Raw genomic sequence first — 57671 nt, forward strand, 5'->3', positions numbered from 1 at the left:
GCGGCACTAGCGCGGTGGTCCCACCTGACCCCATGCCGAACTCAGAAGTGAAACGCCGTAGCGCCGATGGTAGTGTGGGGTCTCCCCATGCGAGAGTAGGGAACTGCCAGGCATCAAATTAGTGAGAAACCTCAGTCGAAAGACTGAGGTTTTTTGCTATGGGGATTTTAGTCACTTTCACTTTGTATCTTTGACGATCGATTCCTGGTGCCTACGCTATAACGTTTTAATTATGTATTGCCTGATAGGCCCCATAGCCCACTGCTGCACCTGCCGCATCCCATGCGAAATCCTTCCAGCTCCATCCACTACCTGCTTGACGACTGTCATATAACTCCTTCCCTGCCCCTAATCCGATCGAAAAAAACAGCCCAAAAGAACGACTTCTGGCGTCATTCCATCCTTGATGCTCGCCGTATGCGGCACCAGCAGCCGCTAATATAACGGAGCCAGCAAAATGCTCTAACTTATCTTTTCCTGTCCAACTATCATTGGCGACATGAGTACAACCGCTGCACATGAGGGCAGGAATAAACAAGCCTAATATATAAAGGCCGGGCAAAGAAATATTCATGGAATATATTCCTGTAACTGAATAACTTGCGCCTAATCACGCTTCATTTTTGTCAGTGCTAAAATGTCTTTTTAACTCGTAAAAAAAGCCTGATCATATCGATCAGGCTTTCAGTATAATAGTGGATCACAAAATCCGGCTGATTAATCGATCTATTCGTATCCGCCTCAGGCGTCGAATAAGCTTACGGACTTTAATCGGATAATTAGGAATGCTTTCCAACTCCATATAATGCGAAACAATGTGGGTGTGCTCACGTATTTCTTCAAGCTCTTTGTGACGCTGTACCATCATCTCATTATGGGGATCGTGAATAAGGATCGCGTTCTCCAAATCCAGACGCCAGGCGCGGGGATTGAGGTTGTTACCGGTAATTAATTGCCAACGATCATCGACCCAGACCCCTTTGAGATGGTAACTATTTTCACCATCTTTCCATAAGCGAACAATTAACTGTCCGCTGTCGACAAAGCGTTGTAGCCGGCTCAGAAAACGACGCAAATTGATTTCATACAGATAAGGCAGGGCACCGATAATTTTAAATGGTTGATCCTGAGGTATATAGAAGTCGTTTGCAGTCTTATCACCCACAATAATTTCAACTTGTTTACCACGACGTAGCAACGCGATAATATTTCTTGCGAGCAGTGCCGGCATATTGAAATAAGGTGTACATAGGGTCAGTTTCTGCTCGGTACTGGCCATCAGATGGTGAATGGTGCGGTTTAGTGAATTTTGTTTACCTAATCCGACCAAAGGAATAACGGCCAGCTCATCGTTACCTGCGCTGTCTTTAAAATGATAACTGCTGTCACGTAGAGATTGGCGGAACTGGCGGGTTTCATTTCTGATTTCGATGTTTTTCGGACGATCATCTCGATCAAGACGTTGAACTGCGCTGGCACCGATGATCGACTTTCTGATGAAGTCGATCATCGTGTTAGCCAACGGGGTGTTAATCAGCAAATGATAGCGGTCGTAACGATATTTATCATGACGATGTAAATAAACGTCATTGATGCTGGCACCGCTATAAATAACACGGTCATCGATAACAGAGCCTTTGAGGTGCAAGACACCTAATGCTTCGCGGGTATTAACAGGTACACCATAAACGGGTACCGAGACGCCAGGATGCAGCTGCGCCATGCTGCAATACCAGTCAGCGTTGGTATTAGAGGCAACAGCACCGATGCGGCCGCGCTGAGCACGATGCCAGTCAACCAGAATACAGATTTCAAGCTCAGGCCGCTGCTGTTTGGCTGCATATAGCGCCGAAAGAACATCGCGCCCACCGTCGTCATTCTCCAGATAGAGTGCAACAAGATAAATGCGATGAGTTGCGCTGGCGATAGCGTCGAGCAGGGTAGTACGGAAATCCGTAGGGCAGTAGAGTGTTTGAACAGCATCAACCGTTTGGGGGAGTTTAGGCAGTTGAGCAAGGTGTTGTTGATGTTTATTACGTTTAAATTTTGACAACATCACAGTGCGCTTCTTCTCTCTTCAGGTAATAGCGATAGCGGCAAGGACTAAGTAAACCGCATAATCGGTCGATAATACCATTAGTACTCCCTATTGTGCGTATGTTTTGCCTATTTGTGACCTTGATAGGCGACGTTCTGGTCAGGTTTGAGGCTTAAAGAGAGATTAACAATCCCATCCTTCAGTTGCACATCGACCTCAAATCCGAGCTTTCTTGCCAGTGTCACCATACCCTGATTATTCGGCATCGTGATACCTGTTAGCCGTTGTAGACCGTGCTCTGAGGTATATTTGATCATCTTATCTAGCAGACGTCTACCAAGCCCAAGCCCTTTTAAATCCGAGCGAACAAGTACAGAGAATTCGGCATCAATATTATCCGGATCCGAGACGGCTCGCGTCACGCCAATAATTTCCAATTTGTCATTAACTGAACGAATAGCAACGAAGGCCATTTCACGATCGTAGTCGATTTGGCTCATGTTCGCTAAATCCTCATGCGTGAACTCGTTGATCTCGCTGAAGTAGCGATAATAGAGATCTTCTTTAGTCACTTTGAGAATGAAGGCGTGCAGCAAAGGCTCATCTTCCGGCAGAATAGGACGGAACTGGCAAACAGAACCGTCTTTAAGCGTGACCTGCTCTTCCAACTCCTGAGGATAGGGGCGTATAGCCAGCCGGGAGGGGGCGTCAATGCTGACGGCAGCTAGCTGAAGCGATACGTCAAGCAGGTTCAGTTCATCGCCCGATGCCAGAAGCGGATGAATATCCAGCCTGATAATCTGAGGGCAATCGACAATCAGGTTAGACACCTTGACCAGCAACTGGCTCAGGGTGGGTATATCCAGCGGACGTGAAGCATTATGATCGCGTATTTTTCCACTCTTCACTGCCTGTAAAACCTGATAGCGTGCCAGTGCCAGATTCAGTGGCGGTAAAGCGATCGCCACCTGCGTTTCTGGACGCCACTCGCTACCGCCTTCACCCAGCATGATGATCGGTCCAAATACAGCATCTTGTTCAACAACAATCCTCAACTCCTGTGAACCGGGGCGATTAGCCATAGTTTGCACTAACAAACCATGAATACGCGCCTGAGGAAATGAGTGTTTTGCGCGATCGAATATCGCGTTGGCGGCCTGCTCAACCTCATTTGATGTACGCAGGTAGAGCATCACGCCCTGGACCTGCGAATTGTGCGGAATATCCGGCGAACGCAGTTTGAGCGCCACCGGGTAGCCTACTTGCCCGGCAATATTTACAGCTTCAGCACTGTCGCTGGCAATGCATGTCGGCAGAACGTCCATCCCATAAGCCTGGAAGATTGTGCGTACTTCGTGGGTATCGAGCTGCATCACTCCTTCGGCAAGAGCCTGGCTAATTAACCGATGTGCCTCATCGGTATTTTGTTGTAAACCGACGGGTAATGAAGGGGTTTCTTTTAGCTGCTTCTGATTGCGGCGATATTCGACCATGTGCATAAATGCCGTCACGGTGCCTTCAGGAGTTCGGTAGGTCGGTATACCAGCTTCGGTAAAAAGTTTGCGCGCTTCCTGAGATGAATATTCGCCGCACCAGTTAGTCAGTACGGTCACGCGCTTGCCTCGCGGATGCTTCTGCAACGCGGCGATCACCTGCTCAGCCGTGACGGTACCATGCGCAGCAGCGCTTGGCGCGTGGATAATCAGCAAGGCATCGTAGTCGGTATTGTCTAGCAGCGAAGTAAGTACTGACTGATAGCGTAGCGGTGTCGCATCATCGTGCAAGTCGAGCGGGTTCGATATCACAATGCTCTCCGGTAATACGGCGCGTAATGCCACAGCAGTTTCATGACTAATAGCAGCCAGCTTACCGTTGCGTGACAGCAGTTGATCAAGTGCCATTGCCGCAGGTGCAGCTCCGTTGCTAATAATAAGCAAGCGCTCACCTCGCAGAGGATGCATATGGCTCAGCGTTTCTACGGCGGAAAATAGTTCATGCGTATCCTGTACGCGCAACAGACCAGCACGCTGGATGGCAGCGTCATAAGCAGCATCCAGACTCAGCGGGCTGTTGAGTAGTTTTTGCGCCTGCGCACTGCGGCCACTTTTAATCACCAGAATGGGTTTGTTACGTGAGGCGCTGCGAGAGGCTGACAGAAAGCGGCGTGCATCACTGATATGTTCGAGATACAGCAGGATCGCGCTGGTTTTACTGTCGCGCGCCAGAAAATCCAGCAAATCATCGACATCAATATCCAGACTGTTGCCCAGGGAAATAAAGTAGGAGAAACCAACGGCCCGCTGCTGTGCCCAGTCCAGAATTGTATTAGCAACAGCCGCTGACTGCGAAATAAACGCCAGTTTACCGGGCAGAATAGGGACCGGTGAAAAGCTGGCATTCAACCGCTGCCAGGGCGCCAGAATCCCCAAACTGTTTGGTCCCAACAGGCGCATGTGAAAACGCTGGGCACAGGTTTTAAGCTCAGAAAACTGGAGCGGATGAGAAGAGAGCACAATGGCCGTTTTACAGCCGCGTTCCCCGAGCTGTTCCAGCAGCGCCAGATTACGGTCAGCACGGGTGCAGAGGATAGCCAAATCGGGGGTGATTGGCAGGTGCGCGACATCCGGGTAGGCCAGTACGCCACAGACAGCCCGATAAGCAGGAGTGACTGGCAGAACCGGTCCATTGAACCCTCCCTCCAGCAAATTACGCATCATCAGATAACCAGCGCGACCGGGTTTATCGCTCGCACCGAGTACCGCAATGGATTTAGGTCGTAATAGTGCTTCTAGTCCACGCTGGCTCATTTATCCTCCGGATATCAATTTGCATTGATTCTAGAGTGTTTCATTCTCTTTTGCTGTGAACTGATGCATCGGATAGTGGGGTTTTCCTGCCAGATACTGAGTGCGGAAATGCGTAAAGTGCCGCGACAGCCCCGCAGAGGCTTCAAGATCACCGGCTTTCTCCAGCAATACGACGGCGACTTCTGCGGTGCAATGAAATTCAGGGCGAGAGGCTTCACGCAGGATATAGCGGGATCTGGCGCTGACATCCAGAGAAAAAACTGGCAAATTATCCAAATAGGGACTCTTGCGGAACATTTTGCGCGCTTCATTCCAGGTGCCATCCAGCATAACAAACAGAGGTGGTTTACTGCCCGATGGGACTTCGGTAAACACCTGCCGTGGCGGTTGAACGAAAGAGGCCGGAAAAACCACGTAAGGCTGACGGGATGGATCTGAAATTGCTTCGAACAGTGCTGGATTGGTTTGAGTGCGTGACCACATAAACGCCTGGGTATCCGGGAGAACGTCAGCAATTAATCGACCCGTATTGCTGGGCTTCATCGGTTCCGTGTCATACATCACCAGACAAAAGCAACTGGCAGCTTGATGAATTTCACGAGCGGCACAGATACAGTTACGTTTAGGTAACAGGCAGGACTGGCAGCGAATAGCACGTGAGCCACGGGCAAGGAACGGACGGGTGGATTTAGCAAGGCGCTGCTCACGCAGGCGTAGAACGGCATTGTCTGACATAAGCATTCCGCAGTTGCAAACCGGCTATTCTAAAGGGCGTTGAAGCGCAGGGATAGTAGCGTGTTAGCATAAAACGGCGGCCGGGCTAAAATAATAGGCCCGCTGATAGGCGGACCATTGGGCGTAGGTTTAATCCTGATTTATGCGTTACAATGATTCATTAAGCCAGTCGTTGAACGGTGCTTTTGGCATTGCGCCGCTCAGCATGTCGACCATTTTGCCTTCATTAAATACCATAATGGTCGGAATGCTGCGGATACGAAAACGTGCGCTCAGTTCAGGCTCAGTTTCCGTATTGACTTTAATGAAGCGGATCTTACCGGCTCGTTCCTGCGCGACATCTTCAAAGATCGGCGCGAAGTTAACGCAGGGTCCGCACCACGGAGCCCAGAAGTCGATAACTACCGGCAAATCATCTTGTAGGTATTTATCCAGCGTACTTGTCGTGGCGTGAACTACTTCGCCTTCAAATAAGGGATGACCGCAACGGCCGCATTTTGCGCCGTCGTTGATACGATCTTCAGGCAGGCTATTGGTGGCCTGGCATGATGTACAAATCGTATTCATAAAATTAGCCTCTGCATTGCTCAATGGTGAGAATCGGATCAACCCGACACCAAAGCGTGTTGGACGACGGGGCTGACATGTTGCTTATATGTTGCCAGTATGAAGCCAAGCCACCTGTCGGACAACGCGGTTTACTCAATGAATGCGATAGTTTTTAGCTTTTGGTCCAAAGCAAGTGGCTTACCACACAGACATCAGGTAATCTTCGCGCCCAGCGCGTAGGTGGAGAGAGAAATGAACGATTCATTCAGTGGCAGAAACGGCAAAGTCAAAGTGATGTACGTCCGCAGTGACGACGACGGCGATAACCGCAATAACGATAAACGTCCTTCTAACAATAAAGGACGTCCTGGCGAGAAGCCGCGTACCGGATCCCGTCCTGACGATGCCCGCCGCAATGAGCGTCGCAGCCCCGACACGCGTAGTGATTCCCGCGGTCCTGACACTCGTCGTGGCGATGCACGCCCGCAGCGTACAGGTCGTGATGCACCGCGCCCGGCGCGTTCTGACCGTGACGATGACGGTCCGTATTCCTCACCGTGGAAAACTGTTTCCCGTGCACCGGACGACGAGTCTGTACCGGATCACGGCGGCATCAGCGGTAAAAGCTTTATCGATCCCGAGCAACTGCGCCGTCAGCGTCAGGAAGAGACCCGTGTTTACGGTGAGAACGCCTGTCAGGCACTGTTTGCCAGCCGTCCGGACTCTATCGTGCGTGCCTGGTTTGTGCAGTCTGTGACGCCGCGTTTTCGCGAAGCGCTGCGCTGGATGGCAGCAAACCGCAAGGCTTATCACGTGGTCGAAGATGACGAACTGGCCAAAGCCTCAGGCACAGACCATCACGGCGGTGTTTGCTTCCTGATTAAAAAGCGCCAGGGTCTGGATGCTGACACGTATCTGCAAACTGCACCGGCGAAAGACTGTGTGTTGGCGCTGGAAAATGTCGGTAACCCGCACAATCTCGGCGGCATTATGCGCAGCTGTGCACACTTTGGTGTTAACGGTTTAGTGGTTCAGGATCCGGCCCTGCTGGAATCTGGTGCTGCAGTGCGTACCGCTGAAGGCGGCGCGGAACATATCAAAGCCATCAGCGCTGATAACTTCCTTGACGTGCTGGCTAGTTTCCGTAAAGCCGGTTACACCATCGTCACCACTTCAAGCCATAAAGGAACGGTACTCGGTAAGGCGGAACTGCCTGCCAAAATGGTGCTGGTGCTGGGTGAAGAGAGTGATGGCTTGTCTGATAGTGCATGGCAGCAGGGTGATATCAACGTCTCTATCGGTGGTACCGGTAAAGTAGAAAGTCTGAATGTTTCTGTCGCGACCGGTATTTTGCTGGCTGACTGGTGGCGTCAGAACCACGCGTAATCCTCAGAACATTTTCTCGCGATAATCACCATAAAAAAACGGACGCCTCCAGGGCGTCCGTTTTGCTTTCAGCGGTCAGTCAAGTGTCCGGCGAAACGCAATTTAGTGCGCACCTCCACCCTCTTTACTGCCTCCCGCACCACCGAACGGCGGTCGGGCGAACCAGATTAAAACCAGCAATATCAGGAATGCTCCACCGGATAACCAGAAAATCTCATTGGCAGAAATGATTAGCCCCTGATTGGTTATCTCCCGCGCTATCCAACCTGACGCCTGCTGATGGCTCATTCCCATCCCTTCAAGTTGAGCATAGGTTTGCTGCGCCACCGGGTTAAACGGCGTGATATTTTCCGATAACTGCGCATGATGCAGTGATTCACGGTCTGCCCACATGGTGGTGGTTATTGAGGTACCGATCGAGCCTGCCAATGTTCGGATGAAGTTCGACAGGCTTGATGCCGCTGCCATGCGTTCTGGCGGTAGTCCGGACAGAATGATGGTGGTCAGTGGCATAAAGAAGCAGCCCACGGCGAAGCCCTGGAAAAACTGTGGCCACGCCGACGCACCAAAATCCATCCCAGGTTCAAATGTATAAGCTCGCCAGTAGAAGCACACTGCGTACATGATAAAGCTGAAAGTGATCAGTTTGCGCATGTCGAGACGGTGAGCGAACCGGCCAATGATCGGCGACATGACCACCGGCAGGATCCCTACCGGGGCTGATGCCAGGCCGGCCCAGGTTGCTGTATAACCATAGACCTCCTGCAGCAGCTGCGGCAGCAGAACTATCGCGCCGAAGTACAGCATATAGGCCAGACTGATACACAACACGCCAATGGTGAAGTTTCTCGACTTGAACAGTGACAGATCAACAATGGGGTGATCGTCAGTCAGCTCCCAGACGACCAGGAAGCAAAGCGCCACCACCGCCACGGCGGCAAGCACGATAATTTCCGTGGAGTTAAACCAGTCCAGCTCTTTACCGCGGTCAAGCATTACTTGCAAACAGCCGATCCCGAGCACCAGCAATACCAATCCGACGCTGTCGATAGGGCGTATCTGCGTAGGCGTTTCACGTCCTTTTAGCGTTCTCAATGTCAGCACGACAACAACAATGGCGATCGGCACGTTGATGAAGAAGATCCAACCCCAGTGGAAGTTATCACTGATATAACCGCCGAGGATCGGGCCACAGATAGGCGCCACGATCACCGTCATCGACCAGAGCGCTAAGGCGGTACTTCGCTTGGCCGGAGGATAGTTATTCAGTAACAGACTTTGCGACAACGGGATCAGTGGACCTGCCACCACGCCTTGTAACACACGGAAGAAAATCAACATTTCCAGGCTATTAGACATTCCGCATAGCCAGGAAGCGATGGCAAACAGTACCGTAGACCACAGGAACAGTTTGACCTCACCGATGCGCTTCGCCAGCCAGCCGGTGATCGGGATCGAGATAGCGTTGGCAACCCCGAAAGACGTGATAACCCAGGTACCCTGTGAGTTCGAGGCACCCAGATTCCCGGCAATGGTTGGGATCGCCACGTTCGCGATAGTGGAATCCAGCACCTGCATAAACGTGGCCATGGACAATGCTACTGTCATCCAGGCCAGTGGTGCGCCTACCAGCGGTTTATTTGCCACAGAGGCCTCCGGCGGTTTTAGCCTGCATTGGCGTTAATGACATCAGTAATGATGGCGTCAACTGGCGCCAGATCTAGCATCAGTGCGGTGGTCTGATACAGGGGCTCTGTACGTACTTTATCGGCCAGCACCAGACCGTTGAGATCTTGGGTATCCACCGTCACCAGCGCGGACAAACCGATACGCAGGGGATGCTTCGCTACCTGCTTGTCATCCAGTTCAATACGCACCGGCAGACGCTGAACCACTTTGATCCAGTTGCCGGTAGCATTCTGTGCCGGTAACAGCGAGAACGCGCCGCCGGTGCCCATATCCATCCCCACCACTTTGCCTGTATATGTCACATCATCGCCGTATATATCACTGACGACGGTGGCTGACTGGCCAATACGCATATTGGCGACTTGCGTCTCTTTGAAGTTGGCATCAACCCAAACGTGATTGGCTGGAACCACCGCCATCAGCGCAGTTCCCGATGTGATCTGCTGACCAATCTGTACCGAACGACGTGAAACATATCCGTCAATAGGACTGACCACGCGGGTACGTTGCAACGCCAACCAGGCGTCGCGCACCTGCGCTGCTGCCTGCAAGACCTGCGGTTGTTTATCGACCGGCGTGCTCAGTACCATCGCTTGGTTGGCGTTGTATTGTTGCACCGCTACGTCGAACTGAGCTTTAGCGATGTCAACGGCATCATGCGAATGTTGCAGCTCTTCACGGCCGATAGCAGCGGCATTACCCAATATCACGCGGCGCTTCAGGTCAGTTTGCGCCTGCTGTAACTGAGTTTGGCGCAGGGCCACATTGGCTTGATATTGACGGCCATTAATGATCAGTTGGTGAGTCTGGCGCACGCTGGTGGCCAGAGCGGTTTTGGCCCGATCGAATGCTTGTTCGGCATCGGTTGGGTCCAGTACCACTAATGTGTCGCCTTTTTTGACGAAGTCGGTGCTGTCGAAATTCACACTGGTTACACTGCCTGAAACCTGCGCCATGATTTGCACTTGGTTGCCGGCGACATACGAGTCATCGGTACTCTGGAAATGACGTAGCACCAGCAGCCAATAAATCAGGTAGGCGATGGCGATAATGACAAAAATGCCTGTTAAGAACAGTAATGCAATTTTGCGTGATTTCTTTTTGTTATTAGGCTGTTTTACAACAACCGAATCCTGCGGTGGTGTCGCCTGAATGTCCGCATTTTCGCTCATGATTTTCTCCACACTGAGTCTTGTTTTTATTTTTGATCCTTTACATAACCGGTCTGCGGAAATGTGTGGATTTGCATAATTATTGGTTTTGACTGTCCAGCAGGGTTGACTGCGGTGCGATGTTTTCACTTGAGGCGCAGCCCGCCGAATATAAAACGGCGAACCGTGGCGTAAACCCCCAGCTGGCTTGGAGTGACATGTATGGGTTACCTGAGCAGAAATTAGAGTAGTTGTTGCGTAGTGACATCCATCTGATCGAGGCGAACTAATAGCTTACGAGTCAGGATTTCCAACTGTTTCTGTTCATCAGTGTCGAGAGTTGACCAGAGAAGATGCAGGCACTTATGTTGAGGCGGCAGAACCTTCTGAATAAAGGCTTCCCCGTTTGGCGTCAGATGCAAATGCAGGCATCGGCGATCGTTATCGCTTTCGCGGCGTTCTATCCAGCCGCGCTTCTCCAGTTCATCTGCAATTCGCGTGGCATTAGTGCGTGAAGAACCCAGCGCAGTGCTCAGCTCTGATGGCTGAATACTGTGGCTTTCCTGCGAATCAAGCGTCAATAAGGCCATAAACAGGGTTTCATTAATCCCCTGTGCTTTTAGCATCTTATTACGATTTTCCAGCAATTTACTTTGCATATGCATACAGAGTCGGGTGAGAAGAATTTCCTGATAAGGGAAATCTTTCTGTTTTTTTGCCCGGAAATTTAACATGTTTTCAATTGGTGCGAAGGAGCTGTTCATGACGAGAAACCTCATTAGTTACGAATGACATAGTAACGATAGTAATTAATGATATCAATATTAGGAACCCTTAAGGCTTTAACATTAAGTGTGATCCATAACAAAGGTGAATTATTCAAATACTAATATATGAGTATTTTGTACCAGATCATGACAAAAGCGCTTTTCCAGTGGCCTGAATCCAGCACAGCTCATCAGACCATTTTATGTTTATGGCCAGACCACCAGGTCAGCAAATTGAGCCCGCTCATGACGACGCCAGCTGCTGATACGCAGTACCAGCCACCCCACTGAAATGCGGACGCAGACACCAGCGAGCCTATGGCACCGCCGATAAAATAGGTGGTCATGTAACCGGCAGTGAGGCGGTTACGCGCTTCCGGCATCGACTTATAGATGACACTCTGATTGGTGATGTGGACTCCCTGAACCGCCAGATCCAGTAAAATAATGCCGACGATTAATGCAATCACCGAGTGTTGACCATAGGCAATGGCAGCCCATGACAACAGCAATAAAATCAGTCCGATGGTCGTGGTCAGATGGGCCTTGCCCTTATCCGCCAGTTGCCCGGCGCGGGTGGCGGCCAGCGCGCCTGCGGCACCGACCAGACCAAACAGGCCAATCACGCCTTCAGAGTAGTGATACGCAGGGCCCGCCAGCAAAAATGCCATGGATGTCCACAGGATACTGAAGTTAGCGAAAGAGAATAGGCCGAGTAATGCGCGGGTACGCAGCACTGGCGTGTGCAAAAACAGGCTAAAAATAGATTTAAGTAATTGCGGATAATTCAGTCCGGTATGCTGTTTATGCACTGGCAGACGACGCCACAGGATCAGCGCCATCGCCAACATCAGCGCACTGGCCACCCAGTAAACGGTACGCCAGCCACCCAGAGTTGCCAGCAAGCCGGCCACGGTGCGTGCCAGCAAAATCCCCAGCAGCAGGCCAGACATAATCAGCCCGACTACTTTGCCGCGCCGTTCAGGCTCCGCCAGCGTAGCGGCCAGTGGTACCAGAATCTGAGCCACCACCGAAAACAAGCCGGTAAGTGCGGTCCCGATCAGCATGATCGACAGCGTGGGTGCCATCGCGGTGATCAGCAGACCGGCGGCGGACAGAATGGTCATCACCACGATAAGACTGCGGCGTTCAAACATATCGCCAAGCGGCACCAGGAACATCAGACCAAAAGCGTAGCCGAGCTGAGCAATCGTGACGATAAAACCGGCTTGATTGACGGAAAGATCAAAAGCCCTGGCAATAGTTTCCAGCAAAGGCTGAGGATAGTAGTTACTGGCGACGGCCAGACCGGTGGCGACGGCCATCAGAATGATCAGCCCCGGCGTGAGTGGAGAGTGTTGGGTCGAATTTTGCATGATTTTTTTTCGTTTTAAATAAAGCGGCAGGTTGTTGTTAAACATCGGCATCGCATGAGTGGGATGCCGCGAAGTATCGCTCAGCCATAAATAGTAAACCAATGTATAATTTTCATCTCAACTATCTCATTTCGCGATGAATCGATGAATCTTAAACAGATCCGCTTTGCCCTTGCCGTGGCGCAGGAACAGAATTTTACCCGGGCAGCACAGCGTTGCCACACTGTGCAGTCGGCGCTCAGCCATCAGATAGCCAAACTGGAGGAGGAGCTTGGCAGCGCGCTGTTTGAGCGCACCTCAAGACAAGTGAAGCTGACGGCAGCAGGGCGGGCATTTCTGGCACCGGCTGAACAGTTGCTGGCGGCGCATAACCATCTGCTTGATACCATGGAAGCGCTGAAAGGCGAAGTGACTGGCACGCTGACGGTAGGCATTATTTCAACGCTAAACGTGATTGATGTGATCGGCCAGTTGGCGAAATTCACCCAACACTATCCGCTGGTCAACATTCGGATGTATGTTGGCATGAGTGAAAAATTACTGGAAGATGTCCAGCATTTGCGCACGGACGTGGCCTTTGTCGGTATCTGGCCGGGAGACAAAGCCATGCTACGCCTGCCACACCGTCAGTTGGCTGATGAGCCGCTGGTGGCGCTGGTTAGCCCGACACATGCTTATGCTATGCGTGCGACTATTACACTCAGCGAACTCGCTCAGGTGCCGCTGGTGGACTTCTACGCAGGTGCCGGTGCCCGGCGTCAGACTGACAATGCGTTCGGCGAAGCCGGTATCACCCGCCACGTCAGCTTTGAAATTGACCATATTGAGTGGTTAGAGAGTATCGTGCGCCGCTCTCTTGCCGCCGGGATTGTTCCCTTGTCCCGCGCCCAGCACGCTACCGACCTGGTGGCTATTCCCATAGAAAACGCCCCACGCCGTCAGGTGTTCTGTGTCTGGCAACCGACACTGTCCGCCGCAGCCGAGCGTTTTCTGGTTTTTGCACAGGAAGAGGGGTAATAAAAAAGGCGCTGAATTTACATTCAGCGCCTTTCAATCAGCCAACAATGTCAACCGTTAAGGCTTTGGCTTGGTTACTTTGCCGCCGCAGCTGCTTCTTTCACCCAACCATCGAAGGTTGCCTGATGGGCTTTGATCCAGCCGTCAGTCTGATTAGCAATATCCGCTTCAGAGCTTTGACCAGCATGCATCGCGGAGTTCTGCGCGTTGATGTCTTTCAACGGTAACTTCATGATAGAAAAAAGTTTTGCAGCAGCCGGGTTGGCTTCAGCAAACTTCTTATTCGCGACGATATGCATGGTGCTGACTTTGAAACCGTAGTTTTTACCATTTGGTAAGGTGGTATCGGCATTTTTATCGCCTGGAACGACAGAGAAAGGTACCTGCATCCATAGCACGTCTTTGCCTGGCACCAGCACATCACTTACCCAGTAGGGTGTCCAGGTATAATAGAAGATAGGTTTACCTTCTTTATAACGGGTGATGGTGTCAGCGATCATCGCCGAGTAATTCCCCTGATTGTGGGTTACTGTTTTTTCCAGGCCGTAGGCTTTCAACTGCTCATTCAGGGCTGCTTCACAACCCCAGCCCGGCGTACAACCGGTCAGATCGGCTTTACCGTCACCGTTGGTATCAAACAGCTTGGCGATTTTTGGATCCTTCAGCTGTTCAATGTTGGTGATGTGGTATTTCTCGGCAGTTTTTTTATCGATAAGATAACCCTGCGCTGCGCCGTTAACATAGGTTCCTTCGCGGTAAAATACTTTGTCGCCCCCGGCAGCTTTGTACATTTCGTCATGCAGAGGGGACCAGTTCACCGCCGTGAAGGTTGCATCACCTGCTGCAATGGTGGTGTAGCCGACGTTGTAATCGACTTCACGGATGGGCTGAACGTCGTAGCCCAGTTTTTCCAGCGCTTTGCTGACGAGCTGCGTCTGAAAGGTCTCTTCGCTGATGGTGCTCTGAATCGGTGTTACGGTAACGCCTTTGCCCGGCAGGTCAGCGGCGAAGGAGGAAGCTGAAGCCAGTGTGGTCAGGGCGGCAACCGCCCAGAGATGAGTCTTTCGCATAAAATAATGTCCTGTTTATCGTCGTTATTATGTTTTAAGAGCGCCGCGTGAGGCCAACGCCAGTCCGATTATGATTTTTTAGCGGCAGCTGCGGCTTCTTTGACCCAGCCGTCGAAGGTGTCCTGATGCGCTTTGATCCAACCATCAACGTGCTGCTGAATATCTGCTGAAGAGGATTCCCCTGCGTGCATTCGCAGGTTCTGTGCGTTCACGTCAGCCAGAGGCAGGACCATGATGGAGAACAGCTTCGCCGCCGCCGGATTTTGCTCAGCCCAGGCTTTGTTCGCTACGATATGTTCGTTATTGACCGGGAAACCGTAGTTCTTACCGTTTGGCAGGGTGGTATCCAGATCTTTCTGTGAACCCGGCGTCGCCGAGAACGGCACGGTCAACCAAACCACATCTTTGCCAGGCTTCAACTCGTTACTCACCCAGTACGGTGTCCAGGTGAAGTACAACACGGGTTTACCGGTTTTAAAGCGGGTCAGCGTATCGGCGATAATGGCCGAGTAATTCCCTTCATTCTGCGTGACGGTATCGCTCAGACCGTAAGCTTTGATTTGTGTATTCACGACCGCCCCGCAGACCCAGCCCGGATTACAGCCAGCCATATCGGCTTTGCCGTCACCGTTGGTATCAAACAGTTTGGCGAGCTTTGGATCTTTCAGCTGTGATAAATCGTGAATATTGTACTTGTCGGCGGTTTTCTTATCGATCAAATAACCCTGCGCCGCACCTTTAATATAAGTGCCCTGGCGATAGAATTTCTGATCGCCACCGGCAGCGGTATACATATCTTTTTGCAACGGTTCCCAGTTCACCGCCATGAAAGTGGAGTCGCCGCTGGCGATCGCGGTATACGCGACGTTGTAATCCACTTCTCCAGTTTGCTGGACGTCATAGCCCAGCTTTTCCAGCGCTCGGTTAACCAATTCTGTCTGGAAGGTTTCTTCTGCGATGGTGCTTTGTAATGGTTTAACGACCACGCCTTTGCCTGGTAAATCCGCGGCGAAAACAGCCGGTGTTGTAATAGAAATGGCCAGAGCGATGGCTTTCATTGACGTTGTGCGCATGGTGAACCCTTATTCTTTTTAAGTTTATAGCTATATAGCTTTTTATGAATACGTAAGAGTGGACTGCTGCTTAGTTGAGGTATCCCGGCGGCTGACCCGCCGGGAAGGTACTGCTTTCGATCAGGCTTTTTTTACAAAAGGTTTGGCCAGCAGACCAACCGGCCCGCGGGTGAACCAGCGATGGCCACCTTTACTGCGGCTGTCCTGACCCATTGATTGGGTTAAACGGTCAAGGATAATGGCGAGGATAACGATGCCCGCCCCCCCCACTGATGCCAGTCCCATATCGAGACGGCCGATGCCGCGCAGTACCATCTGACCCAGACCGCCTACAGCAATCATCGAGGCGATAACCACCATCGACAACGCCAGCATCAGCGTCTGGTTAATACCGGCCATGATGGTTGGCATTGCAAGCGGCAGCTGCACTTTGAATAGCAGTTGGCTTGGGCTGGCACCGAAGGACTGTGAGGCTTCGATCAGATCTTCCGGTACCTGATTAATACCCAGGATGGTCAGACGTACGATAGGCGGCAACGCGAATATAATAGTGACGACGACGCCTGGCACATTACCGATACCGAACAGCATGACGATCGGCACCAGATAGACGAACGCCGGGGTGGTCTGCATGGCATCAAGCAACGGGCGGATAATCTTCGCCGCGCGTTTACTGCGCGCCAGCCATATTCCGAGCGGAAGCCCTATCAGCACACAGAAGAACAGCGACGTCAGCACCAGCGCCAGAGTTACCATGGCCTGTGACCAGGCACCGATAGCGCCGATGAGTACCAGAGATACCAGCGTTGCAGCACCCATACCGAGACCCGCCATCTGCCAGGCAATCAACGCAAAAATCAGCATAGCAATCGGTGCAGGCAATGATTCCAGCCCGTGCTGAAAGCCGCTCAGTATGAAATCGACGGGCACACGAATAGCCTGAAATACCGGACGGAAGTTGGTGACCAGCCAGTCGATACCTTCGGTTACCCAACGGTCAAGCGGGATAAGTGTAGAGTGGAACGGGTCAAGAATATTGAACTGGTCATGCTGCGCCGGAGCTACATTCAGCCAGTCATTGGCCTGTGCTGCGGCATTATGTGTAGCGTCGGGTGCGCTAGTGACTGCATCGCTGCCACCCGAGGCTGCGCCCCAGGGATCGCTGCTGCTGGCAGCATCGGCCGCCGGATGTGCCGCTGCGACGTGGCCGCCGCTGGCGTTATCCGCACTCCATGGATCAATCGTGGCATCCACCGTTTGTGACGCGGCCTGAGCATGTTGAACGATACTATCGTTAATGGAATTCTTCATTATTCGTTACCCCCTTCTTTATCCAGGGCTCGAAGCAACATGGCCTTGGAAATAATACCAATATAGTTATTGTCCTCATTAACCACCGGCACGGCGTAAGGCGCGGCGGCGACATGAGAGATCAGCTCACTGAGTGGCATATCTGCCAGCACCGGTCCGGGAAGTTCCAGCAGTGCAGCGTCCAGTGATTGATTAGCTTTTAGCGCGGCTTTCAGTGAATCAATCGACACCACGCCGATGAATTTCTGACCACGCTCCAGCACATAACCATACTCGCGGTCTTCGTCTTCCAGCAGCTTAAGTGCTGCTCGTGGACCAAAACCTGGGGTTCTACGAATTAACGTGCCACGACGACGGGCGATGTCTTTGGCACTAAATACCTGACTGATATCCACACCGCGGAAGAAGGTGCGCACATAGTCATTGGCCGGATTATTCAGAATCTCTTCCGGTGTGCCGACCTGTACCACTTCGCCGCCCTGCATGATGGCGATGCGGTCGCCGATGCGCATGGCTTCATCGAGGTCATGGGAAATAAACACAATGGTGCGCTGATGCTGCGCCTGCAATTTCACCAACTCATCCTGCATTTCGGTACGGATGAGGGGATCAAGTGCCGAGAAGGCTTCATCCATCAGCAGAATATCGGGGTTGTTAGCCATGGCGCGGGCCAGGCCAACACGCTGACGCATACCGCCGGACAGCTCATCGGGATAGGAATTGGCGTAGTTTTCCAGACTCACCTGACGCAGTGCGTCGAGGGCTTTTTCACGACGCTCCTGTGGCGGAACACCGGCCAATTCCATGCCAAACGCCGTGTTGTCTAACACAGTCAGATGGGGCATCAGGGCAAACGACTGGAATACCATACTGATTTTAGTACGGCGAACCTGACGCAGTTTTGACTCGGAGATCTTGGCGATGTCTTCGCCGTCGATCAGTACCTCACCCCGGGTCGGTTCTATCAGACGATTGAGAAGGCGTACCATGGTGGATTTCCCTGAACCGGACAACCCCATGATGACGAAGATCTCGCCTTCTTCAATGGCCAGACTGGCATCTTTAACGCCAAGTGACAGACCGGTTTTCTCAAAAATTTCTTCTTTACCCTTACCTGCGTCGATCATCTTGAAAGCGCGATCCGGGTTCTCGCCAAATACCTTATAAAGGTTCTTTACTTCGATTTTAATTGCCATGCAATGTGCATTCCTTGGATATAAATAGCCGTGTTGGCTCGATGTCTAGTTTTTGTGTTGGAGCGTATAGAGTCTTACCTGTAAACAAAATAGTGAACGCCTTATACCCTAACACATCGAAATTCTGAGACAAGTCTCGATGTTTCTGATGAATATTCGTGCTCCCTAATCTGGTGCCTTATATTCGTGCATTTATCGTGGCTAATCTGTGCGGGCCGGCGTTGACATTTAATGACAAATTTCAATGCGGCAGGATTTCTTTTTTGGCTAATTATTTTGGCCATATTTTTGCATTTAATATAACTAATTCATTGATTTTTATATAATTAACTCATTTAATTTTTGTGGGGTTTTAGCTGAGAATAATTGCATCAAGGCAAGCGACTTAATACAAATAAATGATTTTGGATGGGAGGGTGAAAATAGATATTTCAACCGCGAGTGAAAGTGGAGAATTTACCGGTTGTCTGAAAGGTGATCGATGGCTTAATTAATGGCATGAGACAGAGCGATGTCGGAAAATTGACCGGCGTTGCCACCGGCAGAGAGGACGAAATTCGACAGGGGAAATAACAGGCATTCTGCGTCAGAACGCTGACTTTTCTTCGTCCACTATTTTCCGATACAAACGGCGTGGGTGGCCGATATTCCCGTACTGCATCTCCACAGCAATAAAGCCAATTTCCACGCAATATTCCAGATAGCGACGGCCGGTAGTTTTACTGATCCCAACCTTTTCCACGACGTCATCCACTGACCAGTTGCGCTCGTCACCTTCGCTGAAAACACGCTGTACTAATTCCAGCGTATTTGGCTCAATCCCTTTGGTGGCAGGGGCTGCAGGCGTATCACTGGCAGGGAGATTATACAGACGATCAAGCGCCTGCTGATCCAGCACTTTGACATGACGCAACTGATGCACCAGTTGCAGAAACCGCTCAAGCGAACTGCGCAGCCGCCTGAATGAAACCGGCTTGATGATGTAGTCGAACGCGCCACCGCGCATGGCCTGGCTGCAGGTATGCATATCACTGGCCGCAGTAATGAAAATCACCGAACAGTCGAGGCTTTTAAGCAGTGCGCTGTCAATAAGCTCAATTCCCTGACCGTCAGGCAAATAGTTGTCCAGCAGCAGCAACCGTGGTCGATAGAGCTGCAGCTGAGTTTTGGCCTGCGCCAGCGTCGCGGCAATACTTACCACCCGCAAGTTAAAATTTTGCTCGATAAAATCGCGGTGCAGCCCAGCCAGATAAGGCTCATCCTCGACGATCACCACGTCCAGCGCGCTGCCCTGATTGATACTGCCAGTTTGTACATTACTGTTATTCATTATCGTTCCTGACTTGCTTACTCGCCCTGCGGCGGATTAGGGATAAACAGTGAAAACACCAAGCCGCGCGGCGCATTGTCCGAAATTTCAATCACCCCACCTGCCTGACGGACATAACGGGACACCACGTACAGTCCGATACCATGTTCGCCTCCTGTGTCGTCCGTAGCCGATGGCGGCTTTGTCGTCACGCCTTGCTCAAAAATTTTCGGGCGTAGCGCCGGCGTCAGGCCGACGCCCTGATCGGCGACTTCTATCAGCAGCTCATCATGGCTGTCCGACAGATAAAACTCGACCGGCTGATGCGGTGCCGGTGCCGCAAGGGTGGCGTCAATGGCGTTATCGATCAGGTTACCGATAATCGACATCAGCTCAGACTCTGTCAACTCCGCAGGCAGGCGGCGAAACTGACAGGCTGGATCGAAACTGAGCTGCACGCCTTTTTCCCGCGCACTGGCATATTTCCCCAACAACAAACCACACAGCGTCGGGGAGGCGAAACGTGTCGAGACAAAATCCAGCACCGCCTGAGCCCCTTCGGACTGTGCCTGAATATAGCCGATCGCCTCGTCGTAGCGCTTCATATGCAGTAAACCTGCCAGCGTTGCCGTCCAGTTAAGTTGTTCGTGGCGCATGATGCGCAGATTATCAGCGTAGCGTTTCACCTGGCTGAGCTGGCTGCTGAGGGTGTTGATATCATTTTTATCGCGAAAGCTAAATACCCAGCCGGTTTGCGTGGCGGGTTCCAGTTCGATACGTACCCGGTTTACTATCACCTGCCGCTGGTTAAAGCGGGTGACTTCATCGTGGCGGTTGGGGGTCGCGCTATCGCTGGTAAAAAATGGGGTATCGGTATGAATCACATCTCGTATGTTTTGGCCGATGAGCGCGGCTTCGGGCTGTGATAACGCCAGCAACTCACGGGCTGCGTGATTTATCGAGATAAGTCGCTGGCGATCATCAATGGCGATCACCCCTTCATAAATGGCTTCCAGCAGCGCTTTTTGCTGGCGAACCAGCAGGGCTATCTCTTTGGGCTCCAGCCAGAACATCTGCTTTTTGAGATTTTTACTGAACAGCCACGAGAAAATAAACAGCAGTACCAACAGCAGCAGGCCGGAGAGCGCCGCCTGCGCCAGTTGCCTGACGGTAATGTCATCGATGTATGACGTGAGATAACCGACCGAGACAATGCCGATCACCTTGTTATGTTCATCCAACACCGGCGCTTTACTGCGTAATGAAATGCCGATGCCGCCCTGACGTACCGAAATGATGGTTTTCCCCGCCAGCACGCCTGCGTTATCCCCGCCGACCATCGGTTTGCCAACGCGATCCGGCGACTCCGAGTGGTACAAATGATTTTCGTGAACGTCACCGACCACAATATAGCTGGCGTCGCTTTTCGCCCTCAGCGGTGCGACTAAACGGGCGATCCCCGCACTGTCATGGGCTGCCACCAATGCAGACAAACCCGGCATCAGGGCAATTTGTGACGCCTGAACCTTGGCGCGGTTGCCGAGATCGTGGTTTAGCTGGCGGTCAATGGTGTGAAAAAGAAATGCACCGAACAGGGCCAGCAATACGCAGGAAAATGCCACCAGAGAGAGAAACAGTTTTATCTGGAATGTAAATCGTAATTTCATTCAGTATGCCAGGGCGGAAGGTGAAGAATAAGCCTAACACGCGTCTTTCACCGGTAACATTCCCCGCAGAGTCAGTTGTGAGCAAAAGCGCATAGACCGCACGGAATGTCGTTAATATCCACACTAACAAAAATGCTAAGCGCGCTATTTACTACAAAGTTGATAAGGATTGCAGCCACCGTAGCATTAACGTCATTAACACCATTACAACCTTTAAATCAGTGGTTTTAATATGAGCAACCTCACAACCCGCCTGCCGGGTGATTTCCTATGCTCATTCTCTGTCGAGTAATTTATAAAGAAGAGAGCCATGCCATGAGCACAACCGATGACACCTATCTGGTTGCTAAAGATCCCAAGACGCAGCCCCTTTCCGCCAAAGAACGCTGGTGGCATATTCTGGATAATTACAAGATAGGGATCATTCCGCTGCCGTTCTTCCTGCTGGCGGGCGTGCTGATTTTGCTTGATTGCCTGAACGGAAAGTTGCCCAGCGATATTGTGGTGATGGTGGCGACGCTGGCGTTCTTTGGCTTCGCATGCGGCGAGTTTGGCAAGCGTTTACCGCTGGTGGGTAAAATGGGGGCGGCGGCCATCTGTGCTACCTTTATCCCGTCTGCGATGGTGCACTACGGTCTGCTACCGGACGTGGTGGTGGATTCCACTATCAAATTCTACAAATCCACCAACATTCTCTACCTGTATATTTGCTGCATTATTGTGGGCAGCATCATGAGCATGAACCGCCAGGTGTTGATCCAGGGCTTTGTGCGTATTTTTGTGCCGATGTTGTGTGGTGAGATTGTCGGCATGTTGGCCGGGCTGGCGATGGGCACGCTGCTGGGTCTGCCGCCGTTCCAGACCTTTTTCTTCCTGATCTTGCCGATCATGGCGGGTGGGGTTGGCGAAGGGGCGATCCCGCTGTCAATGGGTTACGCGACCATTCTGCATATGGAGCAGGGCGTGGCACTCGGGCGTATTTTACCGATCGTCATGCTTGGCAGCCTGACTGCCATTGTGCTGGCGGGTGTACTGAACCAGGTTGGGAAACGCTACCCGCATCTGACCGGCGAAGGCCAACTGATGCCGAGTAAGAAAGGTATGCTTGACCATGGTCTTGAGGTGTTTACCGGTAAGCCTGACGTTAATGCTCTTGCCTGTGGCGCTCTGCTGGCGATCCTGCTGTATATGGTAGGGATGCTAGGTCAACATCTGATTGGCTTGCCCGCACCGGTCGGCATGCTGTTTGCCGCTGTGGTGTTGAAACTGCTCAACGGTGTTTCACCGACCATTCAACAAGGTTCGATGGTGGTGTATAAATTCTTTCGCACTGCCGTGACCTATCCGGTGCTGTTTGCCGTTGGCGTGGCGATCACACCCTGGCAGGAGCTGGTGAACGCTTTCACCGTGCAGAACCTGTGCGTGATCGTCACCACCGTCTGCGCACTGGTCGGCACTGGCTTCTTTGTTGGGAAAAAGATCGGCATGCATCCGATCGACGTTGCCATTGTTTCCTGCTGTCAGAGCGGGCAGGGCGGCACCGGCGATGTGGCGATCCTCACTTCCGGTAACCGCATGACGTTAATGCCGTTTGCGCAAATCGCTACGCGTATCGGTGGCGCTATCAATGTTACCGTCGGTTTGCTGGTACTGGCGAAGTTTTTCTCCTGAACCATAACGCCTCCCTTTCGCCGGAAGGGAGGCGTTTCCCAATAAAAAGGATGAATAGTCCTTTTTTAGACTCGTTGTAGCGTGGTTGTTTTTTATGCTTCAGTTGTTATTTGCGCACTCAACAACGAGTCACCGGCCTGCTGTTTTATGAACGCTTTATTTGTCCGAAGACGCCTGCCAGAGATTCAATTCCCCGTCAGCGACATATTTATCGATCGCCGCCAGCTCGTCTGCGCTGAAACGCAAATTCTCCAGTGATTTCACGTTTTCATCCAGTTGCTCAGGGCGGCTCGCACCAATCAGCACCGAGGTCACACGGTCGTCTTTCAACAACCAGCTCAGCGCCATCTGTGCCATTGTCTGGCCGCGTTGTTGCGCCATTTCATTGAGCAACCGCAGGCTGTTCAGATTGGCGTCGGTGAGCATTTTGGCATTCAGCCCGCGCACTTTATTGCCTTCGGCCTGCATCCTTGAACCGTCCGGAATACCGTTGAGATATTTACCGGTCAGCAGCCCTTGCGCCAGCGGCGTGAACGCGATACAGCCCGCGCCATTTTGTTCCAGCGTATCCAGCAAGCCGCTCTTATCGACCCAGCGGTTCAGCAGATTGTAAGATGGCTGATGGATCAGTAGCGGTACGTTAAGCTCGCGCAATAGCTCCGCCATTTTCTGCGTGCGTTCCGGCGAATAAGACGAAATCCCGACATAGAGCGCTTTGCCGCTTTGTACGGCATAAGCCAGTGCAGAGGCGGTTTCTTCCATCGGTGTCTCTTCATCCACGCGGTGCGAATAGAAAATATCGACGTAATCCAGCCCCATGCGTTGCAGGCTTTGGTCAAGGCTTGCCAGCAGATATTTGCGTGAGCCACCCGCGCCATAAGGCCCCGGCCACATGTCGTACCCGGCTTTGGTGGAGATGATCAGTTCATCGCGATACGGCGAAAAATCCTGACGCAGCAGCTTGCCAAAGTTCTCTTCCGCCGAACCCGGAGGCGGCCCGTAGTTATTGGCCAGATCGAAATGGGTGATCCCCAGATCAAACGCTTTTTGCAGCAAAGCGCGTTGCGACTCCAGCGGGCTGATGTGGCCGAAGCTGTGCCACAGGCCAAGAGAAAGTGCAGGGAGTTTGAGGCCGCTTTGACCGCAGCGGCGAAATTGCATGGTTTCATAGCGGGAGGGCGAAGCAGTGTAGGGCATGATGTCTCCTTTTCTGATGGTGTAGGGTTTTGAAACACTGTTTCTATACTAACGCTCAGAGCAATAAGGGCAACATCGGAATACTCCTCCACCTGCCAGGGGGAGGTTGGGAGGGGGTTTGGCTGGCGACTCTACAGCTACATTCTGGTCTGGTAAAACCCACACCCCATCCCCGCCTTCCCCTCGTGAGAGGGGAAGGAGAAAAGGCCAACCCGCTCACTCGCAAGGGGCTATTTAGAAATCCCAGTCCTCATCTTCCGTATTTACCGCCGTACCAATCACGTATGACGAACCTGAACCCGAGAAGAAGTCGTGGTTTTCGTCGGCGTTTGGCGATAGTGCGGAGAGGATCGCCGGATTGACGTCCGCCATGCTGGCCGGGAACAGGGCTTCGTAGCCGAGATTCATCAGCGCTTTGTTGGCGTTGTAGTGCAGGAATTTCTTCACGTCTTCGCTCCAGCCGACACTGTCGTACAACTCTTCGGTGTAGCGGATCTCGTTGTCGTACAAATCCTGCATCAGATCAAATGCTTGCTCTTTGATTTGACGCTGCCGCTCTTCGCTTTCCAGCGCCAGCGCTCTCTGGAATTTATACCCGATGTAGTAGCCGTGAACGGCCTCATCGCGGATGATCAAACGGATCAGATCGGCGGTGTTGGTCAGCTTGGCGCGGCTTGACCAGTACATCGGCAGATAAAAGCCGGAGTAGAACAGGAAGGATTCGAGGAACACGCTGGCGACTTTCTTCATCAGCGGATCTTCGCCGTCATAATAAGAAAGAATGATTGCCGCTTTGTTTTGCAGTGCGACGTTCTCTTCGCTCCAGCGATAGGCTTCATCTACGTCCACGGTGGCACACAGCGTTGAGAAGATCGAGCTGTACGAACGTGCATGTACTGCTTCCATAAAGCAGATGTTCGAGTAAACAGCTTCCTCATGTTGCGTCACTGCGTCTCTCATCAGCGTCGGCGCCCCCACGACATTCTGGACGGTATCGAGCAGCGTCAGACCGGTAAACACGCGGATGGTCAACTGCTTTTCCTGCGCGCTCAGGGTCGCCCACGATGGGATATCGTTCGACAGCGGCACCTTTTCCGGCAGCCAGAAGTTGGAGGTCAGGCGATTCCACACCTCCAGATCTTTATCGTCCTGAAGCTTGTTCCAGTTAATGGCTTTGCTGACCGGTTGTGAAATCAACAATTGTTTTACGGTGCTCATCATTCAGTCCTTTCAGTCGGTTACAGCGTGCAAGACACGCAGCCCTGAACTTCGGTGCCTGCCAGCGCCATCTGACGAAGGCGGATGTAATAGATGGTTTTGATGCCCTTACGCCAGGCGTAAATCTGCGCTTTATTGATATCGCGCGTGGTGGCGGTATCGCGGAAGAACAGCGTCAGAGACAAGCCCTGATCGACGTGCTGTGTCGCTTCTGCGTAGGTATCAATAATCTTTTCCGGACCGATTTCGTAGGCATCCTGGTAGTAATCCAGATTGTCATTGGTCATAAAGGCCGCCGGATAATAAACCCGACCGATTTTGCCTTCTTTGCGGATCTCCACGCGGGAGACAATCGGGTGAATACTCGACGTAGAATTATTGATGTACGAAATAGAACCGGTCGGTGGCACTGCCTGTAAGTTCTGGTTATACAGACCGTGCTGCATCACGGAAGTTTTCAGTGCTGCCCAGTCCGCCGTGGTGGGGATGGCAATCCCGGCTCCGGCAAACATCTCACGAACGTGTTCGGTTTTCGGCTGCCATTTCTCTGCCTGCGCTTCATCAGCGTATTTATCAAAATACGATCCGCTGGCGTAGGTTGAATCGGCAAAGCCTTTGAAGGATTGCTGGCGCTCGATGGCGATCTGGTTCGAGGCGCGGATAGCGTGAAACGCCACGGTACAGAAATAAATATTGGTGAAATCCAGACCCTCCTCAGAACCGTAATAAATGCGCTCACGGCACAGGTAACCGTGCAGGTTCATCTGGCCGAGGCCGATGGCGTGCGAATCCTGATTGCCCTGATCGATAGACGGCACCGAGCGGATGTGGCTCATGTCAGACACCGCCGTCAGCGCGCGTACCGCCATTTCCACCGTGTTACCGAAGTCGGGGGAGTCCATCGCCGAGGCGATATTCAGCGAACCGAGATTGCAGGAGATATCTTTGCCGACCTGTTGATACGACAAATCTTCGCCGTAAACCGTGGGTGAGTTCACCTGCAAAATCTCCGAACACAGGTTGCTCATATTAATCCGACCTTTGATCGGATTGGCGCGGTTGACCGTGTCTTCAAACATCATGTAAGGATAGCCAGATTCGAACTGAATCTCCGCCAGCACCTGGAAGAACTCACGCGCGTTAATTTTGCTTTTGTGAATGCGTTTGTCATTCACCATCTCGCGGTATTTCTCGGTGATACTGATTTCAGACATCGGCACGCCGTAGACTTTTTCGACGTGGTAAGGCGAGAACAGGTACATGTCTTCGTTGTTCTTCGCCAGCTCGAAGGTGATATCCGGGATCACCACGCCGAGTGACAGCGTTTTGATGCGGATCTTCTCGTCGGCGTTTTCGCGCTTGGTATCGAGGAAACGCAGAATGTCGGGGTGATGCGCGTTCAGATACACCGCGCCCGCGCCCTGACGCGCACCGAGCTGGTTGGCGTAAGAGAACGCATCTTCCAGCATCTTCATAATCGGTATCACGCCGGAGGACTGGTTTTCGATGCGCTTAATCGGTGCGCCCACTTCACGGATATTGGTCAGCATAAATGCCACGCCGCCCCCGCGTTTGGAGAGTTGTAGCGCCGAGTTCACCGAGCGGCCAATCGACTCCATATTATCTTCGATACGCAGCAGGAAGCAGGAGACCAGCTCGCCGCGCTGCTTCTTGCCGCAGTTGAGGAAGGTCGGCGTCGCAGGTTGGAAGCGGCCGGAAATGATCTCATCGACAAAGTGACCCGCGAGTTTGATGTCACCGCGCGCCAGCGTCAGCGCCACCATACACACGCGATCTTCGTAGCGCTCAAGATAGCGTTTACCATCGAAGGTTTTCAGCGTGTAGCTGGTGTAATACTTGAATGCACCCAGGAAAGTCTGGAAGCGGAATTTTTTGGCATATGCCTGTTTGAATAACGCTTTGATATCGTCGAAAGCGTATTGATTCAGCACGCTGTCGTCGTAATAACCTTCCTCCACCAGATAGCGCAGTTTTTCCGCCAGATTATGGAAAAACACCGTGTTCTGGTTCACGTGCTGAAGGAAATACTGACGTGCGGCCAGCCGATCTTTGTCGAATTGGATGCGGCCGTCGGCATCGAACAGATTCAACATGGCGTTGAGCGCGTGATAGTCCGGGCTGGAGGTACCCGCCTCGGTGAGATTCAGTTCTGTCGTTGCCAAAATTCAGTAACTCCGTGTGTGATCTTTGCGACGTCTTCCGGCGTACCCAGCAATTCAAAGCGGTACAGGTAAGGTACCTGGCATTTTTGGGCGATGATGTCACCGGCAATGCAATACGCTGCGCCGAAATTGGTATTCCCAGCGGCGATAACACCGCGGATGAGTGAACGGTTATGTTCATCGTTCAGAAAACGGATCACCTGCGTCGGTACCGCGCCTTTGGCGGACCCGCCGCCGTAGCTCGGCACCACCAAAATATAGGGTGAGGTGACGTGCAATTTTTCAGGCTGACGGTCAATCGGGATGCGGATCGCCGGCAATCCGGTTCTGCCGACGAAGCGATGGGTGTTTTCTGAGCTGCTGGAGAAATAGACCAACGGATTCATCCGTCGATCCTCAGAACGCGTTCTGGCGCTGTTGCAGCGCGCTGATTTTGTCTGGTCTGAAACCCGACCAGTGATCGTCCCCGGCGACAATCACCGGCACCTGCTGATACCCCATGGCGCGAACCTGACCCAGCGCTGCGGCATCTTCGGTCAAATCGATAACTTCATAAGCGATACCGTGTTTATCTAAGGCGCGGTAGGTCGCGTTGCACTGGACACAGTCAGGCTTACTGTAAATAGTAATACTCATGATTCGTATTTCCATCTGTAAATAAATCAGAGACGGTTTTGCCCGGTTGCTGTGGCGATGGCTTCAGCACATAAGGGGGCGACGAGTACCGGTACCCTTGTGGCGTCCGATGAGTTAAATACTAGATGTGGTGATTTAAATTATCAACCATACAATATGTAGATATTTCAAATTTTCTTATTGCAAATGCGGCAAAGCCCGCAGTCAGCGGGCTGTAGGGCAAAAACTTTTTTTCGTTTAATTAATGAGCGCTAAACTTACTGGCGCATACCAACGGCCAAGCGGTTAAATGCATTCATCAGACTGATAGCGAAGGTCAGATCGGAGATTTCCACATCGCTGAACTGCGCTTTCAGCGGCTCATAAATGCTGTCCGGTGCGCCGGTTGCCGCAATCAGAGTGACTGATTCAGCCCATGCCAGCGCCGCGCGTTCGCGTTCAGAATAAGCATGGCTGACCTGCCATCCCGCCAACTGATCCAGTTTGGTTTGGGCAACGTCCATTTTGCGCAATGATTTTGAGTGCATATCCAGACAGTAGGCACAGCCGTTAATTTGCGAAACGCGCAGGAACACCAGTTCGATGATTACGTTATCCAGCGGCCCGTTTTCCAGCACCATCAGTGCTTTTCTCATCGGTTCAATCACGGAAGCGGACAGTGAATAATAGGGCAGGCGAAGTGTTGGCATCTTAAAAATCCCGGTAGAAAGAGGGACGCCCGGCGCGTCTCAATGAGTGCTAATCTACGCTGCATATGGTCTATACTATAGGACCATAAAATGCCTATTTAAGCAGGTCATAATGAGTCGCTTTCCTCTTTCCTTTCACCTCGATCCGCAGCAGAAAGTGCCGTTGTACCGGCAAATCTATCAGCGGGTGAAACAGGCGATCATGGAAGGGCAACTGAAGCGTGGCAGCCGCGTTCCTTCAGTGCGGGCGTTGGCCAGCGAACTCGGCGTGGCACGCGCCACCGTTGAAAATGCCTATGGACTGCTGACGGCAGAAGGTTTTCTGCAAAGCCGCGGGCAGGCGGGAACGGTCGTCAGCGCGCCGGACAGTTTATCGGCGCTATCACCGTTGCCGGTTAGCGCAACGAAAGTGCATAAGCCTGTCAATCCCATGTTGCCCTCTGTTTCCTCACTGCCTTTCCAGCTCGGTTTGCCCGCGCTGGACGCTTTTCCCCGCGCTATATGGTCGCGCATTGTGTCGCGGCAAATTCGTCATACCGGCATCAACGATTTGGGCCATCCACCGCTGAGCGGCGTTGATGCGCTGCGTCATTCGGTTGCCCGCTACTTGCAACTTTCCCGTGGTTTCATCTGCCGCCCCGAACAGATTTTTATCTGCGGCGGCTATGCGCAGGTTCTGGACCTCATCATCGGCCGCCTGTTACAGCCGGGCGACGGCGTGTGGCTGGAAGATCCGGGGTATCCGGTCACGCAGTCGTTTTTCCGCGCAGCGGGCGCTGTGCCAATGGCGGTGAAGGTCGATGATGAAGGAATGAACGTTCCGCAGGCAGTCGTTCAACATCCGCATGCGCGTTTTGCGGTGGTGACGCCTGCGCATCAAAGCCCGACCGGCGTGACCATGAGCCTGTCTCGCCGGATGGCGTTGCTTGACTGGGCTGAAAAACAGCAGGCGTGGATCATCGAAGACGATTACGACAGTGAATTTCGCTATCACGGCCAGCCCCTGCCTTCACTGAAAAGCCTGGATACCCAAGGTCGTGTTATTTACGCCGGAACGTTCAGCAAAGTGATGTTCCCGGCGCTGCGTTGTGGGTACGTGGTGGTGCCGGAAAGTCTGGTGGATACAATCGAGGATTATTGCGCGCTGCGAATTTGCGGCACGCCGCCTTTACTGCAATACAGCATCGCGGAGTTTATCGAGCAGGGGCATTTTTACCGGCATCTGAAACGTATGCGTCAACTTTACACAGAGCGGCGCAGCTATCTCGACATGGCATTGAAGGCGGCTTTTCCTGCGGAGGTGCTGCGGGTTAATCATCAGATTGGCGGGATCCAGCTGTGTGCCACGCTGAACCCGTCGCTGGATGATGCGTTGATCGCCCAGTTGGCGCGTGAAAAGGGGATGGCGATACAAGCGCTGTCGGACTGGCAGGTATTACGCCGTGAACCGGGTGATGCGCTGCGGCCAAACGGCCTGTTGATGGGCTTTCCGAATATAGTTTCGGAGGAACAGGCGAAGCATTTATGTCATCGCTTGGGGGATATCTTCGGTGAATCACCGGTCGTCGGATCAAAACCATAGAAAACGGGGCCAAATGGCCCCGTCGTCAAAGCGGAATAATGAGGGAAGGAAAGTTCCGCTTAGGTGCTGGTACCCGACACAGGAAAATAGCACCTTAATTAATTGCAAGAACGCGTTAACGACGTCCCAGCAGCACGCCGAGTACGATACCGACGGCGGCACCGACACCAACCCCATGCCACGGATTGTCTTTCACGTAGTTAGTGGCTTGGTCTGCGGCATCGCGGGCATGCTGTGTAATGCTTCCCGAATTATTGAAACGGGCGCGGGCATCGCGCAATACGCCTTGCGCTTTGCCACGAATTTTTTCCAGCTCATCTTTGGTCTTGGCACCCGATGACTGAAGCACCTCATCAAGGGTATCGGCCAGCAGAGTTACATCCTGATCAATGTCACGTTCGACTTTTTCTGATTTCTTAAACATTTGCCTCTCCTTGTTTGAACTGTGTTTCAAGCATAGCCCAAAATATTGTGAAGCGATGCGCTTCAGTCAAAACGTCGGTGATTTTAGCCCTTATTAGTCGTTGTGACTGTCAGGCCAACTCAGACGCGGCGCGGGTTTGCGTGACGGAGATCAGATTTTTCTGTAAGTGTGTACAGATTTGCAGGTAACCCCCTTTCTGGCGGTGAAAGCGGTAAACAGGCACCACGGTCATAGTGACTGACGCAGCGCCGATATAAAATTCAACCGTGTTCTGGTGATCTTAAGAGGTGAGCTCTGCTGTGGGCACATGTAAAGGCACATAGTGCATAACAGCGGAGAATTTATCTTATCTGGGTTAGATAATTCTTAAATATGTTAAATCGAAGCATAAAGACGTTATTCGCAGGTTTGAATACGTTAAGGTCCCCTGCGGTTAAAGAAGCGAGGAGCAACCATGTATTTACGGCCAGATGAAGTAGCGCGTGTATTAGAAAATTCAGGATTTGAGCGCGATTTTGTTGATGATAGAGCTTACGGCTATTGCCGGGGCGAGCATTACGTTTATGTGAACCGGGAAGCGCGGTTTGGTCGGACTGCCCTGGTTATTCACCCGGCGCTGAAAGAGCGCAGTGAGCGTTTTGCCCATCCAACAGCCTCATGTCGCAGCAGCCGGGTTTACACCCGTTTCCCGCTGGATGTCGCCAGTGATAACGAAGCCTATTACGGCATATGTCACGGTTTTAGCTCACGCCAGATCCTGGCCAGCTATCTTGAGAACGTCTTCCGGTAAAATACAAACAGCGTTGAGCCTTCAGCGCTGTTCTTCTTATTTCCTGCGTTTTCTACTTCAACGGTAAAAGTATATCTGCTTGTTGCGCATGTTCGGGCAGTTCTTCATTGAGTCTCAGATAGCGGAAATAAACCGGGAAATCTCGCAACTCTTCACCACTTTGCGGCAACCACTGACGATACAAGTAGTATACGCTTTCGCTTATACGATCGTAGGAACCCACATGTCGTACTACGGCGCAACGTCCGCCCGGTAGGGTTTTGCTGATAACGCCTTGTGGATTCGTGGGGACCTTACCTTTAGCTTCTGTACTCAACTCGCCACAAATATCAAAGCGAAAATCATCACCCTGCGTGGTTAACGGATCATTGTAAGGCACGCCGTAGCTGCCATAGGTCGCGTAATCTGATAGCCCTGAAGCTTTGCGCCATTCGATAAACTTTGCCACTGAATTATTCACCCGCATTGGTTCACCGTGATGCTCGAGTACAGCGACCTGAATAGGTTCAACACAAATAATTTTCACGTCCATATTTTCCATCCTCTTCTGATGCTCTCTGCCGGGAAACTGGAAATGCCTATGCCAGTCAACCCAGACGGGCGTTTTGCGAAATTCTCTGGGGGTCAGGCCAAAGGTATGCTTGAAGGCTCTGGAAAATGACTCGGGATTTTCAAACCCGGCATCTAACGCAATATCGATAATCTTTGCTGGCGATGGTTGAACCAAGCGATACGAGGCGCGTTTTAAACGCATCAGCGTTATGTAACGGCTGACGCTCACACCACAGTATTGGCTGAATTGACGATGGAAGTGAAACCGTGAGAAACACGCCACTTCACTAAGCTGTTCAACGGTCAGCGTGCGGTCGAGATGTTTTTCTATATAGGCAAACACCTGTTCAAAACGCTGGACATAGAGATCAATTTTGTCGTTATTCATTTTCCCTCTCTTCAAGGTCTCCACTATGCCTTCAGCATGGGCTGATTTCCTGACTGAGATTGCTCTTCGTCGAGCGAAAAAGAAAATGGCCCAAACAGGGCCATTTTCAGTCTAATGCGCTCATCGTGATGCAAACTCAGACCAGATGGATCTGGTTATAGGTTTCGTTGTACTGGCGGCGGAACTGGGCCAGCTCGAAAGGCTCTATATCCAGCCCGGCAAAATAGAACAGCGCCAGTTCGGCATGTTCGCTGGTGAGCTGCGGCGAAAGATGCGCACGGAGCAAAACGTCACGCCACTTGACGACATTTTCGTCAGACGCATCTTTAATGAAAGTGTGATAGATAAACACAATATAGGCGGCTTTGCGGATCTCTTCAGCGTAGCCTCCGCTAATTGAGTGGATAAACATCCGGCTTTGGCGTTCACCCATTTCCAGCAGCATCGAATCAATATACATCGGCTTAATTTTCAACAGACTGGCCAGGGAATCATTGGCCTTACGGGTGTCTGCGGTCATGAACCAATAGCCTACGATGAAAACCACAACAATTGCTGCAAACATAATCCATATCATTCTGGACGTTGGCCTCCGGCCTAATCTGGTGTGATGGGAAAGGTGCGCACGACACCCGATGCGCCGAGTTTATAGGGTTATCACCTGAAAAGCCTAAGGTGAAAGGAATAGAATTTGCCCTCCGGCACGATCGCAGGGCGCGAAGTGGGATCCATCTATCAAACTAGTGAGCCGGTGTCTGCTGGCAAAGATACTCATAGATCCCATGCGTGTCGGTGTGCGAACACAAGCGGGTGCCGATATTCAGCGTGGCCGCGCTGCCAGCCGCCACGCCATAACGCACGATATCCAGCAGGTCTGCGCCAGCGGCCAGCTTCAGCGTCATCGCGCCGACCATGCTGTCACCTGCGCCCACGGTGCTCATTTTCTTCACCGGCGGTGGGGTTACCTGGAACCAGTGTTCAGCATCAACTGCCAGTGCACCTTGTGGGCCGAGAGAGACGACCACGCGTTGAGCGCCGCCTTCACGAATGATCTGTCGCGCAGCATTGAGCACGTCGTCCGGTTTTTCCAGCGGATGGCCGACCAGCTGCGCCAGCTCATTCTGGTTAGGTTTGACCAGCGCCAGCCCGCCCAGTTTTAGTCCGCCAACCAGCGCATCGCCAGAGCTGTCAAGAACACAGTGCAGCCCAGCCAGTTGCGCTTTATGCAGCAATTCGGTGAGTGCGGCCACTTCTGTGCCCGGCGGTAAACTGCCGCTGACCACCAGAATGGACCCGGCAGGAAGCTGTGTCACTTTGGCGCTCAGCGCGCCAAACTCTTCACCACTGAGCTTCGCGCCTGGCATAACAAAGCGGTACTGCTCGCCGGTATTCTGAGTGTGCACGTGCAAGTTCTGTCGTGTCCAGTCAAGGGTTTCCAGCGTCTCGGTAATGATGCCTTCCTGCTCCAGTAACTGCGCCAGATGAGCACCAGTCGGCCCGCCAATCGGAAATAATGCTGTCGCTTTGCCACCAAGATGCACGATGGCGCGCGCCACGTTGATGCCTCCACCACCGGGTTCAAATACCGGTGCGGTACAGCGCAATTTCCCTTCAGGGTAAATTTTCGGCGTGATCGTAGCGCTGTCGAGTGAAGGTGCAAGCGTCAGCGTGACAATGCGTGTTTCAGCGTTCTGAACCATGGGAGGGTCCTCAGAGAGTAAGTGATATCTCCAGCCTAGCACCTGACGAAATCAGCGGTTTATTTGTTCATCATTTAAGCGGTCCAGATCAAATCAGCAGATGTCACTGTAGCGTCTGGGTGATAGGGTAAAACGGCGGATTTATTGGACGGACGTAAGGAGATAGCATGGCCAGAAATATTGAGATAAAAGCCAGAATTGATGACTTTTCAGCGATGTACGAAAAAATCGGCATACTGTCCGACGGACTACCCGAGCTTATCGATCAGGATGATACATTCTTCATCTGCCCGCATGGCCGCCTTAAACTGCGGATGCTGGCAGTCGATCGCGGTGAACTGATCTTTTATCAGCGCCCGGATCAGGCCGGCCCCAAACCCAGTTTCTATACGCTGACTGAAACTGCCGATCCCGAGGGTTTACGCCACACATTGACGCTCGCCTATGGCGCCGCCGGCCGGGTTATCAAGCAGCGTGCTCTGTTTATGCTCGGCCAAACACGTTTGCACCTTGACCGGGTGAAGGGGCTGGGAGATTACCTGGAATTTGAAGTCGTGCTGGACGAGCACCAAACCCTGGAGCAGGGCATTGCCATTGCCGAAGATCTGCTGGAAAAGTTGCACATAGACCGTCAGGCATTAATCGATCAAGCCTATGTGGATTTACTTAATGCGAAAGGGAAGCGTTCCTCTTCAGACTAATCCCCGCTCCACCACTGCACCAGCGACGGACCGGGGGCGAGATCGTAATGCTCTTCGCCGAGCAGATGATTGAGGATCTTGGCGGAGCGCCAGGCGGTTAGCGTCAGTTGCCCCTCGGCGCTGCCATGGCTGTGGATCCCTGCGTTGACCGCGTAAATGCGGTTATTCGCCGGGCCTTCCCACTCCAGATTGAAGTTCGGTCGCAGAGGCAGATGCTGCTCGCGGTCGTAGGGGATTCGGTCCAGTAGCGGCTCCAGATAATCCGGCAAGCCGGGACGGTAGCCGGTTGCCAGAACCACAATATCAGCCTCGAAATGCTCTTGGCGATTATCCAGCCCGTGCAGGGCCTGCAACCGGAAGCTGCCGTCAGTTTCCTGGATGATATTGTCCAGCGCCCGGTGGGGTAATAAACGCACATTGCGCGGTTGATGCAACACGTCAAAGCGGTGGTAGAGCTGCTTATAAATAGCTTCCAGCGTGTGGTAGCTGATGCCATCGGAAGGCAGTTTTTGGGTTTTAATTTCCCGTTCGCGGATTTCGTCCGGCAGAGTATAGAAATAATTTACGTACTCAGGTGTGAAATACTCGTTGGTAAAAATTGACTCATCCAGCGGCTGGAAGTTTGGCCTGCGTGACAGCCAGCTCAGCCCTGCGAATTCTCCCCAGTGATTATTTAGCGCGTTAAGAATAATGTCCGCGCCGCTCTGGCCGCCGCCGACCACCATAACGCGTTTACCCGTAAAGTCCGGGTCACGCAGCTCCATTTCCGATGCGTGAAAACAGTGTTTACCTATGGCGGAACGGGCTGATTTAGGTACCCAGGGCGCATGGCCAGTGCCAAGGCAAATATTGCGCGCCCGGTGTTCGCCTTCCGGGGTATGCACGACGAACTCCTGCTTTGCGTCATCAAAATCTATCGTATCCACCGGCTGTGAGAAGTGCAGGCGATCAATGCGTTCACAGGCCCAGCGTAGATAATCGGAAAACTCGTCACGGCTGATAATGAGCTGCTCGGTGGCCAGAAAACGATAAATCTTCTTCTGTTCGACCAGGTAATTGATAAACGAAAATTCGCTGCGTGGGGCTATCGTAGTGACCAGATCTTGTAAGACATAAGTCTGCATGGTAGCAGTGGGTAACAGCATACCAGGATGCCAGCTGAACTCTTTGTTTGCGTCGAAAAAGGCACTCTCAATTTTTCCAGTATCCTTCGCCATCGCGGCCAGGCTCAGGTTAAACGGACCAATGCCTACACCAATCAAATCTACTGCCGACATGATTTAAATTCCTATTCTCGTTATGATTTCTTAATCATAGAACAACACTTTAAAAGCGAATTTTAAATAGGATCTTTCATGACACAAACGCGCCGTTTTAAACAAGTTGATGTCTTCTCGTCCGTACCCCTCAAAGGAAATCCGCTGGCGGTTATCTTTGATGCTGACTCACTCAGTGATCAGCAGATGAGCGCCATGGCACGCTGGACCAATCTTTCTGAAACCACTTTTGTCCTGACGCCAACGGACCCGACGGCAGACTACCGTGTGCGTATTTTTACGCCGGATACCGAATTCCCGTTTGCCGGACACCCAACGCTTGGGACTGCGCATGCGTTATTGGAAGCCGGTTTACAGCCCAAACAGCCGGGGTTTCTTATTCAACAGTGCGGCGTCGGTCTGGTGCCAGTCAAAATGCTCGACGCCGGCGGGCTGGCATTCTGTGCGCCTCAGGCGGAAATCACACCGCTGGACGATGCGCATCGGTCGTTGCTTGCCGCAGCGCTGGGGGGCGGGAAAATTCAGTCCGACGTGATGCCGTTGGCAGTTAACATGGGCATCCGTTGGCTGGTGGTGCGCATGAAAAGTGCACAGGCCTGTCTGGATGTTGTCTCAAGTGCCGAGGCAATTGAACAGTTGCAGCGGCTTTGTGGCGTCAACGGTGTGGCAATTTTCGGCCTGCATGCGCCGGGCGGCCCGGCGGATTACGAAGTGCGTGCGCTACTGGTCGAACAGGGTGTGCTGACTGAAGATCCTGTTACTGGCAGTGCCAATGCCTGTCTGGCGCGGGTGCTGAAAATGCAGGGTTTCCCCGATGGCGAAAAAACCGAAGAGGGTTATCAGGTGCGTCAGGGAACCTTGCGCCAGCGCGAAGGCCGTGTGGCGGTAGAGTATATCGACGGTGAGCCGTGGATTGGTGGTCATACCTGCACGTTGATCGATGGAACCTTGACGCTGTAGCGATCGGTCCCTGAGCATCAGCTCGCCAATGCTTATTAAGCGCCAGCAATAGCCGGGGAGAAGGTTTTCACCATAAAGATGCTGAGCGGGTCATTGGCATAATTACCAAATGGCCCGGTAAGGCTGAAGCCATGTTTTTTGTATAGCCCGATGGCATCACGCTGATGGATGCCGGTTTCAAGATATATCTCGGTGATCTTCAATGCCTGAACGTGGTCCTCTAGTGAGTGAATGAGTCTGGAGGCCACGCCTTTTCCGCGCCCGTTTGGCGCAACATAGACGCGTTTAATTTCCGCAATTCCGTTTTCGCCCAAATACAAACAAGCGCAGCCCACCGGCTGCCCCTCTGTTTCTGCCAGAAAAGGATAGGTTATTGCGTTCGCCATGACTTCCAGCGGCATACAGTAATCACTGCCACTGGGGTAGAGCGCAGACTGATAATGGTCGAGTTCGGCGACCATCGCTTTCAACCTTGGATCGGTCAATGCAACCGGGAAAATATTCAGGGACATAACAATCACTCCATACTGCGCCAACAATCTACGATTTATAATAATAAAAATCGTTGCAGGCAAGGGCCGGACAGGTTTCAGCGTAACGGATATGAATATCTTTTGTCTTCTAATGACGTCGGTTCGGCACTGATGCAGAATGAGAAAGCAAGAGCCGGAGGGTTGCGTAACCACGGGCAAGATAGGCTATTGTTCAACCCGCCGAAAACCGAAGAGGTTCAGCTATGTCAGCGAAAATCATGCCAGTGGCGACTCTGTCCGGCCAACCCCTCCAGACAGATACCCCATCAGATATTCAGAATGATCCACGCTGGCAGGCGGTAGTAGATTGCAATGCTTCCGCCGATGGCCAGTTTGTTTATGCGGTGAAAACCACCGGCATTTACTGCGCGCCATCGTGTGCATCCCGGCAGCCCAACCCTAAAAATGTGATGTTTTTTGCCGATGCCGGGGCGGCAGAACAGGCGGGTTTTCGTCCCTGTAAGCGCTGCCGTCAGGGGCTGATTTCGCTGGCGCAACATCATACTCGACAAGTTGAACAAGCCTGCCGCCTGATTGAGCAATCAGAACGTATCATTACGCTCAATGATCTTGCCGCCGCGGTAGGTATCAGCCCTTATCATTTCCATCGTTTATTCAAAGCCCAAACCGGGGTCACGCCGAAAGAGTACGCGCTGGCGTTGCGCATCCGTCGTATGCGTGAAATCTTGCGAGAAAATGTGCCGGTCACCGAGGCGATTTACCAGTCAGGCTATGGTTCGGACGGGCGATTTTACGAAAATACTACCGTTGCGCTGGGTATGACGCCAAAAGCCTTCAGGTCGGGCGGTCGTGGCATTGAGGTGTGGTTTGCTGTCGGGGAATGCTCTTTAGGTAGCATTTTAGTGGCCGAAAGTTCGCGGGGGATCTGTGCCATTTTGTTAGGCGATGACCCGCAACAACTGGTTCAGCAGTTGCAGGACAGTTTTCACCATGCCGTTTTACAGGGCGCCGACCCGGATTTTGAACAGCGAATGGCGACCATCATCGGTTTCGTCGATGCGCCACAAAAAGGGTTGAGTCTGTCTTTGGACATTCGCGGCACCGCTTTTCAGCAGCGTGTCTGGCAGGCACTGCGTGAAATTCCACTCGGCACTACGGCCAGTTATTCGCAGATTGCGCAGAAAATTGGGGCATCGAAATCGGTTCGTGCAGTAGCAGGTGCCTGCGCCGCCAACCTTCTGGCCGTGGCTATTCCATGCCATCGGGTGGTAAAAAACGATGGGAAGATTTCGGGGTATCGCTGGGGTGTCGAACGCAAACGGGCGTTACTGGCGCAAGAGAAAGACGCAGAAAATAAATAACGACTCTGCACTATCGGGAAAGCTCATGGCTGGCGTTATACTGGCGGAATGACTTCCCAGAAGTGAAAGTTAACCCATTAAATTTAAGGATATTTCCTGTGACTACGCTGACCATCAGAGATGCCAAACCCTCTGACGCCGCTAAACTGGCCCGTTTGCACGTGGCTGTCTGGCGTGATACCTACCGAAAACTGGCCCCGGCCGACGCCTTTGCGGCGCTGGACGAAGCCCGCCGTTTGGCGTTCTGGCAGGATAAGTTTGCGCATCCGGCAGAGAAACAGCATGTACTGCTGGCTGAAATTAACGGTGAATTAGCCGGATTTACGCTGGCTTCAGCGTCTGGAAATGTTGAGTTTGGTGCACTGGCCGAAATAAAACTGTTGTATGTCGACACTCAGTTTGCGCGTCAGGGAATTGGGCGCTGTTTGCTAACCGAGATAGCCCAGCGACTGAAAAATAGCGGTTTTACCGGCGTGGGTCTGGGCGTCGTTGACGAAAATTCTCCGGCGATCGCCTTCTATACTGCTTTGGGTGGCAAAGAGGCCGGACGTTATACCGATTCCGGCCCACTCTGGCTTTCCAAAAATATTATTTACGCCTGGGATGACATCGACCAACTGCTGTCTACGTCGCTAAAACCGCAGCGCCGCTAATACTCTGCTTACTCTCTGAAGGCCTCCAGACGCTGCTTCTGCTGGCCTTCGGCATCAAAATTCTCCGCACTTAGCCACTGTTCGAATGCCGGTTTGCGCTGTGGCCATTCGTTATCCAGCATGGAATACCAGCAGGTATCACGGTTGTGGCCTTTGTTAACGATCACCTGACGGAATTTCCCCTCGAACTGAAAGCCGAATCTTTTCGCCGCCGCATTGGACGCTGCGTTCATGAAGTGGCACTTCCATTCGCAGCGGCGGTACTGCAAATCATCAAACAGGTATTTCAAGAGCAGGAAGATAGCCTCAGTTCCATAGCTCGAGCGTTTCATCAGCGGCGACCAGTTCACCCAACCAATTTCAGCCACGCCGTTGACCGGATCAATGCGCATCAGCGCGACGCTGCCAATTGCGCGCTGGGTCGTGTTATCGACAACGGCAAAAAACAGCGGATCCTGACTTGCCGCATTGCGGGTGATCAACGCATCACACTCTGCCTGCGTGGCCGGACGTTCGGAGGAAAAATAGGTCCAGTCACGGTTGTCATCGATGCTGTGCCAGGCTGAGAACAGAGCCTCACTGTGAAGCGCGGTATCCAGCGGTTCAAGCCTGCAAAAACGGCCATTGAGCTGAAGAGAGTGCGGCCGTTCGCGTGGTTTCCAGTCGGGCAGAGCTTCACCAAGAGGTTGACCAAAGTGATTGAGCGTTGTCATGTCTGTTTCCGTTTCCATTTCGCCAGTGAATAGTCTCTATAAAATCAGAAGCCTGACAACGCTGCAACCAAAGTATGCTGATCTTAAGGTAACGCCTGCCTGCGGTGCTGAAGATACTGATTCTCTCTCAACGCCCTGTGGGGCAGCATTACACGGCACGATGTATAATATGCGCAGATCGTTAGCCGAAATAATGCTAACCGGCTGGCTCTGGCTGATGGCAACAAATGCAGAGTTTGTTGCCATCAGGATCGCGAAAGTAAGCGCCAAAATAGTGTTCATGATAATGCGGACGCAGCCCTGGGGGGCCTTCACAGGTAGCACCATGTTTCAGCGCAGCCTGATAAATACGTTCAACCTGTGCGCGGTTTTCGGCAAGGAACGCCACCATTTGACCGTTTCCGGCTGTGGCAGACTCTCCGTCCATCGGTTTGTTAATAATCAATATCGGACGCAGTATTCCAGGTGTTTGCCAGCCAGCCCAAGCCCGTTCACTGTCGCTGAATTTGAGTTCCAGACCCATAATTCGAGCTATCGCCGAATAAAAAACGCATGCCCGATCAAAATCGTTTACGCCGATGCAAAGATGGGAAAACATTCTGATTCCTCATATAAAAAGGGGGAGTGAGTGGGCCCAGTCCTTAACGCTTCAGTCGGTTCCATGGCATTTTTGCAAGAAAAATCGCCATTCCACACCAGCCACTCAGGCCAGCGAAGAGCAATCCAGCCCCGACAAAGCCAGAGAGTAAAAATAAGTTTTTATCCAGGGTATATCCCAGCACGATACCAACGAGAATCAGCGTTCCTGTGACAATCTGGACTTGTCGCATGATAGGGATCGGCTGTTTTTTATCTTCGAGCGTTGGAAGGTCTGCGTTTTTCCAGGCGTTAATTCCTCCTGCGAGTAACACCACAGAGGAAGCCCGCGCGGCCCTGATGAGAACTTCAGCATTTTGGATAGTGCGCGACCCGGCCTGACAGTGAAAGATAACGGGCTGCTGTACGGATAAACCTCCAATGCTTTTGCCTGCAATTATGTCTGATAGCGGAAAGGAGATAGCGCCAGGCACATGTTCACGCAAAAATTCAGCAGGTTCGCGAATATCAATCATAACGGCTCCATGCTCTATGAGTGCTTTCGCTTCTATAGGCGTAACGGATTTAGGCGTCATTTGAAATCCTCAGGGCAGTAAATGTCTCTTAATGTGCCGATAATTGTTTTAACGGCGACGTTTTTTATGAAGTAGTTCATCTTCTGCCCCTCTCTGGCGCATTCAATCAGCCCTTCATCTTTCATCCTCGCCAGATGCTGAGAGGTTGCTGAAGGGCTTAATCCGGTCAAATGACTAAGGTCGCCTGCGGACGTACCCGGGGAGTCAACCAGCATGCAAAGGATCAAGAGCCGGTTAGCATTACTCATTGATTTAAGAAGCTTTGATGCCAAACTGGCACTTTCTTGCAGCAGGGTTAGTTCGGTGTCTGTCATGAGTTTTTTATTTTAGAGTTTTCTAATTTTAGTAAAATCTAAAATAAATGGTGCAACAATGCAACAAAAAGATTTACAGATTAACTCTTCAGCTCAGTGCGAGAATTTGGCTGCTTTAGGGGATGTTGGGCTTGGTTGAATAAATCAGATTTAGACAAAATAGTCGCCTGAGTGAGTAATATCCCAGGCAACGTTTACATTTTCATGCATACCTGCATCCGCCATCGCACTTAAGACGCGGACCAGGGTCACAGCCTATGTGCTTAGGCTCTATTCTTCCCAACACTCAATCGCGGACTCGCCTTCATAAGCCTTTCTGAACAGCTCAATCACCTGTTCTTTCGTTGCTTTACGGGGGTTGGTAAGTTGACATACATCTTTTTTAGCATTCTCTGCCATAACAGCAAAGTCTTCGGGTTTAACCCCCAGACTTTTCAGATCGTGGGGAATGCCAACTTGTTTACTTAATCTTTGGATAGCTTTGATCGCTTTAATCGCGGCATCATCAGATGAAAGACCGATTATATTTTCCCCCATGGCTTTAGCAATATCCTTAAAGCGATTAAGATTACTCATTAAGTTAAATGATGCAACGTAAGGTAATAGAATTGCATTGCAAACACCATGCGGTAAATTATAAAAACCGCCAAGCTGATGAGCCATCGCATGTACATAACCTAAGGAGGCATTATTAAATGCAATGCCGGCTAAATATTGAGCATAAGCCATGTTACTTCTGGCTTTCATATATTCACCATTAGCAACAGCCTTAGGTAAATACTGAGTGATCATTTCTATTGCTTTTAAAGCTGCGGCATCTGTAAGCGGATTTGCCATGGTTGATACATAGGCTTCGATAGCATGAGTTAATGCATCCATTCCTGTTGCTGCTGTTAATGAAGGCGGCATACCCACCATTAACTCGGGATCATTAATCGAAATTTGTGGTGTGACACGCCAGTCGATGATAGCCATCTTAACTTTACGTTTAGTATCAGTGATTATACAAAAACGAGTAATTTCAGATGCTGTCCCTGCTGTGGTATTAATTGCCATTAATGGGATCATATCGTTAACGGATTTATCAACGCCTTCAAAATCCTTAATATCACCACCGTTAGAGGCCACAAGGCCAATACCTTTGGCACAGTCGTGTGACGATCCGCCACCAAGAGAAACTATCGAGTTGCAACCATTTTCACGGTAGGCTTTAATCCCATCAACAACATTTTTATCTGTAGGGTTTGGCTCTGCACCACTGAAAATATGTGTGCTAATTCCAACCTTTTTATAAATTTCAGAAATTTTTTCCGCCATGCCACTTTGGGCAAGAAAACTATCGGTAACAATTAATATTTTTTCCGCCTTTAATGTCTTCGCTAAATCGCCTGCTTCTCGTACACTACCTTCACCAAAAATATTTCTTGTAGGTAAAAAATAATAAGTTGACATATTGCCCTCTGATTTCAATTGGCGATTTATGTGTTGGCGATAATAAACATAATGATATTTACGAAATATAATATCAATTTAAAAACATGAAAAATTATAACATTCATAATACCTGCACTGACGTTGCAAGCATTGAATGGATAGTATATGAAAACCATATAACATTTGTGCATTGCCTCACAAAAAGTAAGGTTGATCGTGTGAAGGATGAATTGCTCCAGTGATCCAGGCATGTTATCGGTGCTGATAATATTCCTGTTCATATTTTGCCGGTATTTTAGACTGAAGAGAGGCGGGTGGTTTGAAGACTGTCTAAAAACACTTTTGGCAGGAGCAAAACATCGAAGGAAGAGGCGTCAGACGTAAAGCCTGACGCCCTTTGAACGTCAGACAATAAACACTTGAACCATCTGCTTCAGGCTACGAGCCTGCTCGGCAAGAGACTGCGTTGCCGCGGAGGCCTCCTCTACCAGCGAGGCGTTTTGCTGTGTGACACTCTCCATTTGGCTAACCGCCACGTTTACCTGCATGATGCCCTGACTCTGTTCTCCTGATGCCAGCGAAATCTCGCCCATCACGGTCGACACGTCATTGATTGATTGAATAATGTCTTCAATAACCCTGCCGGTATCGTTCGCAACGACAGTGCCCTCTTTGACAAAACCCACTGATTCGTCGATTAGCTGTTTAATCTCTTTGGCTGCCACGGAGCTACGCTGTGCGAGCGTTCGGACCTCACCGGCTACCACGGCAAAGCCACGGCCTTGCTCACCAGCCCGCGCGGCTTCTACCGCTGCGTTAAGCGCAAGAATATTGGTCTGAAAAGCAATGCTTTCAATAACCTTTATAATTTCGGCCACTTTCGTCGAACTCCCGGAGATGCTGCCCATCATGGAAATCATTTTTTTGACTGAGCTGCCTCCCTGATCTGTTTTCTGCGACGTCAGTCTGGCACTTTGGGTCGCCTCAGCCGCGTTTTCAGTGTTGAGTTTCACAGTTGATGTCAGTTGCTCCATGCTGGCTGCCGTTTCCTGCAGTGCAGCTGCCTGTTCTTCGGTTCTTGCCGACAATTCGGTATTGCCCTGAGCGATTTCATCTGACGCGAGTGAAATTGAATCTGCCGTCTGCTTTATCTCACTCACAATATTTCGGAGGCGGTTTTGCATCATACTCAGTGAAAATATGAGGCTGCCGGTGTCTTTTTCCGAAAGAGTGATGTTTTGGCTCAGATCTCCTGATGCAATAATGGCCGTTATTGACTGGGCAAGTGCCGGCTCACCACCGAGTTGTTTAAGAACGCTTCGGGTGATCAGAAACGCAAGTGCACCGCCGCACAGGATTGAAATAAGGGTTAACAGAATTAATAGATTGAAAACTGTAGAGTAGACTTTCTGTGCATCGGTCCCAGCTTGGGCATTGAGCACGTTTTCAAAATCGGTCAACTTGCTGAGATTGTCCAACCACACTCTTTGCAACGGTCTTGCCTCTTCCAGCAAAACCCTTGCTGCTTCCTGAGGATTATTGCTTTTGCCCAGTTGGGCTGCTTTGGTCAGTGAAGGCATCGCTGCAATTTCATTTTTTTCTATTAACGCCATAAGCTGAACTTCTGTTTCCGTCGTTGTCGGCTCCTGGTCGAATAGTTTTTTAAGCATTTCCTTGTTTTTACTGTAGATTTCAGACTGCGCCACGAACCTTGCCCACTCTGTATTTAGGTCGTTCTGATTAGTGATCAATGCCAGGTTCCTGACAGCAATAGCCCGATCCCGCACGGTGGACGTCATGGTGACGACAAACTGGGTTTCATTCTGATTTACGTTGACGATCACATGGAGTTGGTCTTGCAGTTTTCCCAAACCGTACAGGCCTGCAGAAGCGGTGATCAACAGCAAAATAATCATTGCTGTAAAACCGGTAATAAGTCGTGTTGATAATTTCATCGTTGCAGGCTCATTTCAGTTGTTTGAACTTTGAGTATCGGCCGCGAAAAACTAATGATTAATTATTTATGACAATCACGGCTGCAAAGATATATTTTGCATAAGCGTTATGCCCGGATCCTGATAGCGACTCAAAATTCGATTTATTCAACCAACTCGCAAAACTGATTGCCTCAAACCCTCCTCTGCTGATATTTACCTTAAATTCATTCTCTTGTTATTTTACAATGAGTTAGTTGTGGCTATTGTGTGGGTTGATTTTTGAGCTTTGCCGTACTGATCACAATTCAAACAATATTGAGTTGTTTTTAACCAATCCCTTGAACATGATGCTTTCTCGACGCAGCAACATATCAAAGGGATCGAAATGGAACAGCTATTCATCGGAATTGATGTTGGATCGGCCAGTGTTCGGGCAGGTATTTATACCGCCGAAGGGGTGCGCCTGGCGTTCTCCATTCGCCCTATTTTTCAATTTCACTCCGGCGAAAATTTTGTTGAGCAATCCTCTGCGGATATCTGGCAACAGGTATGTGTCACCGTCCGTGAGGCCGTCATCCTGGCAAAAGTTGATGCGGCGCAAATAGCGTCTATTGGTTTCGATGCTACCTGTTCACTCGTGGCTGTGGGCAAACGGGGGGAGCCAATTTCAGTTGCCCATTCGGACCAGGCTGAGCATGACATTATCATGTGGATGGATCATCGTGCCGGGCAGGAAACACAGCGCATCAATGCCACCCAAGACCCGGCATTACAGTATGTCGGAGGCCGCGTTAGCATCGAGATGCAGTTGCCGAAAATTCTCTGGTTAAAGACTCATTATCCTGAGCGTTATCAGACGGTATGGCGCTTTTTCGATTTAGCCGATTACCTGGTCTGGCGAGCCAGCGGTGCGGATGCTGCCAGTATCTGTACTCTCACCTGTAAATGGAACTATCTGGCCCACGAAGCGCGTTTTAGCCATAGCCTGCTTGACGCGATTAATCTGACTGAGGTCACTGAAAAAATCCCGCCTCGTATCGTCAATATCGGCGAGTCTGTCGGACATTTACAAACTGATGTGGCGCAGCAGTTGGGGCTCAGCACCGCAGTCGTGATTGCCAGTGGCATGATTGATGCTCACGCCGGTGGGCTGGCATTAGTTGCTGAACAGCCGCAAGGTAATTTGGCGCTGATAAGTGGCACCTCCAATTGTCATATGATCATAAGCCAGGATGCTAAATATGTGCCCGGCGTGTGGGGTCCCTACTACGGGGCGATGTATCCAGGTTGGTGGCTAAATGAGGGCGGGCAAAGTGCTGCCGGGGCATTGGTGGAATGGACGCTACACCAAAGCGAGCACTGGGATGCGCTAAATGATGACGCGACTGCACGGGGATGTAGTCCCTACACCTTGCTCAATGAGCGAGTGGCTCACCTGGAAAAAGAAGAACCTTACCCTACACAACAGCTGCATGTGCTGGGCGATCACCATGGCAACCGTTCCCCACGAGCTGATGCGACATTAAAAGGCATGGTGGCGGGATTAACCCTGGAAAGTAGCCCTTTGCAACTCACACGTCTTTACCTCGCCACCTTGCAGGCCATTGCTTACGGCACCCGACATATCATCGACACGATGGAAGCTAACGGACAAAAGGTTGTAACCCTGACGCTGTGTGGTGGCGCCAGCAAAAATCCTCTTTGGCTGCGGGAATATGCCAACGCAACAGGTCGCAAAATTCACCTGGTTGCGGAAGAAGATGCCGTCACCCTTGGTGCAGCACTAACCGGTGCCGTGGCCTGCGGTGCTTTTATCAATCTCTCCGTCGCCGCACAACACATGGTCCGACCGGATCGCACCATTGAACCCAATAACACGCACCGGGCCTTCCACGACGCGAAATACCAGGTGTATCTGCAGATGTATCAGGATCAGCAGCAGTACCAGTCGCTGATGAATTCCTGCCTCACCTTGAATGACTGACAAAAAAGGAAAGCTGACGTGATTACACAAACACTACCTGCCGCACCCAAAAAAATAACGGCAGAGAAAAATGAAATCTTGATGATCACCAATGCGGACTTACGTGAGTCTGCCAACCTGGCCTGTTGGCCGGTACAACAAAAGTATGAAGAAAAACTTCAGTACGCACTGGGTAGCCTGGGTTACAAACTAAAACGCGCCCACGATGTTGATAATGAACGCGGCCATGGTTTTATTTGCAGCCAACGGCAGGGCAGCGATCTGTTTGCACAAATTGATGAAAACGCGCCGCTCATCGTACTGCTCACCGCGTGGCAATATTCGCACCATGTGGCGCCGTCACTAGTACACCATAAAGGGCCGATTCTGTTACTGGCAAACTTCGACGGCACCTGGCCTGGTTTGGTGGGCATGCTGTGTCTGGCGGGGTCGTTAACCAGTCTGGGTAAAACGTATTCACGCTTGTGGTCAGAGAACTTTGATGATGAGTTGTTTATCGATGGTTTGAAAACCTGGCTGCGTTACGGTTCACTACAACACTCGCTGGAGTACCTGCATTCAGTCCCTGCAACCCATCCTGTAATGGCAACCGAAGCGGGCCAACTGGGTCGCAATGTGGGCGAGTTTGTTCTGCATAACAAAGAAATTATTGGCCTGTTTGATACTTTCTGCATGGGGATGATTAACGGTGTTTTCCCGCAGCAGGCGATGGTGAACATTGGTATGCCTATTGAGTCACTTTCCCAGTCAGCGCTGTTAGTGGAAATGGCGAAAATACCTGATTCTCTGCGTGAGGAGTGCCTGCAATGGTATATCGATCAGGGTGTGGATTTCCGTTTCGGCAAAGATGATAAAACCGAACTCACCCGTGAGCAGGTGAAAGAACAATGCGCCATGATGATTGCGATGGCGAGATTTGTGCAGCGTTTTGGTTTGTCTGCGGTGGGTGTGCAATATCAGCAAGGTTTGAAAGAAAGCTGTGCGGCATCTGACTTTGCCGAAGGGGCCATCGGCTCCAGCACTCGTTTTCCTATTCCGGATGAGCGCGGCAATATTATTTGTGAAGGTCAGCCTATTCCTTGCATTAACGAAGTGGATATGGGAACGGCTATTCCGCAAACCATGCTGTGGCGTTTATTAACCTCATTCTCTTTGCCTGCAGAAACGACTCTCCACGATATTCGCTGGGGCAGTGAATACGAAGGCACCTTCTACTGGGATTTTGAAATTTCAGGTGCAGTGCCTTTCGAGCATCTTAAAGGCGGCATCGCCGGTGCTATCGGCTATCGCCAACCTCCTATGTACTTCCCTTATGGTGGCTCAACCATCTGCGGGCAAGGTAAAGCCGGTCGCTTTATCTGGGCCCGTGCCCATTACGAAGGATGCGATGTGATTATGCACATCGGAACCGGACACGCCGTGGAGTTACCGGAGGCTGAGTTTGAACGCCGTCATCAGGCAACGTGCCCTGAATGGCCGCTGTTGAATGCCACCCTTGATGGCGTTGGGCGGGATGAGTTAATGGCGGGTCATCAGAGTAATCATCTGACGATTGCCTATGTTGACGAAGCGCTATTACACACCGTGACTCAGGCGTTCGTGGCTCAGGCTTTGACTCAGGGTATTCGGGTCAAGGTGGCAGGCGATGCCATTAATTTGCTGCAATAGGGAATCATCATGAATTTGACAAAATATACCGGTGTATGGCCGGTGATGTTAACGCCCTTCACCCAACAAAAAGAGATTGACTGGGCGTCGCTTGAGCGACTGATTGACTGGTATCTTGCTGCGGGCGTACATGGCTTATTTGCCGACTGTCAGTCCAGTGAAATGTTCTTCCTCAGTGATGATGAATCCCGTCAACTGGTGCGTTTCATTATTGAGCGCGTCGACGGCCGCGTACCGGTAGTCGCGTCCGGTCATACCGCCAATGCATTCCATCATCAACGCGAGCAGTTGGTGAAGATGTCGGAAACCGGTGTGGACGGGGTGATCCTCATTAGTAACCGGCTGGCACTTGCCGGGGAAAGTGACGAACTGGCTCTGGAAGCGTTGCAGCGGCTGATCGCCGATGTGCCGGTAAATGTCGATCTCGGGATCTATGAATGTCCTTTCCCGTACAAACGTCTGCTGTCTGACAATATCGTCGCATGGTGTGCTCAAAGCGATCGCTTCACCTTCATTAAGGATACCAGCTGTAGCTTGCCCATCATTGAGCGGCGATTGGCATTAAGCAAGGGCAGTCGGCTCCATCTGGCGAATGCAAACAGTCAGACACTGCTGGCGTCATTGCAGGCAGGCTGTAAAGCCTACAGTGGTGTGATGGCTAACTTCCACCCTGAATTGTATGTCTGGCTGTATGAAAACTGGCAAACGGAACCAGAAAAAGCGCAGCGTCTTGCTGACTATCTTTCCACTTCTGCACTGGCGGAAAACCTGGATTATCCGGTTTGCGCCAAAGCATTCCAGCAACAGATTGGGAATTTTTCCAGCATGACCTGTCGGGTTCGCGACAGCCAAAATTACGCCGGTACATTCTTCCCACAGGCTATCGACAGCATGATCCGCCTGGGAGAAAACATACAGGAACAACTGGACATTCGGAGATAAGTTGATGGGCTTCACACAACTGAAACGCCAGATGCTATTTGCAGAGGAACAACAGGATTTCCGGCAATGCCACGCTTCTACCTTGGTTATATTACCCGGAGAAAAAAACCTGCTGGTCGCGTACTTCGCCGGTGAGAAAGAGGGGGGGGGCGACACGGCAATTTGGCTTTCGCGCTGTGAATCCGGGGTCTGGCAACCCGCTCGTAAAATAATGTGTGAAGCAGAGGTGGCTCACTGGAACCCGGTTCTGCATTACCAGCATCAACGTTTATGGTTGTTTTACAAAGTGGGCAGCGATGTCCACAGCTGGACCACTCGCGTCACGGTTTCTGATGACCACGGCCAGAGTTGGCGCATTCCCCGGCCTCTAGTGACCGGCGATCGGCAACCACGCGGTCCGGTGAAAAACAAAATACTGGTGATGAGTAATGGCGAATGGATCGCGCCTGGATCGAAAGAGGACGCACGCTATTGGGATGCTTTTACCGATATCTCTGCGGACGAGGGATTAACCTGGCAGCAAGTGGAGATCCCCATCAAGCACTGTGTACCTGAAGTAACGGATGAAAAGGCTCTGTGGCAAGGGCTAAAAGAGGATGCACTGTGGGAATGCGATCTGCAGCAAGTTATGCAATGGGATGGTGTCATCCAGCCTACGTTATGGGAGTCAACATCAGGATGCATTCATGCGCTTATGCGCAGCACCCGAGGGTCTGTGTATCGCGCCGATTCCCAGGATTATGGTCGCAGCTGGTGCCAGGCTTATGCGACAGCGCTACCCAATAACAACAGTGGTCTTGATATGGTGCGCATGGATAACGGTGATCTGATTCTGGCCTGTAACCCCGTCGCCGGAAACTGGGGACGGCGTTATCCCATCGCGCTACAGCATTCCGAAGATAACGGCGAAAGCTGGTCAAAACCCTGGATTCTCGAACACGGCGAGGGGGAGTTTTCTTACCCTGCTATCGTACAGAAAGAGGGCGTAATTCACCTGACCTGGACGTGGAACCGCAAGAACATCATTTATCAAAACATTACCTACAATAACTAAAATAATGGAGTACCTGATGAAAAAGAACCTGCTTTGTGCCCTATTCATGATGCTTCCGTTTGCCTCCGTACAGGCGGAACAAATGTTAACCTATCCAAAGAAAAATATTGAAGTGGTGATCCCGAAAAATCCTGGTGGTGGTACGGACACATCAGCCCGAACGATAATTGAATTCGCGCGGGATAAAATGCCGAAAGGCACAATGATGATCCCGGTGAATAAACCGGCGGGCAACGGTATAACGGGGCTGCTGGAAGTGGCTAAAGCGCGCCCGGATGGCTACAAACTGGTAATGACGACCGTTGAACTGGCTATGTTCCCGCATGAGGGAAAATCACCGGTGACCTACAAAGACTTTACCCCCATTGCGACGACCATTGCTGACCCGGTATCTTTAGTGGTTAATGCAAAATCGCCATATAACACATTGCAAGAGTTTATTGACGCGGCTAAAAAAGAGCCTGGAAAACTCAAAGTCGGCAACTCCGGTAATGGCGCAATTTATTATTTTGCTGCCGTGAATATTGAGAAAATTACAGGGACTAAATTTAATAATATTCCTTATAACGAAGGGACTGGCCCATCCATCGCTGCATTAGTGGGTGAACATATTGATGCTGTACTGACGACGCCGGGTTCCGTAAAATCTCAGGTGGATGCGGGAATATTAAAAGTCCTCGGCGTAATGGATGATAAAAGATTTCCTCTGTTCCCGAATGTGCCAACATTTAAAGAAGCTCTGAATCTTAATATTAACGTAAAAATGCGTGCCTGGGCCGTGTTGGCAACCACTGCAAAAGTGAGTGACGACGTGAAGCAGCAGCTGGTGGATGCCTTCTCTGAAGTTGTGAAAACCCCTGCATACCAGGAAGCATTGAAAAAACAAGGTATTATGCCAGCCGTGATCACCGGTAATGACGCTTATACCATGATGAAAGAAGATGATGAAATGTACGGTAAATTAATTGCCGAAGACGTGAAAAAATAATATCAGCGCTTCCTGACACACTACTGACTGTGGCCGGGAAGCGTCGACTTGACTTATCGGGATGGCATTATGTGTAAGCAGAATAACGTTGTCGGTGCTGTTTCAATCATATTTGGGATCGCTATTATTTTTTTCTCCCGCAACATGGATATGTTTGACCACGCCGGGATACCGGGAGACCGTTTTTGGCCATTTTGCCTGGCATGGCTTCTTATTGGTCTTGGCATATTGCAATGGATTGATGTTTATAAAAAAAGAGCAGCCAGTGATGCTGCCGTTGATCTTTCTTCTCCCGCCGTGCGCAAGGTTTATCTGGTAACGGGGATCATGGCTGTTTATGCCGTTGCATTATGTTATGCCGGCTTTATTGCTTCATCGCTGATTCTTATTCCTGTCATTATGCGCATTATGGGTGAGAAACGGCCCGTTTTCATTTTCATCGCGTCAGTCCTTATTGTCGCCTGCATTTATGTTGCCTTTACTGTTGTATTTAATTCGCCCCTGCCGGAATCGATTTTTTCCGAATGAGTTAATAAGGGAATCACAATGACCGATATTTTAAATGCCCTGTTGCTTGTATTCAGTTTTGAAACCACCGGCATGATATTATTAGGTGTTCTGGCGGGGATAATTATTGGTGCGTTACCCGGCCTGACGGTTAATATGGGGATCGCTCTTCTACTGCCCCTGACGTATTCCTTTCAGGGAATGACCGGCATATTGATGCTGCTGGGAGTTTATTGTGGCGCAGTCTACGGCGGATCTATTACCGCCATTCTGATAAGCACACCAGGAACGCCGGCTTCTGCCGCGACAGTACTGGATGGTTACCCAATGGCAAAACGTGGAGAAGCGGGACGTGCCCTGGGTTTATCCACTGCTGCCTCAATGTTTGGCGGTGTATTCAGTACTATCGCGTTGATACTCATCGCTCCTTTACTGGCAAAAGTCGCGACCGGTTTTTCTTCGGCCGAATATTTCGCGCTGGCAGTTTTCGGTATCAGTATTATTACCAGCGTCTCCTCTCAGTCCGTGATTAAAGGATTAATGGGTGGGGCACTGGGTCTGTTTATTGCCACCATTGGTCTTGATCCCATGTCCAGTGGCATGCGTTTTACCTTTGACTCCGTGTATCTGATGGGCGGTATCTCATTTATTCCGGTTCTTGTCGGCTTATTCGCGTTCTCACAGGGGCTCATGAGTCTTGAAGAAGACCACCGCGAACGGATATCCGGCGTGGTGCATAAAATACAGAGCAAGATCCATCGCATCCTGCCAACGTTGAAAGATTTAAAACGCGTATTACCTACCTATATTCGCTCATCGGTGATCGGCACAGCCATTGGCGCTATACCGGGTACCGGCGGTGACATTGCGTCATTTATTGCCTACAACGAAGCCAAACGTTGGTCGAAACATCCTGAAGAATTTGGTCACGGCTCACCGGAAGGCGTTTCTGCTCCTGAGGCCGGAGCGAATGCCGTCGCGGGTGGCGCAATGGTACCGTTGATGACCCTGGGGATCCCCGGTGACGGCGCAACAGCCATTATTATGGGGGCATTTATGGTTCAGGGGCTTGCGCTGGGACCGCAACTTTTCACCGATCATCCGGTGGAAGTTAATGCCATATTTATCGGGCTGTTCGCCGCCAATATTTTCATGGGCATTATGGGTTTTCTCGGTATGCGACTGTTTGCAAAAGTGATGAATGTGCCGCGCCGTGTTCTGGTACCGATCATTTTCGCACTCTGCTCCGTCGGTGCTTACTCAGTTAATCATGATATGACTGACGTATTTGTGATGATGGGTTCTGGGATAGTGGCTTACATCATGATTAAGCTAGATTTTTCCATGTCGCCCATTGTTATTGGTATTATTCTCGGGCCGATGGCGGAATCGAATTTCCGTCGTGCGCTGGTGATTTCAGAAGGAGATCCCTCCATTTTCCTGACTCGCCCGGTGTGCGCTATTTTTCTGGGCATCGCTCTGGTGACACTCTTGTTACCTATTATCGGCCCACGTCTCAAGGCATTATGGCGTAAACAGCCAGGCTAAACATTAGTAACCCGGGCCGACCCAGCAGCAATGGCCCGGCTATTTCACCTAAAAGGAATGCATGACGATGGCAAAAACAGTTGATGAAATCGCAAAGGATTTGGGGGTTTCAATCACAACGGTACGCGCGGTGCTCAATGGCAACGCGGGTAAATATCGTATTAGCCTGGCAACGCAAGAAAAAATAAATCAATACGTTAAGCAGCACAGCTATACCATTAATCTCACCGCCCGCAGCTTGAAACTGAACAAAAGCAACATCTTCGGTTTGGTGATCCCCAGACTGTCAAACCCGTTCTTCTCTGCGCTGGCCGAACAACTGGAGGCGTCGTGCCGTGAGTTAGGTTATCAGTTGATGATTAGCTGCTCTAATGGGGATGCTCATTATGAAAACTTGCTGGTGAAGTCGCTGGAAGAACGCAACGTCGATGGTATTTTTATCGCCGCTACCGAAGCGGCGTGTCAGGCTCATCATTTAAAACATCGTAAAAAAGCGCTGGTGTTTCTGGACCGTGATTTTGCTATTAAAAATGCAACCTGCGTGACCACTGACAACAGTGATAGCGGGTATCGGCTTACCCGAGCAATGTTGGAATATACCTCTAAATCAATATATTTTTTTGTGGCAGATCCTTCCTCGCCAACGATAATCGATCGCCTCAGTGGCTTTCATAGAGCGATGGCAGAGCAGGGTATTACAGTACCTGATACGGACATTACTTATGCAGAACATAACCGTATCAGCGATGGTGCAAGTTTGATGGCGCAATTTATCGATCGCCACCAATGCTGGCCGCAGAATTTTATCGCATCCTCGTTGCCGGTATTACAAGGCGCGTTAAGCGTCTTGCGTGAACGTTACGGTTATATTCCAAACGATATAAATATTGGCACATTCGATGATAATATTATGCTGAGTTTTTTGGCCAATAATATCTGGTCAATGCGCCAGAATGAGAAACAACTTGTCGAGAAAGCCTGTCAGTTGATGATAGGTAAGTTGGAAGGTTCAGTATCCAAAAGTAGCGCGACAGCAAAAGCGGAACTGATCTTTCGACAGAGAAAATCAGGCTGACATTGAATGACACTTACGTTTTCTTACAAAGTGAGATGAATGTGATCAAGATCAAATCTTTCGAATTATAATTCTTTAGTCTTATCAAGCATCACCTTATGCGATATGGACTATGAAAATGAAAGTTTTTTTTGTAATGACACCTCCAGCTAGGCGCAGATATGGCGTTGCTCTCTTTGTCGGAATCATTGCTGGTATAATGTCAGCCTTTGTTAAATGGGGAGCAGAAGTTCCGTTGCCACCTCGTACCTTCTCAGGCGGACGTGATGCATTTAATCCCCCGTTCCTGTTCCTCAGAGATTATTTAGGTATTGATCCGACCCAAACGGTATACCAATTCTCTGAACATATAATAAACCCTGTGCATATTACTCATATCATTTTCTCCCTTGTCTTTGCGGTAGGCTACTGTGTAGTCGCTGAAGTTTTTCCAAAGGTAAAGTTATGGCAAGGGGCGATGGCGGGTATTATTGCTACTGTTGCAGTGCACTGGATTAGTTTCCCGCTACTGGGACTGAGCCCGCAATTATCAGGAATACCCTTTGATGAGTATTTATCTGAGTTAGTGGGGCACATTTTCTGGTTCTGGGCGATCGAGATGATTCGACGTGACTTAAGAAACAGAATAACGCATGAGCCTGATGCGGAAGTTCCTCTGAATGCCACTTTCCGATAAATCTCGAATGAACATAAAAACCCGCGAATGCGGGTTTTTATTTTTGCATACAGGATCGGCGTATCTTCTACGTATCCTTTTCTGCCTCATGAAGTTTTGCTGAATAAATCGAACTTTTGTCCTCCATCCGGATCAGATCACCACATATCCTGATGATATCGCGGTATCCCGTGGCAAAAAAATCCAAAATCACCCACCAGGACAGCCTACAATAAGGCGTTCATCCATCCTGACACTCTGGGTTTGATGAGTCGGCCAGCCCAAGACGTCTTCACTGGGGCGTCCGCAACATCATTTTAAGCGGATTATTTCCACTGTATTGATGCTAAAACGCGTATTCCTCCTGCCGCTGCGGGCCACTCAGTGACTTATTGATTCCATTTTATGTTAATAAAAATTCTACGTACGGCGAAATTTCCCATAAAGCCGAACATGTCAGCATGACGGCTAAAACTGATCTAAGGTACCCACTTTGCGAACAGACAGACTCCGTAAAGAAATACGGTTATGGCAATGGTGGCCATAACCTGCCGGATAAGTCTTAGCTCTACATTGTATTTATAAGCCCACTGATCTGTTTGTATTAGTGTTAGCTACCCGATCTCTAAATAAGAATAAGCTTAGTTTACGAAATGATTACAAATGCATGGCGGTATGATTTTAAAATCTTTTGAGGGTTAATAAAAACTCCACTTGCTAATTTTTAAAGTGTTTCTGTAAGATAGAATTTAAAGGTGGATTAACCATCAATAAGAGTAACCAAGGTACTTAATTCGTTAAGCAATGCTAATGAATTTTAGACGCAGCAGAGAAATAAAGGTTTGTTATGAAAAAAAATGTTAACGATGACTCCGTATGCGGATTTTGCACTAGTAAATTAAAAAAAGATCCTGCTAAATGTTTCAATTGTGGCGCTGAAATGACGAGAGGGTATATTAATAGTCGGACGAGAACTTTAATTTTATACTTGCGATTTTTTTTGATTTTAATTTCTGCATTCTTAATGATATTAATTTATCAGAATCAGAATTTTATTAAATTATCTATTTTTTTAGATCCACTATTAATATTGATATCTTGGTTTTCACCTTGGATTTTCTTTAAATTAAAAAACAGAAACAATCATGTGTGGAGATTGAAAAATATGCGTTAGTAGATAATAAAGTACTGTTGAAAAAGGGATCTGATTTGAGTCATCTTCTTTCCAGGAGAATTCAGAGGTCGGAAAATTTATTCAGCAGACGTACTTTTCTCTGAAAATGTCCGTAATACCAGAGCGAAGCCCGATTTTTACGCAATGCCCGGATTGTTTCTATCCCTTTTGTCGTCGTATACACCGTCTTAAGGGATTTAAAATCCGACATCTGGATTGGCTATTCTCTACAGCTTTCCCCGATCGTATTCAATGACATTGAAGAGGTGGCCATGCGCCGCTCCTTCAATCAAAGCAATCATCCCCCGCTATTTGCAACCGTGCCTCACTACCCGCCCATAAGCGATCGAATGAGATCGGCATCTGTGTCCATTGTCGGATTAGAGACAATCATGCCAAGATCGGGACGGCCATCCACAGCAAATCCCGAATACTCCAGCGTTATGATTCCAAGCGCCGGATGGCGCAGGCGCTTGGTACCCTCGCCATGCAGGCGCACGTCACTATTGCGCCAGAGTGATGCGAACTCAGGGCTACGCGCGCAAGACTGCTCAATCGGCCTATATCGGCGAGGGCCAAAACTGTTGGTCGGCCACGCATGTCAGCGATACAGTGCTTCTATTCCGGTTGGCTCTCGAAAAGCATGCAGCGGGTTCGCGCTACCACGCGACCGCCGAGCGCGATCACGTTCCGCGCTATTGCTGAAGTCATTGGCCGAAGGCTCGACGAGCCAGCGAATAAAGCCGATGTGCAGTTTGGCTGGCTGAATATGTTCGCGAGCAAGGATATGTCTGCCTCGAACGCGATCACGCAGCAAAAGATCGGGTGGCATCCGACTGGCACAGGGCTGCTCAATGATATCGCTCAGCGCTGGGGGAGTCTGAATTCA

At 50.8% G+C, this 57671-nt stretch carries 53 protein-coding genes and 1 rRNA gene (1 of these 54 running past the window's edge); 20 read left to right on the top strand and 34 right to left on the bottom strand.

All coding sequences use genetic code 11. The features are described from left to right. A 5S ribosomal RNA gene (rrf, locus tag ACMV8I_RS19905) occupies positions 1-112 on the top strand; the annotation flags it as partial. A 114-nt stretch (positions 113-226) separates the two neighbouring features. On the opposite strand, the gene ACMV8I_RS19910 is transcribed toward rrf, so the two are convergent. The 5 genes from ACMV8I_RS19910 to trxC all read right to left on the bottom strand — a co-directional run bounded on the left by ACMV8I_RS19910 (position 227) and on the right by trxC (position 6147). After that, positions 227-574, bottom strand: a complete 348-nt coding sequence (locus ACMV8I_RS19910; RefSeq protein ID WP_498866918.1) for a YfiM family lipoprotein — start codon at positions 572-574, stop codon at positions 227-229. Between the two features lie 126 nt (positions 575-700). Continuing rightward, positions 701-2056: a CDP-diacylglycerol--serine O-phosphatidyltransferase gene (gene pssA, locus ACMV8I_RS19915; protein WP_498866919.1), complete on the bottom strand. Its 1356-nt coding sequence runs from the start codon at positions 2054-2056 to the stop codon at positions 701-703. 110 nt (positions 2057-2166) lie between these two features. Further along, complete coding sequence (locus tag ACMV8I_RS19920) at positions 2167-4845, bottom strand: bifunctional acetate--CoA ligase family protein/GNAT family N-acetyltransferase (protein WP_498866920.1); 2679 nt, start codon at positions 4843-4845, stop codon at positions 2167-2169. 30 nt (positions 4846-4875) lie between these two features. Continuing rightward, positions 4876-5580 (bottom strand): tRNA-uridine aminocarboxypropyltransferase, encoded by a 705-nt coding sequence (locus ACMV8I_RS19925; protein ID WP_498866921.1) that lies wholly within the window; start codon positions 5578-5580, stop codon positions 4876-4878. Between the two features lie 147 nt (positions 5581-5727). After that, the gene (trxC, locus tag ACMV8I_RS19930; protein ID WP_498866922.1) at positions 5728-6147 is read right to left on the bottom strand and encodes a thioredoxin TrxC; all 420 of its coding nucleotides are present in this window, start codon (positions 6145-6147) and stop codon (positions 5728-5730) included. 234 nt (positions 6148-6381) lie between these two features. On the opposite strand from trxC, the gene ACMV8I_RS19935 reads away from it, so the two are divergent. Beyond that, on the top strand, positions 6382-7515 hold the full coding sequence (locus tag ACMV8I_RS19935) for a tRNA/rRNA methyltransferase (RefSeq protein WP_498866923.1): 1134 nt from the start codon (positions 6382-6384) through the stop codon (positions 7513-7515). 102 nt (positions 7516-7617) lie between these two features. Here the strand turns inward: ACMV8I_RS19935 and emrB are convergent, their stop codons facing one another. From emrB to ACMV8I_RS19955, 4 genes are all read right to left on the bottom strand, one after another. Continuing rightward, on the bottom strand, positions 7618-9162 hold the full coding sequence (emrB, locus tag ACMV8I_RS19940) for a multidrug efflux MFS transporter permease subunit EmrB (protein ID WP_498866924.1): 1545 nt from the start codon (positions 9160-9162) through the stop codon (positions 7618-7620). A 17-nt stretch (positions 9163-9179) separates the two neighbouring features. Beyond that, positions 9180-10376, bottom strand: coding sequence for a multidrug efflux MFS transporter periplasmic adaptor subunit EmrA (gene emrA, locus ACMV8I_RS19945; protein ID WP_498866925.1), 1197 nt, complete (start codon positions 10374-10376; stop codon positions 9180-9182). 221 nt (positions 10377-10597) lie between these two features. Beyond that, complete coding sequence (gene mprA / locus ACMV8I_RS19950; RefSeq protein WP_498866926.1) at positions 10598-11119, bottom strand: transcriptional repressor MprA; 522 nt, start codon at positions 11117-11119, stop codon at positions 10598-10600. Positions 11120-11313: 194 nt separating this feature from the next. Continuing rightward, entirely contained in the window at positions 11314-12498 is a 1185-nt protein-coding gene (locus ACMV8I_RS19955) for an MFS transporter (protein ID WP_498866927.1), read from the bottom strand. Between the two features lie 144 nt (positions 12499-12642). Between ACMV8I_RS19955 and ACMV8I_RS19960 the strand changes: the two genes are divergently transcribed. Continuing rightward, the gene (locus tag ACMV8I_RS19960; RefSeq protein WP_498866928.1) at positions 12643-13515 is read left to right on the top strand and encodes a LysR family transcriptional regulator; all 873 of its coding nucleotides are present in this window, start codon (positions 12643-12645) and stop codon (positions 13513-13515) included. Between the two features lie 74 nt (positions 13516-13589). Here ACMV8I_RS19960 and proX (ACMV8I_RS19965) read toward each other — a convergent pair whose 3' ends face one another. The 6 genes from proX (ACMV8I_RS19965) to ACMV8I_RS19990 all read right to left on the bottom strand — a co-directional run bounded on the left by proX (ACMV8I_RS19965) (position 13590) and on the right by ACMV8I_RS19990 (position 21141). Next, positions 13590-14585: a glycine betaine/L-proline ABC transporter substrate-binding protein ProX gene (gene proX, locus ACMV8I_RS19965; RefSeq protein WP_498866929.1), complete on the bottom strand. Its 996-nt coding sequence runs from the start codon at positions 14583-14585 to the stop codon at positions 13590-13592. A gap of 68 nt (positions 14586-14653) precedes the next feature. After that, the gene (gene proX / locus ACMV8I_RS19970) at positions 14654-15658 is read right to left on the bottom strand and encodes a glycine betaine/L-proline ABC transporter substrate-binding protein ProX (RefSeq protein WP_498866930.1); all 1005 of its coding nucleotides are present in this window, start codon (positions 15656-15658) and stop codon (positions 14654-14656) included. 120 nt (positions 15659-15778) lie between these two features. Beyond that, entirely contained in the window at positions 15779-16969 is a 1191-nt protein-coding gene (proW, locus tag ACMV8I_RS19975; RefSeq protein ID WP_498866931.1) for a glycine betaine/L-proline ABC transporter permease ProW, read from the bottom strand. Then, complete coding sequence (gene proV, locus ACMV8I_RS19980) at positions 16969-18165, bottom strand: glycine betaine/L-proline ABC transporter ATP-binding protein ProV (protein ID WP_498866932.1); 1197 nt, start codon at positions 18163-18165, stop codon at positions 16969-16971. The genes proW and proV overlap by 1 nt, the downstream gene beginning before the upstream one ends. A 586-nt stretch (positions 18166-18751) precedes the next feature. Beyond that, a complete protein-coding gene (locus ACMV8I_RS19985; RefSeq protein ID WP_498866933.1) occupies positions 18752-19495 on the bottom strand; it encodes a response regulator in 744 nt (247 codons plus the stop codon). Between the two features lie 17 nt (positions 19496-19512). Next, the gene (locus tag ACMV8I_RS19990; protein ID WP_498866934.1) at positions 19513-21141 is read right to left on the bottom strand and encodes an ATP-binding protein; all 1629 of its coding nucleotides are present in this window, start codon (positions 21139-21141) and stop codon (positions 19513-19515) included. A gap of 315 nt (positions 21142-21456) precedes the next feature. On the opposite strand from ACMV8I_RS19990, the gene ACMV8I_RS19995 reads away from it, so the two are divergent. Further along, positions 21457-22812 (top strand): 2-hydroxycarboxylate transporter family protein, encoded by a 1356-nt coding sequence (locus tag ACMV8I_RS19995; RefSeq protein ID WP_498866935.1) that lies wholly within the window; start codon positions 21457-21459, stop codon positions 22810-22812. Between the two features lie 156 nt (positions 22813-22968). Here the strand turns inward: ACMV8I_RS19995 and mgrA are convergent, their stop codons facing one another. From mgrA to ACMV8I_RS20025, 6 genes are all read right to left on the bottom strand, one after another. After that, entirely contained in the window at positions 22969-24009 is a 1041-nt protein-coding gene (gene mgrA / locus ACMV8I_RS20000; protein WP_498866936.1) for an L-glyceraldehyde 3-phosphate reductase, read from the bottom strand. 234 nt (positions 24010-24243) lie between these two features. Continuing rightward, positions 24244-25227 (bottom strand): class 1b ribonucleoside-diphosphate reductase subunit beta, encoded by a 984-nt coding sequence (gene nrdF / locus ACMV8I_RS20005; RefSeq protein ID WP_498866937.1) that lies wholly within the window; start codon positions 25225-25227, stop codon positions 24244-24246. 20 nt (positions 25228-25247) lie between these two features. Then, entirely contained in the window at positions 25248-27410 is a 2163-nt protein-coding gene (nrdE, locus tag ACMV8I_RS20010; RefSeq protein WP_498866938.1) for a class 1b ribonucleoside-diphosphate reductase subunit alpha, read from the bottom strand. Next, positions 27392-27796 carry a class Ib ribonucleoside-diphosphate reductase assembly flavoprotein NrdI gene (nrdI, locus tag ACMV8I_RS20015; protein WP_498866939.1) on the bottom strand — a complete coding sequence of 135 codons (405 nt, stop codon included), beginning with the start codon at positions 27794-27796 and terminating at the stop codon, positions 27392-27394. The genes nrdE and nrdI overlap by 19 nt, the downstream gene beginning before the upstream one ends. A 10-nt stretch (positions 27797-27806) precedes the next feature. After that, a complete protein-coding gene (nrdH, locus tag ACMV8I_RS20020) occupies positions 27807-28046 on the bottom strand; it encodes a glutaredoxin-like protein NrdH (RefSeq protein WP_498866940.1) in 240 nt (79 codons plus the stop codon). 257 nt (positions 28047-28303) lie between these two features. Further along, positions 28304-28735: a carboxymuconolactone decarboxylase family protein gene (locus tag ACMV8I_RS20025; protein ID WP_498866941.1), complete on the bottom strand. Its 432-nt coding sequence runs from the start codon at positions 28733-28735 to the stop codon at positions 28304-28306. A gap of 112 nt (positions 28736-28847) precedes the next feature. Here ACMV8I_RS20025 and pdxR point away from each other — a divergent pair, with 112 nt between their 5' ends. After that, a complete protein-coding gene (gene pdxR / locus ACMV8I_RS20030) occupies positions 28848-30317 on the top strand; it encodes a MocR-like pyridoxine biosynthesis transcription factor PdxR (RefSeq protein WP_498866942.1) in 1470 nt (489 codons plus the stop codon). A 115-nt stretch (positions 30318-30432) separates the two neighbouring features. Here the strand turns inward: pdxR and ACMV8I_RS20035 are convergent, their stop codons facing one another. Further along, the gene (locus tag ACMV8I_RS20035; protein WP_498866943.1) at positions 30433-30741 is read right to left on the bottom strand and encodes an ElaB/YgaM/YqjD family protein; all 309 of its coding nucleotides are present in this window, start codon (positions 30739-30741) and stop codon (positions 30433-30435) included. 454 nt (positions 30742-31195) lie between these two features. On the opposite strand from ACMV8I_RS20035, the gene ACMV8I_RS20040 reads away from it, so the two are divergent. Next, positions 31196-31531, top strand: coding sequence for a DUF2002 family protein (locus ACMV8I_RS20040; protein ID WP_498866944.1), 336 nt, complete (start codon positions 31196-31198; stop codon positions 31529-31531). Positions 31532-31583: 52 nt separating this feature from the next. On the opposite strand, the gene ACMV8I_RS20045 is transcribed toward ACMV8I_RS20040, so the two are convergent. The 3 genes from ACMV8I_RS20045 to pfkB form a co-directional block, all read right to left on the bottom strand. Beyond that, positions 31584-32471 carry an AraC family transcriptional regulator gene (locus ACMV8I_RS20045; RefSeq protein WP_498866945.1) on the bottom strand — a complete coding sequence of 296 codons (888 nt, stop codon included), beginning with the start codon at positions 32469-32471 and terminating at the stop codon, positions 31584-31586. Positions 32472-32607: 136 nt separating this feature from the next. Beyond that, positions 32608-33048 (bottom strand): DUF1198 family protein, encoded by a 441-nt coding sequence (locus tag ACMV8I_RS20050; RefSeq protein WP_498866946.1) that lies wholly within the window; start codon positions 33046-33048, stop codon positions 32608-32610. Between the two features lie 163 nt (positions 33049-33211). Then, the gene (gene pfkB, locus ACMV8I_RS20055) at positions 33212-34171 is read right to left on the bottom strand and encodes a 6-phosphofructokinase II (protein WP_498866947.1); all 960 of its coding nucleotides are present in this window, start codon (positions 34169-34171) and stop codon (positions 33212-33214) included. A 167-nt stretch (positions 34172-34338) separates the two neighbouring features. Here pfkB and ACMV8I_RS20060 point away from each other — a divergent pair, with 167 nt between their 5' ends. Then, a complete protein-coding gene (locus tag ACMV8I_RS20060; protein WP_498866948.1) occupies positions 34339-34872 on the top strand; it encodes a class IV adenylate cyclase in 534 nt (177 codons plus the stop codon). Here the strand turns inward: ACMV8I_RS20060 and ACMV8I_RS20065 are convergent. Then, complete coding sequence (locus ACMV8I_RS20065) at positions 34869-36149, bottom strand: lysine N(6)-hydroxylase/L-ornithine N(5)-oxygenase family protein (protein WP_498866949.1); 1281 nt, start codon at positions 36147-36149, stop codon at positions 34869-34871. The genes ACMV8I_RS20060 and ACMV8I_RS20065 overlap by 4 nt on opposite strands. A 78-nt stretch (positions 36150-36227) precedes the next feature. Here ACMV8I_RS20065 and ACMV8I_RS20070 point away from each other — a divergent pair, with 78 nt between their 5' ends. After that, positions 36228-37109, top strand: coding sequence for a PhzF family phenazine biosynthesis protein (locus ACMV8I_RS20070; RefSeq protein ID WP_498866950.1), 882 nt, complete (start codon positions 36228-36230; stop codon positions 37107-37109). A 35-nt stretch (positions 37110-37144) separates the two neighbouring features. Here the strand turns inward: ACMV8I_RS20070 and ACMV8I_RS20075 are convergent, their stop codons facing one another. After that, on the bottom strand, positions 37145-37621 hold the full coding sequence (locus ACMV8I_RS20075) for a GNAT family N-acetyltransferase (protein WP_498866951.1): 477 nt from the start codon (positions 37619-37621) through the stop codon (positions 37145-37147). Positions 37622-37845: 224 nt separating this feature from the next. On the opposite strand from ACMV8I_RS20075, the gene ada reads away from it, so the two are divergent. Continuing rightward, positions 37846-38964 (top strand): bifunctional DNA-binding transcriptional regulator/O6-methylguanine-DNA methyltransferase Ada, encoded by a 1119-nt coding sequence (gene ada, locus ACMV8I_RS20080; RefSeq protein ID WP_498866952.1) that lies wholly within the window; start codon positions 37846-37848, stop codon positions 38962-38964. Between the two features lie 98 nt (positions 38965-39062). Continuing rightward, the gene (locus ACMV8I_RS20085; RefSeq protein ID WP_498866953.1) at positions 39063-39617 is read left to right on the top strand and encodes a GNAT family N-acetyltransferase; all 555 of its coding nucleotides are present in this window, start codon (positions 39063-39065) and stop codon (positions 39615-39617) included. A gap of 8 nt (positions 39618-39625) precedes the next feature. Here the strand turns inward: ACMV8I_RS20085 and ACMV8I_RS20090 are convergent, their stop codons facing one another. From ACMV8I_RS20090 to ACMV8I_RS20115, 6 genes are all read right to left on the bottom strand, one after another. Further along, the gene (locus ACMV8I_RS20090) at positions 39626-40330 is read right to left on the bottom strand and encodes a GNAT family N-acetyltransferase (RefSeq protein ID WP_498866954.1); all 705 of its coding nucleotides are present in this window, start codon (positions 40328-40330) and stop codon (positions 39626-39628) included. Between the two features lie 196 nt (positions 40331-40526). Then, entirely contained in the window at positions 40527-40928 is a 402-nt protein-coding gene (locus ACMV8I_RS20095) for a VOC family protein (protein ID WP_498866955.1), read from the bottom strand. 43 nt (positions 40929-40971) lie between these two features. Then, positions 40972-41502: a rhodanese family protein gene (locus tag ACMV8I_RS20100; RefSeq protein ID WP_498866956.1), complete on the bottom strand. Its 531-nt coding sequence runs from the start codon at positions 41500-41502 to the stop codon at positions 40972-40974. Continuing rightward, complete coding sequence (locus tag ACMV8I_RS20105; RefSeq protein WP_498866957.1) at positions 41499-41816, bottom strand: ArsR/SmtB family transcription factor; 318 nt, start codon at positions 41814-41816, stop codon at positions 41499-41501. The genes ACMV8I_RS20100 and ACMV8I_RS20105 overlap by 4 nt, the downstream gene beginning before the upstream one ends. A 270-nt stretch (positions 41817-42086) precedes the next feature. Further along, complete coding sequence (locus ACMV8I_RS20110) at positions 42087-43268, bottom strand: iron-containing alcohol dehydrogenase (RefSeq protein WP_498866958.1); 1182 nt, start codon at positions 43266-43268, stop codon at positions 42087-42089. Positions 43269-43654: 386 nt separating this feature from the next. Further along, positions 43655-45205, bottom strand: a complete 1551-nt coding sequence (locus ACMV8I_RS20115) for a methyl-accepting chemotaxis protein (protein WP_498866959.1) — start codon at positions 45203-45205, stop codon at positions 43655-43657. A gap of 367 nt (positions 45206-45572) precedes the next feature. Here ACMV8I_RS20115 and ACMV8I_RS20120 point away from each other — a divergent pair, with 367 nt between their 5' ends. The 9 genes from ACMV8I_RS20120 (at position 45573) to ACMV8I_RS20160 (ending at position 55629) form a co-directional block, all read left to right on the top strand. Then, entirely contained in the window at positions 45573-47171 is a 1599-nt protein-coding gene (locus tag ACMV8I_RS20120) for an FGGY-family carbohydrate kinase (protein WP_498866960.1), read from the top strand. A gap of 18 nt (positions 47172-47189) precedes the next feature. Continuing rightward, a complete protein-coding gene (locus tag ACMV8I_RS20125; RefSeq protein ID WP_498866961.1) occupies positions 47190-48839 on the top strand; it encodes a signal transduction protein in 1650 nt (549 codons plus the stop codon). Between the two features lie 9 nt (positions 48840-48848). Next, positions 48849-49781: a dihydrodipicolinate synthase family protein gene (locus ACMV8I_RS20130; RefSeq protein ID WP_498866962.1), complete on the top strand. Its 933-nt coding sequence runs from the start codon at positions 48849-48851 to the stop codon at positions 49779-49781. 4 nt (positions 49782-49785) lie between these two features. After that, the gene (locus ACMV8I_RS20135; RefSeq protein WP_498866963.1) at positions 49786-50835 is read left to right on the top strand and encodes a sialidase family protein; all 1050 of its coding nucleotides are present in this window, start codon (positions 49786-49788) and stop codon (positions 50833-50835) included. Between the two features lie 16 nt (positions 50836-50851). Next, the gene (locus ACMV8I_RS20140) at positions 50852-51823 is read left to right on the top strand and encodes a tripartite tricarboxylate transporter substrate binding protein (protein ID WP_498866964.1); all 972 of its coding nucleotides are present in this window, start codon (positions 50852-50854) and stop codon (positions 51821-51823) included. Between the two features lie 69 nt (positions 51824-51892). Continuing rightward, positions 51893-52351, top strand: a complete 459-nt coding sequence (locus ACMV8I_RS20145) for a tripartite tricarboxylate transporter TctB family protein (protein ID WP_498866965.1) — start codon at positions 51893-51895, stop codon at positions 52349-52351. Positions 52352-52369: 18 nt separating this feature from the next. Further along, a complete protein-coding gene (locus ACMV8I_RS20150; RefSeq protein ID WP_498866966.1) occupies positions 52370-53878 on the top strand; it encodes a tripartite tricarboxylate transporter permease in 1509 nt (502 codons plus the stop codon). Between the two features lie 67 nt (positions 53879-53945). Continuing rightward, the gene (locus ACMV8I_RS20155; RefSeq protein ID WP_498866967.1) at positions 53946-54953 is read left to right on the top strand and encodes a LacI family DNA-binding transcriptional regulator; all 1008 of its coding nucleotides are present in this window, start codon (positions 53946-53948) and stop codon (positions 54951-54953) included. A 112-nt stretch (positions 54954-55065) separates the two neighbouring features. After that, on the top strand, positions 55066-55629 hold the full coding sequence (locus tag ACMV8I_RS20160; protein ID WP_498866968.1) for a YagU family protein: 564 nt from the start codon (positions 55066-55068) through the stop codon (positions 55627-55629). Between the two features lie 1481 nt (positions 55630-57110). Here the strand turns inward: ACMV8I_RS20160 and ACMV8I_RS20165 are convergent. After that, complete coding sequence (locus ACMV8I_RS20165) at positions 57111-57338, bottom strand: MmyB family transcriptional regulator (protein ID WP_498866981.1); 228 nt, start codon at positions 57336-57338, stop codon at positions 57111-57113. Between the two features lie 42 nt (positions 57339-57380). Here ACMV8I_RS20165 and ACMV8I_RS20170 point away from each other — a divergent pair, with 42 nt between their 5' ends. After that, positions 57381-57671, top strand: partial view of a hypothetical protein gene (locus ACMV8I_RS20170; protein ID WP_498866969.1) — the 5' portion only. It continues 30 nt past the right edge of the window; the window shows 291 of its 321 coding nt (coding positions 1-291); it begins with the start codon at positions 57381-57383; its stop codon lies beyond the right edge, outside the window.

Origin of the sequence: Ewingella sp. S1.OA.A_B6, from assembly GCF_049889095.1 — a bacterium.
Lineage (GTDB): Bacteria > Pseudomonadota > Gammaproteobacteria > Enterobacterales > Enterobacteriaceae > Ewingella.

Bases quoted from the DNA above. Each gene is read 5' to 3' on its own strand.
- ACMV8I_RS20095 (WP_498866955.1), bottom strand. From the start codon at position 40,928: ATGTTTTCCCATCTTTGCATCGGCGTAAACGATTTTGATCGGGCATGC.
- ACMV8I_RS20110 (WP_498866958.1), bottom strand. From the start codon at position 43,268: ATGTCAACTTATTATTTTTTACCTACAAGAAATATTTTTGGTGAAGGT.
- ACMV8I_RS20035 (WP_498866943.1), bottom strand. From the start codon at position 30,741: ATGTTTAAGAAATCAGAAAAAGTCGAACGTGACATTGATCAGGATGTA.
- ACMV8I_RS19990 (WP_498866934.1), bottom strand. From the start codon at position 21,141: ATGAAATTACGATTTACATTCCAGATAAAACTGTTTCTCTCTCTGGTG.
- ACMV8I_RS20040 (WP_498866944.1), top strand. From the start codon at position 31,196: ATGTATTTACGGCCAGATGAAGTAGCGCGTGTATTAGAAAATTCAGGA.
- ACMV8I_RS19995 (WP_498866935.1), top strand. From the start codon at position 21,457: ATGAGCACAACCGATGACACCTATCTGGTTGCTAAAGATCCCAAGACG.
- mgrA (WP_498866936.1), bottom strand. From the start codon at position 24,009: ATGCCCTACACTGCTTCGCCCTCCCGCTATGAAACCATGCAATTTCGC.
- pssA (WP_498866919.1), bottom strand. From the start codon at position 2,056: ATGTTGTCAAAATTTAAACGTAATAAACATCAACAACACCTTGCTCAA.
- ACMV8I_RS20120 (WP_498866960.1), top strand. From the start codon at position 45,573: ATGGAACAGCTATTCATCGGAATTGATGTTGGATCGGCCAGTGTTCGG.
- nrdH (WP_498866940.1), bottom strand. From the start codon at position 28,046: ATGAGTATTACTATTTACAGTAAGCCTGACTGTGTCCAGTGCAACGCG.
- pdxR (WP_498866942.1), top strand. From the start codon at position 28,848: ATGAGTCGCTTTCCTCTTTCCTTTCACCTCGATCCGCAGCAGAAAGTG.
- ACMV8I_RS20115 (WP_498866959.1), bottom strand. From the start codon at position 45,205: ATGAAATTATCAACACGACTTATTACCGGTTTTACAGCAATGATTATT.
- ACMV8I_RS19960 (WP_498866928.1), top strand. From the start codon at position 12,643: ATGAATCTTAAACAGATCCGCTTTGCCCTTGCCGTGGCGCAGGAACAG.
- ACMV8I_RS20145 (WP_498866965.1), top strand. From the start codon at position 51,893: ATGTGTAAGCAGAATAACGTTGTCGGTGCTGTTTCAATCATATTTGGG.
- ACMV8I_RS20075 (WP_498866951.1), bottom strand. From the start codon at position 37,621: ATGTCCCTGAATATTTTCCCGGTTGCATTGACCGATCCAAGGTTGAAA.
- proX (WP_498866930.1), bottom strand. From the start codon at position 15,658: ATGCGCACAACGTCAATGAAAGCCATCGCTCTGGCCATTTCTATTACA.
- mprA (WP_498866926.1), bottom strand. From the start codon at position 11,119: ATGAACAGCTCCTTCGCACCAATTGAAAACATGTTAAATTTCCGGGCA.
- ACMV8I_RS20025 (WP_498866941.1), bottom strand. From the start codon at position 28,735: ATGCCAACACTTCGCCTGCCCTATTATTCACTGTCCGCTTCCGTGATT.
- trxC (WP_498866922.1), bottom strand. From the start codon at position 6,147: ATGAATACGATTTGTACATCATGCCAGGCCACCAATAGCCTGCCTGAA.
- ACMV8I_RS20090 (WP_498866954.1), bottom strand. From the start codon at position 40,330: ATGACAACGCTCAATCACTTTGGTCAACCTCTTGGTGAAGCTCTGCCC.
- ACMV8I_RS20100 (WP_498866956.1), bottom strand. From the start codon at position 41,502: ATGACGCCTAAATCCGTTACGCCTATAGAAGCGAAAGCACTCATAGAG.
- ACMV8I_RS20045 (WP_498866945.1), bottom strand. From the start codon at position 32,471: ATGAATAACGACAAAATTGATCTCTATGTCCAGCGTTTTGAACAGGTG.
- ACMV8I_RS19910 (WP_498866918.1), bottom strand. From the start codon at position 574: ATGAATATTTCTTTGCCCGGCCTTTATATATTAGGCTTGTTTATTCCT.
- ACMV8I_RS20155 (WP_498866967.1), top strand. From the start codon at position 53,946: ATGGCAAAAACAGTTGATGAAATCGCAAAGGATTTGGGGGTTTCAATC.
- ACMV8I_RS19925 (WP_498866921.1), bottom strand. From the start codon at position 5,580: ATGTCAGACAATGCCGTTCTACGCCTGCGTGAGCAGCGCCTTGCTAAA.
- ACMV8I_RS20150 (WP_498866966.1), top strand. From the start codon at position 52,370: ATGACCGATATTTTAAATGCCCTGTTGCTTGTATTCAGTTTTGAAACC.
- emrA (WP_498866925.1), bottom strand. From the start codon at position 10,376: ATGAGCGAAAATGCGGACATTCAGGCGACACCACCGCAGGATTCGGTT.
- ACMV8I_RS20140 (WP_498866964.1), top strand. From the start codon at position 50,852: ATGAAAAAGAACCTGCTTTGTGCCCTATTCATGATGCTTCCGTTTGCC.
- ACMV8I_RS19935 (WP_498866923.1), top strand. From the start codon at position 6,382: ATGAACGATTCATTCAGTGGCAGAAACGGCAAAGTCAAAGTGATGTAC.
- ACMV8I_RS20135 (WP_498866963.1), top strand. From the start codon at position 49,786: ATGGGCTTCACACAACTGAAACGCCAGATGCTATTTGCAGAGGAACAA.
- proW (WP_498866931.1), bottom strand. From the start codon at position 16,969: ATGAAGAATTCCATTAACGATAGTATCGTTCAACATGCTCAGGCCGCG.
- nrdF (WP_498866937.1), bottom strand. From the start codon at position 25,227: ATGAGCACCGTAAAACAATTGTTGATTTCACAACCGGTCAGCAAAGCC.
- ACMV8I_RS20065 (WP_498866949.1), bottom strand. From the start codon at position 36,149: ATGTCGGCAGTAGATTTGATTGGTGTAGGCATTGGTCCGTTTAACCTG.
- proX (WP_498866929.1), bottom strand. From the start codon at position 14,585: ATGCGAAAGACTCATCTCTGGGCGGTTGCCGCCCTGACCACACTGGCT.
- ACMV8I_RS20060 (WP_498866948.1), top strand. From the start codon at position 34,339: ATGGCCAGAAATATTGAGATAAAAGCCAGAATTGATGACTTTTCAGCG.
- ACMV8I_RS19985 (WP_498866933.1), bottom strand. From the start codon at position 19,495: ATGAATAACAGTAATGTACAAACTGGCAGTATCAATCAGGGCAGCGCG.
- ACMV8I_RS19955 (WP_498866927.1), bottom strand. From the start codon at position 12,498: ATGCAAAATTCGACCCAACACTCTCCACTCACGCCGGGGCTGATCATT.
- ACMV8I_RS20160 (WP_498866968.1), top strand. From the start codon at position 55,066: ATGAAAATGAAAGTTTTTTTTGTAATGACACCTCCAGCTAGGCGCAGA.
- nrdI (WP_498866939.1), bottom strand. From the start codon at position 27,796: ATGAATCCGTTGGTCTATTTCTCCAGCAGCTCAGAAAACACCCATCGC.
- proV (WP_498866932.1), bottom strand. From the start codon at position 18,165: ATGGCAATTAAAATCGAAGTAAAGAACCTTTATAAGGTATTTGGCGAG.
- ACMV8I_RS20050 (WP_498866946.1), bottom strand. From the start codon at position 33,048: ATGATATGGATTATGTTTGCAGCAATTGTTGTGGTTTTCATCGTAGGC.
- ACMV8I_RS20070 (WP_498866950.1), top strand. From the start codon at position 36,228: ATGACACAAACGCGCCGTTTTAAACAAGTTGATGTCTTCTCGTCCGTA.
- ada (WP_498866952.1), top strand. From the start codon at position 37,846: ATGTCAGCGAAAATCATGCCAGTGGCGACTCTGTCCGGCCAACCCCTC.
- ACMV8I_RS20130 (WP_498866962.1), top strand. From the start codon at position 48,849: ATGAATTTGACAAAATATACCGGTGTATGGCCGGTGATGTTAACGCCC.
- ACMV8I_RS19920 (WP_498866920.1), bottom strand. From the start codon at position 4,845: ATGAGCCAGCGTGGACTAGAAGCACTATTACGACCTAAATCCATTGCG.
- ACMV8I_RS20105 (WP_498866957.1), bottom strand. From the start codon at position 41,816: ATGACAGACACCGAACTAACCCTGCTGCAAGAAAGTGCCAGTTTGGCA.
- pfkB (WP_498866947.1), bottom strand. From the start codon at position 34,171: ATGGTTCAGAACGCTGAAACACGCATTGTCACGCTGACGCTTGCACCT.